Origin of the sequence: Mesorhizobium sp. Primo-A, from assembly GCF_003997175.1 — a bacterium.
Lineage (GTDB): Bacteria > Pseudomonadota > Alphaproteobacteria > Rhizobiales > Rhizobiaceae > Mesorhizobium > Mesorhizobium ciceri.
The window spans coordinates 223,786-277,400 of the sequence record NZ_RZTG01000005.1; the positions used below are offsets into that span (position 1 = coordinate 223,786).

Annotated in this window: 62 protein-coding genes, 2 tRNA genes and 1 pseudogene (2 of these 65 only partly in view); 22 read left to right on the top strand and 43 right to left on the bottom strand. The window is 63.1% G+C overall.

Translation table 11 applies throughout. The features are described 5' to 3' along the window. The 4 genes from EOC83_RS11730 to EOC83_RS11745 all read right to left on the bottom strand — a co-directional run. Window positions 1-270, bottom strand: partial view of an amino acid ABC transporter permease gene (locus tag EOC83_RS11730; protein WP_013532422.1) — the 5' end (the start) only. 918 nt of this gene lie to the left of the window's left edge; 270 of the gene's 1,188 nt are visible here — the first part of the coding sequence; its start codon is at window positions 268-270; its stop codon lies off the left edge, out of view. Between the two features lie 63 nt (window positions 271-333). Next, window positions 334-1,362, bottom strand: a complete 1,029-nt coding sequence (locus EOC83_RS11735) for an amino acid ABC transporter substrate-binding protein (protein ID WP_013532423.1) — start codon at window positions 1,360-1,362, stop codon at window positions 334-336. A 443-nt stretch (window positions 1,363-1,805) separates the two neighbouring features. Then, window positions 1,806-2,681, bottom strand: coding sequence for a DUF2182 domain-containing protein (locus tag EOC83_RS11740; protein ID WP_013532424.1), 876 nt, complete (start codon window positions 2,679-2,681; stop codon window positions 1,806-1,808). 9 nt (window positions 2,682-2,690) lie between these two features. Next, complete coding sequence (locus tag EOC83_RS11745; protein WP_013532425.1) at window positions 2,691-3,326, bottom strand: DUF1326 domain-containing protein; 636 nt, start codon at window positions 3,324-3,326, stop codon at window positions 2,691-2,693. 455 nt (window positions 3,327-3,781) lie between these two features. On the opposite strand from EOC83_RS11745, the gene EOC83_RS11750 reads away from it, so the two are divergent. The 5 genes from EOC83_RS11750 (at window position 3,782) to EOC83_RS11770 (ending at window position 7,924) form a co-directional block, all read left to right on the top strand. After that, window positions 3,782-4,963 carry a cystathionine beta-lyase gene (locus tag EOC83_RS11750; RefSeq protein ID WP_013532426.1) on the top strand — a complete coding sequence of 394 codons (1,182 nt, stop codon included), beginning with the start codon at window positions 3,782-3,784 and terminating at the stop codon, window positions 4,961-4,963. A gap of 130 nt (window positions 4,964-5,093) precedes the next feature. Further along, the gene (locus EOC83_RS11755) at window positions 5,094-6,155 is read left to right on the top strand and encodes an HPP family protein (RefSeq protein WP_013532427.1); all 1,062 of its coding nucleotides are present in this window, start codon (window positions 5,094-5,096) and stop codon (window positions 6,153-6,155) included. Between the two features lie 132 nt (window positions 6,156-6,287). Beyond that, window positions 6,288-6,962: an RNA polymerase sigma factor gene (locus tag EOC83_RS11760; protein WP_013532428.1), complete on the top strand. Its 675-nt coding sequence runs from the start codon at window positions 6,288-6,290 to the stop codon at window positions 6,960-6,962. 117 nt (window positions 6,963-7,079) lie between these two features. Further along, window positions 7,080-7,604, top strand: coding sequence for a DUF4142 domain-containing protein (locus tag EOC83_RS11765; protein WP_013532429.1), 525 nt, complete (start codon window positions 7,080-7,082; stop codon window positions 7,602-7,604). A gap of 11 nt (window positions 7,605-7,615) precedes the next feature. After that, window positions 7,616-7,924 (top strand): cupredoxin family copper-binding protein, encoded by a 309-nt coding sequence (locus EOC83_RS11770; protein WP_013532430.1) that lies wholly within the window; start codon window positions 7,616-7,618, stop codon window positions 7,922-7,924. A 111-nt stretch (window positions 7,925-8,035) separates the two neighbouring features. Here EOC83_RS11770 and EOC83_RS11775 read toward each other — a convergent pair whose 3' ends face one another. After that, window positions 8,036-8,866, bottom strand: coding sequence for a crotonase/enoyl-CoA hydratase family protein (locus EOC83_RS11775; RefSeq protein WP_013532431.1), 831 nt, complete (start codon window positions 8,864-8,866; stop codon window positions 8,036-8,038). Window positions 8,867-8,954: 88 nt separating this feature from the next. Here EOC83_RS11775 and EOC83_RS11780 point away from each other — a divergent pair, with 88 nt between their 5' ends. Beyond that, window positions 8,955-9,542 (top strand): TetR/AcrR family transcriptional regulator, encoded by a 588-nt coding sequence (locus EOC83_RS11780; protein WP_024505017.1) that lies wholly within the window; start codon window positions 8,955-8,957, stop codon window positions 9,540-9,542. A gap of 76 nt (window positions 9,543-9,618) precedes the next feature. Here EOC83_RS11780 and EOC83_RS11790 read toward each other — a convergent pair whose 3' ends face one another. The 4 genes from EOC83_RS11790 to EOC83_RS11805 all read right to left on the bottom strand — a co-directional run bounded on the left by EOC83_RS11790 (window position 9,619) and on the right by EOC83_RS11805 (window position 13,516). Then, window positions 9,619-10,845: an anion transporter gene (locus EOC83_RS11790; protein WP_013532433.1), complete on the bottom strand. Its 1,227-nt coding sequence runs from the start codon at window positions 10,843-10,845 to the stop codon at window positions 9,619-9,621. A 152-nt stretch (window positions 10,846-10,997) separates the two neighbouring features. Continuing rightward, entirely contained in the window at window positions 10,998-11,960 is a 963-nt protein-coding gene (locus EOC83_RS11795) for a glycosyltransferase (protein WP_013532434.1), read from the bottom strand. Window positions 11,961-12,247: 287 nt separating this feature from the next. Further along, window positions 12,248-13,036, bottom strand: a complete 789-nt coding sequence (locus EOC83_RS11800) for a GGDEF domain-containing protein (protein ID WP_013532435.1) — start codon at window positions 13,034-13,036, stop codon at window positions 12,248-12,250. A 258-nt stretch (window positions 13,037-13,294) separates the two neighbouring features. Next, entirely contained in the window at window positions 13,295-13,516 is a 222-nt protein-coding gene (locus EOC83_RS11805) for a hypothetical protein (RefSeq protein WP_013532436.1), read from the bottom strand. Window positions 13,517-13,695: 179 nt separating this feature from the next. On the opposite strand from EOC83_RS11805, the gene EOC83_RS11810 reads away from it, so the two are divergent. Genes EOC83_RS11810 through EOC83_RS11820 form a run of 3 tightly spaced genes read left to right on the top strand, consistent with a single transcriptional unit; the run spans window position 13,696 to window position 14,609 of the window. Beyond that, window positions 13,696-14,010, top strand: a complete 315-nt coding sequence (locus EOC83_RS11810) for a hypothetical protein (protein ID WP_244514287.1) — start codon at window positions 13,696-13,698, stop codon at window positions 14,008-14,010. Then, complete coding sequence (locus tag EOC83_RS11815; RefSeq protein ID WP_013532438.1) at window positions 14,007-14,288, top strand: helix-turn-helix transcriptional regulator; 282 nt, start codon at window positions 14,007-14,009, stop codon at window positions 14,286-14,288. The genes EOC83_RS11810 and EOC83_RS11815 overlap by 4 nt, the downstream gene beginning before the upstream one ends. A gap of 39 nt (window positions 14,289-14,327) precedes the next feature. After that, a complete protein-coding gene (locus EOC83_RS11820) occupies window positions 14,328-14,609 on the top strand; it encodes a hypothetical protein (protein ID WP_013532439.1) in 282 nt (93 codons plus the stop codon). Window positions 14,610-14,695: 86 nt separating this feature from the next. Here EOC83_RS11820 and EOC83_RS11825 read toward each other — a convergent pair. Beyond that, a tRNA-Arg gene (locus EOC83_RS11825) sits at window positions 14,696-14,772 on the bottom strand. Between the two features lie 47 nt (window positions 14,773-14,819). Beyond that, window positions 14,820-15,125, bottom strand: coding sequence for an ETC complex I subunit (locus tag EOC83_RS11830; RefSeq protein WP_013532440.1), 306 nt, complete (start codon window positions 15,123-15,125; stop codon window positions 14,820-14,822). Window positions 15,126-15,265: 140 nt separating this feature from the next. Here EOC83_RS11830 and EOC83_RS11835 point away from each other — a divergent pair. Both EOC83_RS11835 and EOC83_RS11840 read left to right on the top strand, forming a co-directional pair. Beyond that, window positions 15,266-15,342 (top strand) — tRNA-Pro (locus EOC83_RS11835). A gap of 102 nt (window positions 15,343-15,444) precedes the next feature. Continuing rightward, window positions 15,445-15,726 carry a hypothetical protein gene (locus tag EOC83_RS11840; RefSeq protein WP_013532441.1) on the top strand — a complete coding sequence of 94 codons (282 nt, stop codon included), beginning with the start codon at window positions 15,445-15,447 and terminating at the stop codon, window positions 15,724-15,726. Between the two features lie 36 nt (window positions 15,727-15,762). Here EOC83_RS11840 and hdaA read toward each other — a convergent pair whose 3' ends face one another. The 3 genes from hdaA to EOC83_RS11855 are packed head-to-tail and all read right to left on the bottom strand — an operon-like array spanning window position 15,763 to window position 18,200. After that, window positions 15,763-16,467: a DnaA regulatory inactivator HdaA gene (hdaA, locus tag EOC83_RS11845; RefSeq protein WP_013532442.1), complete on the bottom strand. Its 705-nt coding sequence runs from the start codon at window positions 16,465-16,467 to the stop codon at window positions 15,763-15,765. A gap of 1 nt (window position 16,468) precedes the next feature. Then, complete coding sequence (locus EOC83_RS11850; RefSeq protein WP_013532443.1) at window positions 16,469-17,671, bottom strand: AI-2E family transporter; 1,203 nt, start codon at window positions 17,669-17,671, stop codon at window positions 16,469-16,471. A 1-nt stretch (window position 17,672) separates the two neighbouring features. Continuing rightward, window positions 17,673-18,200 (bottom strand): CDP-alcohol phosphatidyltransferase family protein, encoded by a 528-nt coding sequence (locus EOC83_RS11855; protein ID WP_013532444.1) that lies wholly within the window; start codon window positions 18,198-18,200, stop codon window positions 17,673-17,675. A 238-nt stretch (window positions 18,201-18,438) separates the two neighbouring features. Here EOC83_RS11855 and purM point away from each other — a divergent pair, with 238 nt between their 5' ends. The 3 genes from purM to EOC83_RS11870 are packed head-to-tail and all read left to right on the top strand — an operon-like array spanning window position 18,439 to window position 20,772. Beyond that, window positions 18,439-19,518, top strand: a complete 1,080-nt coding sequence (gene purM / locus EOC83_RS11860; protein WP_013532445.1) for a phosphoribosylformylglycinamidine cyclo-ligase — start codon at window positions 18,439-18,441, stop codon at window positions 19,516-19,518. Next, window positions 19,515-20,228: a phosphoribosylglycinamide formyltransferase gene (purN, locus tag EOC83_RS11865; protein WP_013532446.1), complete on the top strand. Its 714-nt coding sequence runs from the start codon at window positions 19,515-19,517 to the stop codon at window positions 20,226-20,228. Before purM ends, purN begins: the two co-directional genes overlap by 4 nt. A gap of 13 nt (window positions 20,229-20,241) precedes the next feature. Beyond that, window positions 20,242-20,772 carry a histidine phosphatase family protein gene (locus tag EOC83_RS11870; RefSeq protein WP_013532447.1) on the top strand — a complete coding sequence of 177 codons (531 nt, stop codon included), beginning with the start codon at window positions 20,242-20,244 and terminating at the stop codon, window positions 20,770-20,772. A 51-nt stretch (window positions 20,773-20,823) separates the two neighbouring features. Here EOC83_RS11870 and EOC83_RS11875 read toward each other — a convergent pair whose 3' ends face one another. The 4 genes from EOC83_RS11875 to EOC83_RS11890 all read right to left on the bottom strand — a co-directional run bounded on the left by EOC83_RS11875 (window position 20,824) and on the right by EOC83_RS11890 (window position 22,201). After that, window positions 20,824-21,057 (bottom strand): DUF680 domain-containing protein, encoded by a 234-nt coding sequence (locus EOC83_RS11875; protein WP_013532448.1) that lies wholly within the window; start codon window positions 21,055-21,057, stop codon window positions 20,824-20,826. A 414-nt stretch (window positions 21,058-21,471) separates the two neighbouring features. Next, entirely contained in the window at window positions 21,472-21,699 is a 228-nt protein-coding gene (locus EOC83_RS11880; RefSeq protein ID WP_013532449.1) for a DUF680 domain-containing protein, read from the bottom strand. A 47-nt stretch (window positions 21,700-21,746) separates the two neighbouring features. Beyond that, window positions 21,747-21,950: a DUF680 domain-containing protein gene (locus tag EOC83_RS11885; RefSeq protein ID WP_013532450.1), complete on the bottom strand. Its 204-nt coding sequence runs from the start codon at window positions 21,948-21,950 to the stop codon at window positions 21,747-21,749. Between the two features lie 47 nt (window positions 21,951-21,997). Next, window positions 21,998-22,201 (bottom strand): DUF680 domain-containing protein, encoded by a 204-nt coding sequence (locus EOC83_RS11890; RefSeq protein WP_013532451.1) that lies wholly within the window; start codon window positions 22,199-22,201, stop codon window positions 21,998-22,000. A gap of 464 nt (window positions 22,202-22,665) precedes the next feature. Here EOC83_RS11890 and EOC83_RS11895 point away from each other — a divergent pair, with 464 nt between their 5' ends. Next, window positions 22,666-23,343: a response regulator gene (locus tag EOC83_RS11895; protein WP_013532452.1), complete on the top strand. Its 678-nt coding sequence runs from the start codon at window positions 22,666-22,668 to the stop codon at window positions 23,341-23,343. A 13-nt stretch (window positions 23,344-23,356) separates the two neighbouring features. Continuing rightward, the gene (locus tag EOC83_RS11900; protein ID WP_013532453.1) at window positions 23,357-24,709 is read left to right on the top strand and encodes a sensor histidine kinase; all 1,353 of its coding nucleotides are present in this window, start codon (window positions 23,357-23,359) and stop codon (window positions 24,707-24,709) included. Between the two features lie 28 nt (window positions 24,710-24,737). On the opposite strand, the gene EOC83_RS11905 is transcribed toward EOC83_RS11900, so the two are convergent. From EOC83_RS11905 to EOC83_RS11945, 9 genes are all read right to left on the bottom strand, one after another. Beyond that, window positions 24,738-25,616: an ABC transporter permease gene (locus tag EOC83_RS11905; RefSeq protein ID WP_013532454.1), complete on the bottom strand. Its 879-nt coding sequence runs from the start codon at window positions 25,614-25,616 to the stop codon at window positions 24,738-24,740. 13 nt (window positions 25,617-25,629) lie between these two features. Next, window positions 25,630-26,484 carry an ABC transporter ATP-binding protein gene (locus tag EOC83_RS11910; protein WP_013532455.1) on the bottom strand — a complete coding sequence of 285 codons (855 nt, stop codon included), beginning with the start codon at window positions 26,482-26,484 and terminating at the stop codon, window positions 25,630-25,632. 142 nt (window positions 26,485-26,626) lie between these two features. Beyond that, window positions 26,627-27,613 (bottom strand): ABC transporter substrate-binding protein, encoded by a 987-nt coding sequence (locus EOC83_RS11915; RefSeq protein WP_245265360.1) that lies wholly within the window; start codon window positions 27,611-27,613, stop codon window positions 26,627-26,629. A gap of 203 nt (window positions 27,614-27,816) precedes the next feature. Continuing rightward, window positions 27,817-28,596 (bottom strand): 4-hydroxy-tetrahydrodipicolinate reductase, encoded by a 780-nt coding sequence (gene dapB / locus EOC83_RS11920; protein ID WP_063167708.1) that lies wholly within the window; start codon window positions 28,594-28,596, stop codon window positions 27,817-27,819. Between the two features lie 8 nt (window positions 28,597-28,604). Next, on the bottom strand, window positions 28,605-30,698 hold the full coding sequence (locus EOC83_RS11925; protein WP_013532458.1) for an ATP-dependent helicase: 2,094 nt from the start codon (window positions 30,696-30,698) through the stop codon (window positions 28,605-28,607). A gap of 97 nt (window positions 30,699-30,795) precedes the next feature. Then, window positions 30,796-30,969: a hypothetical protein gene (locus EOC83_RS11930; RefSeq protein WP_013532459.1), complete on the bottom strand. Its 174-nt coding sequence runs from the start codon at window positions 30,967-30,969 to the stop codon at window positions 30,796-30,798. 430 nt (window positions 30,970-31,399) lie between these two features. Next, window positions 31,400-32,572 (bottom strand): M20 aminoacylase family protein, encoded by a 1,173-nt coding sequence (locus tag EOC83_RS11935; protein ID WP_013532460.1) that lies wholly within the window; start codon window positions 32,570-32,572, stop codon window positions 31,400-31,402. Window positions 32,573-32,605: 33 nt separating this feature from the next. Further along, a complete protein-coding gene (locus tag EOC83_RS11940; protein WP_013532461.1) occupies window positions 32,606-33,832 on the bottom strand; it encodes a Zn-dependent hydrolase in 1,227 nt (408 codons plus the stop codon). Continuing rightward, on the bottom strand, window positions 33,829-35,037 hold the full coding sequence (locus EOC83_RS11945; protein WP_013532462.1) for a diaminopropionate ammonia-lyase: 1,209 nt from the start codon (window positions 35,035-35,037) through the stop codon (window positions 33,829-33,831). The genes EOC83_RS11940 and EOC83_RS11945 overlap by 4 nt, the downstream gene beginning before the upstream one ends. Window positions 35,038-35,109: 72 nt before the next feature. On the opposite strand from EOC83_RS11945, the gene EOC83_RS11950 reads away from it, so the two are divergent. Continuing rightward, window positions 35,110-35,619 carry an Lrp/AsnC family transcriptional regulator gene (locus EOC83_RS11950; protein ID WP_063167707.1) on the top strand — a complete coding sequence of 170 codons (510 nt, stop codon included), beginning with the start codon at window positions 35,110-35,112 and terminating at the stop codon, window positions 35,617-35,619. A gap of 81 nt (window positions 35,620-35,700) precedes the next feature. Beyond that, a complete protein-coding gene (locus EOC83_RS11955; RefSeq protein ID WP_013532464.1) occupies window positions 35,701-36,843 on the top strand; it encodes an NAD(P)/FAD-dependent oxidoreductase in 1,143 nt (380 codons plus the stop codon). Window positions 36,844-36,869: 26 nt separating this feature from the next. Here the strand turns inward: EOC83_RS11955 and EOC83_RS11960 are convergent, their stop codons facing one another. From EOC83_RS11960 to EOC83_RS11990, 7 genes are all read right to left on the bottom strand, one after another. After that, a complete protein-coding gene (locus tag EOC83_RS11960; protein ID WP_013532465.1) occupies window positions 36,870-38,978 on the bottom strand; it encodes a molybdopterin oxidoreductase family protein in 2,109 nt (702 codons plus the stop codon). 82 nt (window positions 38,979-39,060) lie between these two features. Next, window positions 39,061-40,938 carry an ABC-F family ATP-binding cassette domain-containing protein gene (locus tag EOC83_RS11965; RefSeq protein WP_013532466.1) on the bottom strand — a complete coding sequence of 626 codons (1,878 nt, stop codon included), beginning with the start codon at window positions 40,936-40,938 and terminating at the stop codon, window positions 39,061-39,063. A gap of 124 nt (window positions 40,939-41,062) precedes the next feature. Continuing rightward, window positions 41,063-41,512, bottom strand: coding sequence for a MucR family transcriptional regulator (locus EOC83_RS11970; RefSeq protein ID WP_013532467.1), 450 nt, complete (start codon window positions 41,510-41,512; stop codon window positions 41,063-41,065). 162 nt (window positions 41,513-41,674) lie between these two features. Beyond that, window positions 41,675-41,878: a hypothetical protein gene (locus EOC83_RS11975; RefSeq protein WP_013532468.1), complete on the bottom strand. Its 204-nt coding sequence runs from the start codon at window positions 41,876-41,878 to the stop codon at window positions 41,675-41,677. Then, a complete protein-coding gene (locus tag EOC83_RS11980) occupies window positions 41,871-42,752 on the bottom strand; it encodes a DMT family transporter (protein ID WP_244514286.1) in 882 nt (293 codons plus the stop codon). The genes EOC83_RS11975 and EOC83_RS11980 overlap by 8 nt, the downstream gene beginning before the upstream one ends. A 114-nt stretch (window positions 42,753-42,866) precedes the next feature. Continuing rightward, window positions 42,867-43,178, bottom strand: a complete 312-nt coding sequence (locus tag EOC83_RS33185; RefSeq protein ID WP_244514285.1) for a hypothetical protein — start codon at window positions 43,176-43,178, stop codon at window positions 42,867-42,869. Beyond that, window positions 43,157-43,696 (bottom strand): hypothetical protein, encoded by a 540-nt coding sequence (locus EOC83_RS11990; protein ID WP_013532471.1) that lies wholly within the window; start codon window positions 43,694-43,696, stop codon window positions 43,157-43,159. The genes EOC83_RS33185 and EOC83_RS11990 overlap by 22 nt, the downstream gene beginning before the upstream one ends. Window positions 43,697-43,806: 110 nt before the next feature. Here EOC83_RS11990 and EOC83_RS11995 point away from each other — a divergent pair, with 110 nt between their 5' ends. Next, window positions 43,807-44,766 (top strand): LysR substrate-binding domain-containing protein, encoded by a 960-nt coding sequence (locus EOC83_RS11995; protein WP_013532472.1) that lies wholly within the window; start codon window positions 43,807-43,809, stop codon window positions 44,764-44,766. A gap of 97 nt (window positions 44,767-44,863) precedes the next feature. Here EOC83_RS11995 and EOC83_RS12000 read toward each other — a convergent pair. Next, window positions 44,864-45,372: pseudogene (locus EOC83_RS12000) on the bottom strand (DinB family protein). Window positions 45,373-45,431: 59 nt separating this feature from the next. Here EOC83_RS12000 and EOC83_RS12005 point away from each other — a divergent pair. Continuing rightward, window positions 45,432-46,124, top strand: coding sequence for a glutathione S-transferase family protein (locus tag EOC83_RS12005; protein WP_013532474.1), 693 nt, complete (start codon window positions 45,432-45,434; stop codon window positions 46,122-46,124). A 17-nt stretch (window positions 46,125-46,141) separates the two neighbouring features. On the opposite strand, the gene EOC83_RS12010 is transcribed toward EOC83_RS12005, so the two are convergent. After that, window positions 46,142-46,399, bottom strand: a complete 258-nt coding sequence (locus tag EOC83_RS12010; protein ID WP_013532475.1) for a DUF2934 domain-containing protein — start codon at window positions 46,397-46,399, stop codon at window positions 46,142-46,144. Window positions 46,400-46,558: 159 nt separating this feature from the next. Between EOC83_RS12010 and ndk the strand changes: the two genes are divergently transcribed. After that, the gene (gene ndk / locus EOC83_RS12015; protein ID WP_013532476.1) at window positions 46,559-46,981 is read left to right on the top strand and encodes a nucleoside-diphosphate kinase; all 423 of its coding nucleotides are present in this window, start codon (window positions 46,559-46,561) and stop codon (window positions 46,979-46,981) included. A 68-nt stretch (window positions 46,982-47,049) separates the two neighbouring features. On the opposite strand, the gene EOC83_RS12020 is transcribed toward ndk, so the two are convergent. The 6 genes from EOC83_RS12020 to EOC83_RS12045 all read right to left on the bottom strand — a co-directional run bounded on the left by EOC83_RS12020 (window position 47,050) and on the right by EOC83_RS12045 (window position 52,196). Continuing rightward, window positions 47,050-47,814 (bottom strand): YbaY family lipoprotein, encoded by a 765-nt coding sequence (locus EOC83_RS12020; protein ID WP_013532477.1) that lies wholly within the window; start codon window positions 47,812-47,814, stop codon window positions 47,050-47,052. A gap of 126 nt (window positions 47,815-47,940) precedes the next feature. After that, complete coding sequence (locus tag EOC83_RS12025; RefSeq protein WP_013532478.1) at window positions 47,941-48,417, bottom strand: molybdenum cofactor biosynthesis protein MoaE; 477 nt, start codon at window positions 48,415-48,417, stop codon at window positions 47,941-47,943. A gap of 1 nt (window position 48,418) precedes the next feature. Then, window positions 48,419-48,676 (bottom strand): molybdopterin converting factor subunit 1, encoded by a 258-nt coding sequence (moaD, locus tag EOC83_RS12030; RefSeq protein WP_013532479.1) that lies wholly within the window; start codon window positions 48,674-48,676, stop codon window positions 48,419-48,421. Window position 48,677: 1 nt separating this feature from the next. After that, window positions 48,678-49,274, bottom strand: a complete 597-nt coding sequence (gene pgsA / locus EOC83_RS12035) for a CDP-diacylglycerol--glycerol-3-phosphate 3-phosphatidyltransferase (RefSeq protein ID WP_013532480.1) — start codon at window positions 49,272-49,274, stop codon at window positions 48,678-48,680. 97 nt (window positions 49,275-49,371) lie between these two features. After that, on the bottom strand, window positions 49,372-51,435 hold the full coding sequence (uvrC, locus tag EOC83_RS12040; RefSeq protein ID WP_013532481.1) for an excinuclease ABC subunit UvrC: 2,064 nt from the start codon (window positions 51,433-51,435) through the stop codon (window positions 49,372-49,374). After that, complete coding sequence (locus tag EOC83_RS12045) at window positions 51,432-52,196, bottom strand: SDR family oxidoreductase (RefSeq protein WP_013532482.1); 765 nt, start codon at window positions 52,194-52,196, stop codon at window positions 51,432-51,434. The genes uvrC and EOC83_RS12045 overlap by 4 nt, the downstream gene beginning before the upstream one ends. Before the next feature lie 412 nt (window positions 52,197-52,608). On the opposite strand from EOC83_RS12045, the gene EOC83_RS12050 reads away from it, so the two are divergent. Continuing rightward, complete coding sequence (locus tag EOC83_RS12050) at window positions 52,609-53,271, top strand: outer membrane protein (protein ID WP_013532483.1); 663 nt, start codon at window positions 52,609-52,611, stop codon at window positions 53,269-53,271. 95 nt (window positions 53,272-53,366) lie between these two features. On the opposite strand, the gene EOC83_RS12055 is transcribed toward EOC83_RS12050, so the two are convergent. Further along, window positions 53,367-53,615 carry the 3' end of a glutathione S-transferase family protein gene (locus tag EOC83_RS12055; RefSeq protein WP_013532484.1) on the bottom strand. It continues 348 nt past the right edge of the window, so 249 of the gene's 597 nt are visible here — the last part of the coding sequence; its start codon lies off the right edge, out of view; its stop codon occupies window positions 53,367-53,369.

Below are 53,615 nucleotides of genomic sequence, written 5' to 3' on the forward strand. Positions count from 1 at the left end.
GCCGACCAGAATGGCGCGGCCATAGGTCGAATCCGACGAATAGGCGATCGCGCTCTCGCTGATATCGAAGCCGGCGCGGCCCTTGAGGAAGCCGAAGCCTGAAGCGATGCGCAACCGCGTCAGGTTGTCGATGACGTTGTGGGCAATCCACCAGACGCCCGCCACCAGCAGCACGACGACCAGCACCTGGAAGAATATGCCCCGGATTTTCGGATCGTTGATGAAGGAGCCGCGGCTGGGCTCCTCGCGAAGTACGTCCTGCGATGCCATTCGACCGTCCCCTGGAAAGAGAAACCGGGAGGCAGATGATCTGCCTCCCGGATCACATTTCGATCAGCGGATCGGCGGCGCGTATTGCAGGCCGCCCTTGGTCCACAGCGCGTTGATGCCGCGCGCGATCTTCAGCGGGCTGCCCGAGCCGACATTGCGCTCGAACATTTCGCCATAATTGCCGACGGCCTTGACGATGTTGACCACCCAGTCATTGGAGACGCCGAGATCGGTACCGATCTTGGTGTCGGCTTCCTGGCCGAGAACGCGCTTGATCTCGGGGCTGGCCGAGTTCTTCATCTCATCGACATTGGCCTTGGTGATGCCGAGCTCTTCAGCCTGCAGCAGCGCAAAATAGGTCCATTTGACGATGTGGTACCACTGGTCGTCGCCCTGGCGAACGGCAGGTCCGAGCGGCTCCTTGGAGATGATCTCGGGCAGCACGACATGGTCGGCCGGCGATCCCAGCGTCAGGCGTATGCCATAGAGGCCCGACTGATCGGTGGTGTAGACGTCGCAGCGGCCGGCATCATAGGCGGCGTTGACCTCTTCCAGCTTTTCGAAGACGACGGGATTGTACTCCATCTTGTTGGCCTTGAAGTAGTCGGCGAGGTTCAGCTCGGTGGTGGTGCCGCTCTGCACGCAGACGGCTGCGCCCGAGAGCTGCAATGCCGAATTGACACCCGGCAGCTTCTTGGCGTTGATCATGAAACCCTGGCCGTCATAATAGGTGACGCCGATGAAATTCAGGCCGAGTGCCGTATCGCGGTTGATGGTCCAGGTGGTGTTGCGCGACAGGATGTCGATCTCGCCCGACTGCAGCGCGGTAAACCGCTCCTTGGCGCTGAGCGGCGTGAACTTGACCCTGGAGCCGTCACCGAAGACGGCGGCCGCGACAGCGCGGCAGAAATCCGCATCGATGCCTTGCCAGTCACCCTTGTCGTCCGGCGCCGAAAAGCCGGCCAGGCCGGTGGAGACGCCGCACTGGATGAAGCCCTTCGCCTTGACGGTGTCGAGCGTGGCCGCCGACGCGGCGGACGCCATCAATCCAAGCGTGGCGGCGCCTAGAATGCCGATAGCAATGTGTTTCATGACCCACAGACCCTTTTCTCTGTTTTTCAGGAGTAAATCCTGATTTTTTTCTCCCGTGTGAACGCGGCTTCATCCCGGCCCATCCCGAAACCCCGCATCGTAACCGACGCGCCGCCTCCCATTCACAAATGTCATCGAAGGCGATAATTCCTGTGAGGTCAAGGGAAATGACCCAAACCCGAAGAGTTTGAAAACCGATTGCCGTAAATGCCTGATTTACAGACAAACACGCCCGCGAATTAGTCAGCAGGGGCCAATAAAGGCGGCAAAGCTGATGCAACGCCAACGCGGGGCCGATACCGGCCGCGGCAGCGAAATCCATCCCGGGCAAATACCTCGTGGTTGTTGACCTCCGCGTGGGGCGAACTACCATGTCCCAAGATTGTCTTCTGACGATTTACTGGCGGCTGCAGTCCAATACAGGTCGCAGACGAAGACTGTTCTCAAGAGGCTTGAAAGACGATCCAGGTCCCGATGCCAGCCATCAACGCGCCTGAAACGCGCGGAATCAGCTGCCCGGTCGGCACCGTCTTCTCCAGCAGGACGAGGATGGCGATGCCGGCGATCCACAGCACGTTCATGACGCCACCGACGAACAGCAGAGCCATCAGCGCCCAGCAGCACCCCAGACAGTAGGCGCCGTGATCGATGCCCAGCCGGAGCGCGCCGAGCGGAGCGGAGCGGAATCCGCCATGGCCGGCCAGGAACGCGATCGGGGCCTGACATTGGCGCAGGCAGACGCCCTTCATCGGCGTCCATTGATAGAGACCGGCGGCGATCAGGACGAGGCCGCCGAGGACCGCGCTGCCGGTCGCCATCGAGGGGTCGAGCAAGGCAAGACGGGCGAGCAGCCATTGCGCACCGGTCGCCACGAGGCTGAAGACGGCCCAGACGGCGAGGTAGCCGGCAAAAAACCATCCCGTCGAAGCGATGGGCCTGCCATCCGCCCGCGCCTTGCGGCCGACACCGGCATAGAGCAGCAACATCGGTGCGACCGAAGGCGTCATCATGCCGACCATCATCACCGCCCACATCGTGAAGGTGAAAGCGAAATCGGCCAATGCCCAGGCCCGGATGCCTGGCGCCACGGCGGCGCCCATATCCATGCCGCCCATACCCATGTTCGACCCGTCCATATTCGACATGTCCATTCCGGCCATGTCACCGCCTCCGCTGTCCGGCAAGGCGGAGCCGGGCATGACCATGTCGGTGGCGAGCCACAGCACATAGGCCCAGGCGAGCACGGCAATCACCACGAGCGCGGCCATCACGACCGCGCGATCGCGCCGCAGCACCGCCTCGAGGGCCGTGTCGCCCATTGGATCAGGTCAATGCACGATGCCGCTCTGCGTGAGATGCAGATTGGCGAAATGGCTGTGCGTATCGGCCAGCTCGAACTTGATCGGGCCCGTCGCCTTTGTCCAGCCGCGCCCGACCTCGGCGATCGCGTATTCGAAGCCGTGCGGCAGGTCGATGCGCGCCTGGTGGGCAGCGCCGGTGACCGGATTCCGGATCGGCTCGCCACGACCGTCGGTTATACCCTCGACATGCAGCTGACTGGTTCGCGCGTCGACGTCGATGTTGAATTCGATCGGCGCAAAGATCGGGTCGTGGAACTTCTCCAGCGTGGTCGAAAAGACCTGGAATATCGTTGCACCCGGTTCGGTATCCAGACCGCCCAATATGCGAAGCAGCGCGCCACGTTGGGCTTCCGTCGCCCTCTCGTCGATGATCACCGCGGCTTCGCCCCCGCCCTGGTGTATGGCGCCGGGCCAGCTGAAAATCCCGACGAACCGCAATCCGTCGAGCTTGGTGTCGCCGTGATGGCCGCTTTCGATTTCCATGCCGGCGACCGCCTGGCAGAACCCGTATGTCGGCATGGCGTTGAACTGGCACGGGCAGCCATAGGCGCAGTTGCAGTTGATGAATTCGCGCGCCTTCATGGCCCATTTGACGTCCGGCATGGCATTCCTCCCTTGCCGCGCTCACGCTTGGTGAGCGCGATCCGGATCGTGGAGGACCAGAGGTCAACCGGCAGCAACCATCCGGCAGCATCTGATCGAAGCAATCCGGCGATTAATATTAGCCGACAATCATATACCTTCCGCAGCCGCCCACAATAGCCGATCGGCGGAGATGAGGGCTCCGAACGCAGGTCAATCAAAGACCGCCTTTTCGCGATAGGAATTTTTTCTTGACAGCCTGCCCTCAGCTATGATACATTTTCGTCCATGGTGCTGATTTGCGCCGATGACCCGCCGCACAGGCGGGTTTTTCGTTTTGATATCCTGTCCCCGCATCGCTGTTTTTGCCGCGACGAATTGGCATATTCGAAGTCCATCTCCTGGCGGACGGTGGCTGTTGCACGGTCCATGCCGCCGCACTATGGCTAGCGGCTTGTCAAACAAGGCGACGCAGAATGGCGAAAGACGGCGAGCACTTTAGCGGCGGGATGGGCATCAACACGCGGCTTGCCCATTCGGGCAACAATCCGCACGACTATTTCGGCTTCGTCAATCCGCCGGTGGTGCATGCCTCGACCGTGCTTTTTCGCGACGCGGCGTCAATGGCGGCTCGCACCCAGAAATACACTTACGGCACGCGCGGCACGCCGACGACCGATGCGCTCGCCCACGCCATAGACGCGCTGGAAGGTTCGGCAGGCACGATCCTGGTGCCGTCGGGCCTTGCGGCGGTGACGGTACCGCTGCTCGCCTTCGTGTCGGCCGGCGACCATCTGCTGATCGTCGATACCGTCTATCATCCGACCCGCAACTTCGCCGACACGATGCTGAAGCGGCTGGGCGTCGAGGTCGAGTACTACGCCCCCCATGTCGGCGCCGGCATCGCGGCGTTGATCAAGCCCAACACCAAGGTGGTGTTCACGGAATCACCGGCCTCCAACACCTTCGAGGTGCAGGACATCCCAGCCATCGCCAAGGCGGCGCACGCCGCGGGCGCCATCGTCATGATGGACAATACCTGGGCGACGCCACTGTATTTCCGCCCCCTCGACCACGGTGTCGACATCTCGATCCATGCGGCGACCAAATACCCGGCCGGCCATTCCGACGTGCTGCTTGGCACGGTGTCGGCCAATGAGAGCTGCTGGACGCATCTTTATGAAAGCTTCTGCACGCTTGGCTGCTGCGCCGGGCCCGACGACGTCTACCAGGTGCTGCGCGGCCTGCGCAGCATGGGCGTGCGCCTTGAACACCATCAGCGCAGCACGCTTGCCATCGCCTCCTGGCTCGAAGGCCAGAAGGGCGTGGCGCGCGTGCTCCACCCGGCCCTGCCCAGCCACCCGGACCACGAACTGTGGAAGCGGGACTTCTCCGGATCGAGCGGCATCTTTTCCATCGTGCTTGCCGGCGGCGGACAAAAGCAGCAGCACGCCTTTCTCGACGCGCTGCAAATCTTCGGCCTCGGCTATTCCTGGGGCGGCTATGAGAGCCTTGCCGTGCCGGTCTGGCTCGGCGACCGCGTTGTCGCGAAGGCCCCCTATGAGGGTCCATTGATCCGCCTGCAGATCGGCCTCGAGGACGTCGACGACCTGAAGGCCGACATTTCGCGCGGCCTGACCGCGGCGGCGGCTGCGTAGCGGAATTCTATTCCCTCAAATTGCAGTTTCCCGGATCAGTTTGGCTTTCAAATTCAACGATGCCGCGTCATTGCGGTGCGATCAGCACATTTTCGACTTCCCCTGGAATATCGGCAGAGTTTTCGACCCCATGGCTTTCCGCCTTTTTGTTCCCATTCTTGCCGGCGCGACGCTGCGCGAGCGTCTCGTCGCCTGTATCGGCGCGACGATCGGCATTGCACTCACCGGTGTGATCGCCAGCCTTGTGCTCGGCAACGGCCCGCACGTGCCGCTGCTGGTGGCGCCGATGGGGGCGTCGGCGGTGCTGCTGTTCGCCGTGCCCGCCAGTCCGCTGGCACAGCCATGGTCGATCATCGGCGGCAACACGATATCGGCACTGGTCGGCGTGATCGTGGCGCATTTCATCCACGAAACCGCCCTTGCCAGCGGCATCGCGGTGGCACTGGCCATCGCCGCCATGTCGTTCACGCGCTGCCTGCATCCGCCGGGCGGAGCGGCCGCGCTGACCGCGGTGCTGGGAGGGCCTGCCGTGATCAGCGCCGGCTTCCTGTTTCCATTCGTGCCGGTGGCGCTGAACTCGATCCTGCTGGTGGCGCTCGGCTACGGCTTCCACAGGCTGGCCCGGCGCAATTATCCGCATGTGCCGGTTGCGGCGCCGGCAAACAGCCACGGCACCGGCGATCTGCCGGCGCAGCTGCGCGTGGGCTTTCGGTCGGAAGACATCGATGCCGCGCTTGGCGCACTCGACGAGACGTTCGATATCGATCGCAACGATCTCGACCGGCTGCTGCGGCAGGTCGAATTGCAGGCGATGGTGCGCGCGCACAAGACCCTTCTGTGCGAGGACATCATGTCGCGCGATGTGATCTCGGTCGATGCTCACACCTCCACCGAGGCGGCGCGCCAATTGCTGCTTGACCACAACATCCGCACCTTGCCGGTCGTCAATGCGGAAGCCAGGCTGGCAGGCACGGTGGGGTTGCGCGAACTCACCCAGGCCTCGGGGACGGTTGGATCCGTCTTAACGCCCGCGGCAACAGCCGCCGCCGGCGTCGCCGCCATGGGTCTGCTGCCCGTCCTCACCGACGGCCGCAGCCATGCGGTCATCATCGTCGACGACGACAAGCGGATTCTCGGGCTGATCACCCAGACCGATCTGTTGGCGGCCACGGCGCGCCTGCAGGCTGCCTGACAAGCCTTCGCTCGCACTGTAGTGTAGCGGCCGCCGGACCCGGCAGAAAATCTTCGGGAACCTTTTGCCGGCGACAGCGTCCAATCTCCCAATCGAGATCCTGGTTCGGAGATTGGGTTGAGGAAACTTGCCATGCCTGCTGTGTTGACGGCCGTGCCTTCCGCTGTGCCAGGCGAGATGCAGCTTGTGCACCGCGCGCTGGCGCGCGACGGCGACGCCTTCCGCACCATCATCAAGACACACAATCAGCGGCTTTACCGGATCGCGCGCGGCGTCGTGCGCAATGACAGCGAGGCCGAGGACATCGTGCAGGAGGCATACGTCAAGGCCTTCGCCCATCTCGATGCGTTTCGCGGCGACTCCTCGCTCGCCACATGGCTATCGCGCATCGTCATCAACGAGGCGCTCGGCCGGCTGCGCAAAAGACGCAAAACGGTGGCGCTGCCGGAAAATCCGCAAGCCGAGATCATCCGGTTTCCCCTCAATCCCAGCGACGATCCGGAACGGACAATGGCGCAACGGCAGATCCTCCAACTGGTCGAACAGGCCACCGACAGCCTTCCCGACGTCTACCGGACGGTGTTCGTGGCGCGGGTGATCGAGGGGCTGAGCATCGAAGAGACCGCCGACCTCCTCGGCGTGCGGCCGCAAACCGTCAAGACAAGGCTGCACCGCGCCCGCGCCCTTGTCCGCAAGGCGCTGGACGACCAGATCGGGCCGGTGCTGCTCGACGCCTTCCCCTTCGCCGGCCGGCGTTGCGAACGACTGACCAGCGCCGTGATGCGACGGCTCGGGCTGGAAAGCTGAGCCTCAGCGGATTTCAGTTCATTTCAGCGGGAACGTTTGCCGCTGACCAGCATCCAATGACCGTCAACCGAAAAACACTGTCCGGGACGATTTCAGCGTCCCGGCGAAGGAGATGCCATGTCTATCCGACACACTGCTGCGCTCGCCGCCCTGCTGCTGCTCGGCACCGCGCCGTTCGCACAAGCCGCCGACAAGCCGACCGATCCGCAGATCGCCCATATCGCCTACACGGCCGGGGTCATCGACATCGAAGCGGCCAAGCTGGCCATCGACAAATCGAAGAACAAGGAGGTTGTCGATTTCGCCAAGGATATGGTCCGCGATCACGAGGCTGTAAATGTTCAGGCGCTCGACCTGGTCAAGAAGCTCAAGGTCACCCCGGAAGACAACCCCACCAGCAAGGCGCTGACCAAAGCTGCGACGGAGGAGCGGGCCAAGCTCGCCAAACTCCACGGCGCTGCCTTCGACAAGGCCTATGTCGACAATGAGGTCGCCTATCACAAGCAGGTCAACGGCGCGCTCGAAACCCTTTTGATCCCGTCGGCGCAGAATGCCGAGCTGAAAAGCCTGCTGGAAACCGGCTTGAAGATATTCCAGGGCCATGAGCAGCACGCCGAACACGTCGCCGGCATGCTCAAGTAAGGACCGGGAGCATGCAGAACCACCATCTGTGGATTGCGTTGACGCTCGCCGTCGGGATCGTGCCGGCGCAAGCCGAAACCATCCAGGTCACCATCGACAGGCTGGTGTTCTCTCCGGCCACCGTCGAGGCAAAGGTCGGCGACACGATCGAGTGGGTGAACAAGGATGTGTTCGCCCACACGGCAACCGTGAAAGGCGGCTGGGAAGTGATGATCCCGCCGAAGAAATCCGCAAGCCTGACTTTGAAGACGGCGGGACCGGTCGACTACTTCTGCCGCTTTCACCCCAACATGAAGGGCCGTTTGGTGGTGGCGCCCTGATCCAGCTCCGACGAGTGCATGTCGCCCAAAAGTAACCTCGGTTTTGGGAGAACGACACGCATAAAAACAAAGACCTGAAGCGGGTCGCCTGAGGAATTCCAGCGACCCGCTTCAGGCTCGCCTGGCCTCGTCGGGACGCGCGATATGTGTCCACGAGCCGTCATAGCCCGGCTCGCGGCGTGCAATCCAGGCATTCAGCCCTTCGCGCAGATCAGCGGTCGGGGCCACGCGGGCAAACTGCTCGGCCTCGACCAGCAAACCTTCGGCGATGCTCTGGTTGAGGCCGCGCGCCACTGCCGTGAGGATGCCGGCAATCGCCAGATCGGAGTGCCGCAGGATACGCCTGGCCAGATCAAATGCCGCCGGCATCAACTCGGCATGCGGCACAACCTCGTTGACGAGACCCAGTTCAAGCGCCCGCGGCGGCGCAAACCAGTCGCCGGTCAACAGCAGTTCGAGCGCCCGCTTGCGCCCCGCGAGCCTCGGCAAGCGCTGGGTTCCACCAAAGGTCGGCGGCATTGCGAGGTTGATTTCCGGCTTGGCGAACAAAGCGCGGTCACTGGCGATAGCGAGCGGTACGGCCTCGGTGATTTCGCAGCCGCCACCAAAGGCAATGCCGTTGACGGCGGCGATGATGGGCTTGCGGTAGGCTTCCAGCCTCGCCGTCAGCCGCTGCCCGCGCATGACGAAATCCCGCATCGCGACACCGACGCCAAGCGCCACGCTGGCCGAGAACTCGTGAATGTCGCCCCCCGCCGAAAACGCCCGCTCCCCTGCTCCGGTCAGAATGACCGCTCGGACGCCGTCATCGACTTCCATGTCGTCAAGGACCGCAAGCAGGCGGTCGATCAGGGCATAGTTCAGCGCGTTGAGTTTCTCCGGCCGGTTGAGGGTGAGGATGGCAATCCCATCCCGGGTTTCGCTAAGGACAAGATCTGTCATTTGGCTGTTCCTTCTCCATCATGCTGATGGAAGGAAGACTATGCCCTTTGTCGCTTGTGTATATTCACTAGTCGGTATACATAGGCTTATGCCCGACACGCAGAGCCCTACCCGCAAACGCATTGTCGATGCCGCGACCAGGCTCTTCTATGCAGAAGGAATCGGTCGTGTCAGCGTCGATGCCGTTGCCGAGGAAGCGGGTCTCACCAAGCGCACGCTCTACTACCATTTCAAGAGCAAGGACGACCTGATCGCCGCCTATCTCGACGGCCGCGACCAACCCAATCTGAAGCGGATGGCCGGCTGGTTCGAGGCTGCCGAAGGCGGCGCGGATCGCAAGGTCGAGGCGATCTTCACCAATCTGGCGAGGTCCGCTCGCCACCCGAAATGGAAAGGATGCGGCTTCCTGCGCACGGCCGCCGAACTCGCCTCGATGCCCGGACATCCGGCGGTCAAGGTGGGCGCGCGGCACAAGCTGAATTTCGAAACATGGCTGGCCGGCGCCCTGTCGGACCATGGCGTCGCGGAGCCGCAAACCCTGGGGCGCGAGATCGTGCTTTTGATCGACGGCTGCTTTTCGATCATGCTGATCCACCGCAACCCCGATTACATCGAAGCGGCCGGACGCGCCGCGGCGACGCTGGTGCGGGCGCGACTTTCAGGCAGTCAGGTCTAAAGCGCGACGCGCTTTAAGCCTTTGGTTTTATGCATGTCGTTGGCCCAAAACCGGGGCCACTTTTGGGCGACATGCATTAGAAACCGAAAGCCAGCCATGCGGTGCCGGCGGCCAGCGTTATCAGCGTCAAAGGCAAGCCGACCTTGAAAAAAGCGCCGAACGACAGCGTCGTGCCGGCGGCCCGCGCCTGTTCGGCGACGATCAGGTTGGCGACCGAACCCAGCAGCGTGAAATTGCCGGCCAGCGTCGAGCTCATGGCGACGACCAGCCAGGCGCGCTCGGGGTTTTCGAGGCCGGGTATGAAGGGCCGCAGCGCCAGCACGGCCGGAACATTGCTCATGATGTTGGAAAGCACCGCGGTGAAGCCGGACAAGCGCCAGACGTCGTCCAGCCCGAGGTTCCTGGCCGAAGCGATCATGTCGGGCGAAAGAAGCGTCTTTTCAGCGCCGGCGACGACAACGAACAGACCGGCGAACATGAACAGCAGCGGACCGTCGATCTCGCGGTAGATGCGCTCCGGCTTGATGGCCCGGGTGAGCAAGAGGATGGCGCCGCCGATGAGTGCTGCCTTGGCGACGGGCACGCCGGCGAAGAAGGCAATTGCCAGCCCGATGCAGACCACCACCGCCTTCAGCACCTGCCCCTTGTGCATGCGGCCACGCGAGACCTCGGGCGTCAGTTGGACGGTGCGGGCGAATTCGGCCCGGAAGACAATGCGGATGATGACAACGACCGCGACGAGGCCGAACAGGGCGACCGGAGCCAGCGCTGCCGAAAAGGCCGGATAGGAAATGCCCGACAGTGCACCGATGACCATGTTTTGGGGATTGCCGGTGATGGTTGCGACGCTGCCGCAATTCGACGCGGTGGCGGTGGCGATCAGATAGGGGATCGGGTTGCGCTTGATCACACGGGTGACGTGGACGACGATCGGCGCCATGACGAGACAGATGGCGTCGTTGACCAGGAAGGCGGACAACACGCCGGTCAGCAGCGTCACCATCACCAAGAGCATGAAGGGCGCATGCGCGTGCTCGATGGCGACGGCGCCAAGGCCACGAAAGGCGCCCGACACTTTTAAATGCGCCACCACAATCATCATGCCGAGCAGAAGCGTGATGGTATCGAAATTGATCGCCCGGTACGCATCCTCCATGCTGAGCGCGCCGATGGCGATCATCGCGGCCCCGCCGAGAAGCGCGATCCCTGCCCGGTCGAGGCGCAGGCCGGGGATGCGGCCAATGGCGACACCGGCGTAAGTCAGGATCAGGATCAGCAGTGCCGCCGCGCCCATCAAAGTCATCGATAAGAAGTCCTGCCCAGTCTGTGGCACGCCGCTGGCTGTCGGCCCCATTCGTCCGCTTTGCGTGCCTGCTTTAGCGCGATGTCGAGATCGATGACAGCGGGCATGTTGTTGCGCCAAGGATGTCCCATGGCCCAAAGGATGACGTGCAGCTAACGCAGGTAGAAATCCAGCCTCTGTCGCACAGCTTGGGAAGAATAGGTCTGCTCGACGGTCTGCCGTGCCTTGAGGCCCACTGCCGCCCGCAGCGCCGGGTCGGCTTTGAGATCGGCCAGGATGCGCGCCGCCTGCTGCGTCGTTTCGAACAAGAAACCGTTTTCGCCATGCCTGATATGGTCGGAATAACCGCCATATGAATGGCAGACCACGGGCAACCCGCAGGCCATCGCCTCGAACACCACGCGACCGAAGGTTTCCATATGCCAACCGGTGCGATAATAAAACACGTCGAGCGTCTGCAGAAACTCTTCGGCGGAAAATTGGCCGGGTGGGAACAGTTCGAGTTGCGGATGCGGCATGAGGCTGTCCTTGAGCCCTATCCCTCCCTGTATCCGCAAGGCTGTACCTTCGGCCAGCAATGTCTTGTAGAGGGGTATGTCATCGGGATGATGTTTGCCCGGCCCATCGCGGCTCAAGCGTCCGACGGTGAAGGGACGATCCGAACCCAGACGCCGTGGTGAAAAACGTTCGATATCGATCGGAGACGGATGCACGGTGCCATCGACTTGGAGCATCCGTCTCTGAAAATCGGAAATCAGCACCAGTTCGGCGTCGGGCCAGTTCAGCATGCGGGGCATGCGTCTCGTCAGCGAGATGATTTTCGGGTGAAAGGTATTGAAGACATAGATCAGCCGGCGCGGCCGCGGGATCAGGTAAGGCCATATCTTGTTGCGCCAATGAGAGCCGAGAAAGACGTAGGTACCGCCATTCGGTACATCCCACTTCGACAGCGAGACGCGGCGAATCGGGAAATTCCGCATCAACTCGCCGGACACGCTGGAGGAGGTTGCCCACAGATGCACCTCGGAATCGACACTCAACAACCGGTACAGTTCCAGAGCTTCAAGGTCACTGCCACCGAAGGGGTCCTGAAAGCCGTTGAACAAATGGATCATAATAGCTGTGTTTACCTGACCGTTTCCGCATATGTTCGCCAGCATCAAAAATCATGATCGCTGTCGGCCGGAACGCTTGGAAACTCAGAGTCAAAACCGTTTCTGCCGACAACGAAAATCGCCAACGCGGGGGAGTATACCGGCAAGCGGTTGCAGTCCATGGCCCATCGAGCCGGCATGCTATCCGTAAGGATCGGATTCCTTGCGGCTGATTATAAGCATTTGGAAACATAGAAGGAGCGTCTGTTTCGAGAGCTTCCCGATCAGCCTTCTGCAAGTTTCTGCCATCAATGCACGGTGGCGACGCCGGGCGCAGGCGCCGGAGACGTTCCGGCCGGATCGAAGCTGACTTGATCGCGTCCGTTCGACTTGGCCGTGTAAAGCCTTCTGTCGGCAGCGGAGAAAATTTCCTCATAGGTGATCGGGCCGGTAAAGCTTGTGCCGCCGATGCTGACGGAAAGCGGACAAGGCCTGCCGCCGGGTGAGAATTCCATCTCCCTGATACGCCGGCGGATGCTTTCGGCAACCACCCAGGATTGCGAGGGATCCACGCCGGGCAGAAACACGCCGAATTCTTCGCCGCCGATGCGGCCGACGATATCGCTGCCACGCAGTTGCCCCTTGATCGCCTGCGCTATCAGTTTGAGGGCCTGATCGCCGCAATCATGGCCCAGGCGGTCATTGATCGACTTGAAGTGGTCGGCGTCGATGATCAGCAGCGCCCCCGAACGGGTCTGCTCCTGCTTGCGGGTCTGCTCGAGATAGGCTTCGACCAGCATCGAGAAGGCGCCACGGTTCAGCACCGCCGTCAGGCTGTCGGTCGCGGCGATGACGCTGAGATCGCGCTGCGCGATGGCCAGCTGGCGAATCTTCCACATCAGGAAAAACAGAAACGAGCCGCCCAGCACCAAAGGCAGCATCAGGTCGGTCATCTGCGCCCGCCACACGGCCTCGGGCGAAAGATAGGGAAAATTGAAGGAATCGACGAAGAACGCCACGGCAATGAAGAATGCCGTACCGACTGCCGTGACAGCGATCACCCTGCCCCAGCTCGTCGGCGACAGATCGAGCTTCATCGCGTCCACTCCGTTAGCCGTCGCTACTATGACGCACCAACCCAAACAAATTGATAAGACTTTCCCTCCAATTCGATGTCGGCGGCGGAATCAAATCCACCGGCCAACCAGCCCCTGCCTATGACTTGCGACAGACGCTTGGGCAGACGCCACAGGACGGCCGCTGGAAAGCAGCCATCCTGTTTCAAAGTGTGAAGGCGTGGGCCAATTGCCGGCCGGGCAAGGGCAAAACGGCGCGCGAAGCCAGATCGCCCGTCGTCAGTTGAGCGTCGGTTCACCCAGCGCATCGACGACAAAGGATGCCGCGATCAGGTCGTCGGCATCGAGACGCAGGGAGCCTCCGTCGCCTCCCATGGCTGAAGCCACTTTTTGAAAGGTCTTCATTTCGTATTCCGTGATCCGGGCGTCCTGCATCCTGGCCCTGAGATCGGCAATGCGCCGATCGAGGGCCGAAGATATCCCTATTTCTCGCTTCGACATGGCAACACTCCTCCCCACCCTTGTTTGCCTCCCGCCTGTCCACTTTTATATGAGGGTCCGCGAATACAGCGGGCCGAACGCGCCGTGCGCGGGAAGGTTCCGAAAAGGCCGAGTAACGAAATAATACGCTGGCGCCGAGCCACGCCCGCGGACTTTTCTATATCAGACGCAGCTAATCCTTGACGCCGGCAGATGCCGCCCCAGAATCAGAGCATGGCAATAAAGTCGGCGACGAGGTGGCGGTCATGGCGACGGTGCTGAAGCGCGTCACGAAGGACCGCGTCAGCGTGTCGATCCCCGGTCTTCCGCATTCGGTCATTGATCCGGCAACCAGGCTGACCAGGGGCCAGCAGATGGAATTATCCGGCGACGTTAAGCGGATCGACGGCGACAAGGTCACGGTGTCGCTCGGGACAATGGTCACGGTGGATCTGGACAAGGCGGGCCTGGTGCAAAGCCGTGTCCCACCGAAGCGAAGGACCGTCAGGATGTGAACAAGCGAAGCGCCACCGTCTCAGGGACCCAACCCCTTACACCCCAGCAGTGCAGAGCTGCACGAGCGATCCTGAAGTGGTCGCAGGTGCGACTCGCCGCGAAGTGCGGCCTCAGCGAAGGAACGATTGGCAGTTTTGAGAGCGGGCGAAGGATTCCCAGTCCCGCCAAGCTGGCTGCCATCCGTCGAGGCTTGGAGGCAGCGGGCGTGGTTTTCATCGATCAGAAGACCGCAGTGACAAAGAGCGGTCCGCCTCGCGAAACTATTAGTGGAACATAATTTAGACATCGCTGTTAGGCCGTAAATGGGAGGCGCGCGATGTCACAACATGAAATCGGCATTGTTTCGGACTGGTCGAAATTGGTGGCGGACGATCCTCTGATCGCCGCCGATATAATCCAGCGCCTTTCTGTGCGCGCTTGCAATGACAACGCTGCCACCGCCGCCGACGTCCCGTCGCCCGGCACCGAAACATTTCGGGGTCCCGACATAACCAGCCTCGCAACACCCACCGAGTATCCTCGGCCGATCGTGCTCCTAGCGACGATCTATGCGTCGACGGTCCTGGGGGTAACGCTGCTTCTGGCGGCGGCGGTCTGAGCGCACGAGGCCTGATACCGCTCTCTGAAAGCCCGTGTCTCCGGTATAAACCGTAACCTATGTGTCCGGAACGGACCGAAAGGCTTTGGCGATCCCGACAGGATTCGAACCTGTGACCATCGGCTTAGAAGGCCGGTGCTCTATCCAGCTGAGCTACGGGACCGCTGGCCGGCCCTTGGGCCGGCTGGATATTCTGGCGCCGGGCGCCGTTCAATGCGTCCAGGGCGTCCTGCGGTCATAGCGGAAATTCTCCGCATAGGAAATCTGGCGGCGCTTGGTCTCTTTCGGCTCTTCGACGCGGAAAGCGAGCCCTTGCTTTTCGGCGTAGGCGACCGCCTCTTCGCGCGTGTCGAAGCTAAGCCTGATCTGGCTTCTCATGTCTGCCGACGTCGTATAGCCCATCAGCGGGTCGATCTTCTTGCGCGACTCGGGATCGAATTCCAGCACCCAGTAACCGGTCTTGGCCTTGCCGGACTGCATCGCGGTTTTGGCTGGGCTGAAAATGCGCGCGGACATGGCCACCTCGTTGTTGTGCAAGGCAGCATCGCCACCCTTCGCCCGTCATTACTGCGCAATGCGCACGGCGGCAAGGTTTTTGCTCTCGCAGGTTTTTGCACTTGCCATGCACCACCGAAATGAATAGGCAACAGACCGTTCGGAGTGTAGCGCAGCCTGGTAGCGCATCTGGTTTGGGACCAGAGGGTCGGGAGTTCGAATCTCTCCACTCCGACCATCCCCCCACAGCCCAATGCCCGGCGCAGCCATACGGTTCACTTGCTGCGGCACCGGCCGTGTGTCCGGCAGCCGCGGGCGGTTCGGCAAACAGGGGGGTCAGATGCTTGGAATCGATGCCTGGGTGTCGCTTTTCGGACCGGCCTACTTTGCCTATGCCGGCATAACGGTTCCGGTCATGGTGACGTGGGCAATTGCCTGCGCCGCACTGGCGATGTGGAATAACCGTGAAAGCCGCAGACAGGCGAGGCAGGCCCCGGGCGCCGTGGTCTCCCGCTCCTGGCGTGTCAGTATCGGGATGTTTGTGCTGGTCGCCGCCGGCTATATCGCCGCTCACTCTGCCGTCTATCTCGCAGTCCGTCATTTCGCCAGAATGTGGCTCTGATCGCCAGAATGTGGCTCTGAGACCGGCCTCTCAGGCTCAGATCTCGAACTCGCCCTGCCCTTCATCCATGGCACTGACGGTTTCGGCTGCCAGCGCCCTGGTGATCGGCGTCTTGCGTTCGAGCGCGGTCCGGTCGAGCCGCTCCACCACGCGCATCGCTGTCGCCAGCGAGCGCTCGATGCGGCGGACCAGATATTGCACGACATGCGGTTCGACCTCGATCTGACGGTCGGCGAAGAGTTTTGTGATGACGCCTGCCAGCAGGAGATCGTCGGGCTCATGAATTTCGACTGTCGCAGCCGCCTTCAGCCGCGAGGCAAGATCAGGCAGGCCAACACCCCAGGCCGAGGGAAAGCGGCGCGCCGTCAGAAGCAGTTGCGAGCCGGCACCACGCACCGCATTGATCAGATGGAACAGGCCTTGTTCGTCAACCGTCCCGGTATCGACATCGTCGATCAGCGCCGGCCGCGCGCCGAGATTGGCGATGCTGTCGCCGATGCGCCTGGCGTCGACCGCCGCCGCATTGGCACGCGCGCGCCAGATCGAGGCCAGATGCGTCTTGCCAGAACCCGCGGGACCGGCCAGCACCACCACCGGCGATGGCCAGTCCGGCCAGCGGTCGACCAGCGCAACCGCCTGGTTGTTGGTGCCGGAGACGACGAGTTCGTCACGCGAATAGCCGGTGCCATGGCCGAGGTCGAGCGGCAACTGGCGCGGCGGGTCGGTTGGCTGGGCAGTCACTTCAGCGACGCGGTTGCGTGCGGTGGCCGCCGCCGCGATCGGCCGGAAGCTGCGGCACAGGTGCCGCGCCGCGACCCTTGTAGAGCGGCGATTCGAGATAGCGGGCTATTGCGAACCGCACCAGCACGGCGACGGCGGCCGAAGCCGGCACCGCGATCAACAAGCCGACGAAGCCGAACAGCGCGCCGAAGGCAAACAGCGAAAACATCAGCCATACCGGGTGCAGGCCGACGCTCTTGCCGACCAGCCGCGGCTGCAGGATGTTGCCCTCGATGAACTGGCCGATGAAAAACACGACCGCGACCGCGACGATCATCGTCCAGTCCGGCCAGAACTGGACGAAGGCGACGCCGACGGCCAGCACCAGCCCGGTCAGCGAGCCGACATAGGGGATGAAGGAAATCAGCCCGGCGAACAGGCCGATGAGGATGCCGAAGTTCAGTCCGGTCAGCGTCAGCCCGGTGGCATACATGGCGCCCAGCACCAGGCACAGCGTGCCCTGGCCACGCACGAAGCCTGCCGTGGCGGTGTTGATGTCCCGTGCGATGGCGCGCACGGTCTGGACGTTGTCGCGTGGCACCCAGCCGTCGATGACCGCCACCATGCGGTCCCAGTCGAGCAGCATGTAGAAGGCGACCACCGGTGTCACCACGAACAGGCTGACCACAGAAACCAGCGCCATGCCGGAACTCCACAGCGAGGTGAAGACGGTGGTGACAAAACCGAAGCCGGAGGTCAGCAGCGAATTCAGCCCGTCGCGCAAGCTATTGGCGTTGACGCCGAACTTCTGCTCCAGCCATTTCGGATCGAACGAGGTGATCAGGCTTTGCAGCCGGGTCAGATATTCCGGCAATTTGCCGGCGAAATCGGCCATCTGCGTGGCCAGAACCGGAATGAGGATGACAAAGGCCAGGACCAGCACGATGAGGAAGGTGATGAGGATGACCACCGTCGCCATGAAACGCGACAGGCCGAGCCGCTGCAGCCGGTCGGCAACGGGATCGAGGAAATAGGCAAGCACCATGCCGGCGACGAAGGGCAGCAGGATGGCGCTGAAGACATAGAGGAAAAGCGCCAGCAGCGCGGCGCCGGCCAGCCAGAAGAAGATCTGGCGGCGAAAGGTCGCGGACGCGGCGATGTCGGCGGCCGCGGCCTCGATCGCCGCCGCTTCTGTCTCGGATGTCCGGAGTGGAGCCTTCGTCATGTCAGCTCATGTGCCTCAGCCAAGTCACGAGATAGGCTGCGGCCGAAGCCACGGTCAAGACCCCGGACAGCAATATGAGAACCGGCCTCAGCGGGTCGAGATGAACCGACAGGGCAAGCTCACCCAGCACAACCGCCGCCAGCACGATCTGGATGGCGGTGTTGGCCTTCGACACGAAAAGCGGTTTCATCTCGACCGGATGGGCCATGACGGCGGACAGCAGGACCGCGCAGACGATCAACGCGTCGCGCGACACCATGGTGACGACCAGCCACAGCGGCAATTGCCCGATGAGGCCCATGACCACGAACACCGAAACCAGCAGCAGCTTGTCGGCGATCGGATCGAGATAGGCGCCGAGCGTGGACTGCTGATTGAAACGGCGGGCGATGAAGCCATCGACGCCGTCCGAAATGCCGGCGACGAGGAACCCGGCAAAAGCCCAGTCCCAGCGCGCCTGCAGCATCGCCAGCACCACCGCCGGCACCAGGACAAGGCGCAGGATGGTGATCAGGTTGGGGATGGTCAAATGCCTGGCACCTCCTCTTGGTCGGAGATAGATGATGAAGATGGCGGGTGGCAACAAGGGAGGAGCTGCCGATCTCCCCGCACGGGAGCGGCCTTCAGCTTGGCTTTCGCCAATCACGAGCGCCTGTACGTGCGCGCTGTCCACGGTTTTGTAGGCCGAGATGGCCGTTATCCTTGCGGACAGAAACCGTTCATGCGAAGAGCCCGCGACAAGGAAAATTGCTGAACGGGCACCAGAAATGAGCAAGCGCGACGTGAACAAGCGCAAGAACGGGCTCACCTATGCCGAGGCCGGTGTCGATATCGATGCCGGCAATCTCATGGTCGAGAAGATCAAGCCGCTGGTGCGCGCGACGCGCCGGCCGGGCGCCGATGGCGAGATCGGCGGTTTCGGCGGCCTGTTCGACCTCAAGGCGGCCGGGTTTACCGATCCGGTGCTGGTGGCGGCCAATGACGGCGTCGGCACCAAGCTCAAGATCGCCATCGATGCCGGCAAGCACGACACGATCGGCATCGACCTCGTCGCCATGTGCGTCAACGACATCGTCGTGCAAGGTGCCGAACCGCTGTTCTTCCTCGACTATTTCGCCACCGGCAAGCTCGATCCCGACCAGGGTGCCGCGATCGTCGGCGGCATTGCCGAGGGCTGCCGCCAGGCCGGCTGCGCGCTGATCGGCGGCGAGACCGCCGAGATGCCCGGCATGTATCACGGCAACGACTACGACCTCGCCGGCTTTGCGGTGGGTGCCGCCGAACGCGGCCAATTGCTGCCCACCGATGACATTGTCGAAGGCGACGTGCTGCTGGGCCTGGCTTCCTCCGGCCTGCACTCGAACGGCTATTCGCTGGTGCGCCGCATCGTCGCCGTCAGCGGTCTGTCGTGGAGCGATCCGGCACCGTTCAACGACGAGGCCACTCTGGCCGAAGCACTGCTCGAGCCGACCCGCATCTACGTCAAGTCGATTCTCAAGGCGATCCGCAACACGCATGGTATCAAGGCGCTCGCCCACATCACCGGCGGCGGCTTCCCGGAAAACATTCCACGCGTGCTGCCCAAGGATTTTTCGGCCGAGCTCGACCTCGAGGCGATCGACGTTCCTCCCGTGTTTTCGTGGCTGGCCAAGACCGGCGGCGTGGCGCCGGAAGAAATGATGCGCACCTTCAATTGCGGCATCGGCATGATCCTGGCGGTCGCGTCCGGCCAGGCAGCGCAGGTCGCGGCCGTGCTACAGGAAGCCGGCGAGACGGTGACGCCGATCGGCCGCATCGTGCCGCGCCGCGACGCAGGCGTCATCTATCGGGGTTCGATCGGCCTATGAGCGCGCAGAGGAAACGCACCGTTGTCCTGATCTCGGGACGCGGCTCCAACATGACCGCGCTGATTGCCGCGGCCAGCGACCCGTCGTTCCCGGCCGAGATCGTCGGTGTCATTTCCGATAAGGCGGATGCCGCCGGGCTCGGCATCGCCAGGGCGCGCGGCATCGCCACGCAGGTCGTCTCACGTGCCGACCACGGCAGCAAGCAGGCGCATGACGCCGCCATCGACGCGGCCCTTACCGCCTTCAACGCCGAGATCGTGGCGCTGGCCGGCTATATGCGCATCCTCAGCCCCGGCTTCGTCCAGAAATGGCAGGGCCGCATGATCAATATCCACCCTGCCCTGCTGCCGGCCTTCAAGGGGCTCGACACCCATGCGCGCGCGCTGGCCGCCGGCATCCGCATCCATGGCTGCACCGTGCACTTCGTCACCTCCGAGATGGATGACGGCCCGATCATCGCACAGGCAGCCGTGCCGGTGATGGTCGGCGACACCGCCGATACATTGGCAGCCCGCGTGCTGAAGACCGAACACCGGCTCTATCCGCTGGCGCTGGGGCTGGTCGCCGAAGGCAAGGCGCGCATGGAGTCCGGCCGCACCGTGCTTGCCCACTTTGCCGACGATGCCGACAACGGCACCTCGGTGGTGATGGCCCCGGATCCGCTGCGCGAGGAAGCCGACCTCGAGCATCTGGCGCGCATCACGCCTTGAGCTTAGAGCGGCGATGAAACAGCTTCTCCTGCTTCGTCACGCCAAATCCAGCTGGGACGACCCTGATCTCGATGATTTCGACCGGCCCTTGGCCGAACGCGGAGTGAAGGCAGCCCGGTTGATGGGGCGCGAGCTTGCGACGCGCGGCTGGCTGCCGGACCTGGCGCTGGTGTCGGCGGCGCTGCGCACCCGCGACACCTGGCGGCTTGTGGCGGCGGAATTGCCCGTCCCGCCCCAGGTCGCATTCCTCAAGGCGCTGTACGATGCTTCAGCGGCGGACATTCTGAGCCAGATTGGTCAAACCGACGCTTCGAGCGGCAGCTTGCTGGTAATTGGCCACAATCCGGGCCTGGAGCAGTTGGCCAGACAGCTTGCCGGGCCGGGGTCAGACGCCAAGGCGATCGCAAGACTTGAGGAAAAATTCCCGACGGGAGCCCTCGCCCGGGTGGTCTTCAAAGGCGATTGGTCCGTCGTGTCCCCCGCCCGGCTGACACATTGCTTGCGGCCCAAGGACCTGGGCCCGCGGCCGAAGGACCTGGGCTAGTGTCCATGGCAGGTGCGGCGGGTCAAGCCCGCCGCACATCCGCTTGAGCCGTCAGTTTCCCCAGTTGCCCTGACCGGATTCCGGCTGGACCGAATCGGGCGTCAGCGTGAGGTCGCGGTGCTTGACCTGCCTGTGGGTCGAAGCCGTGTAGCTGTGGTCGACATTGACCGCGTGCGAGGTGACGGCCGGCTGATTGACATTGTCCGAACCATAGTTGTCGCTGCCGGCAAAAGCGGCACCAGTGGCAACGAGGATGGCGGCGGCGGCAAGAGCGATCCTGTTCATTCTATTTACTCCGGTATTCCTGATTCTGTCCGTCTAGTGGCGTGCCCCTGGGGAGGAAATTTCGCGTCGCTCGGACAACCTCGATCTGGGTTTTTCGTGCGCCGACTTCCAATCACGAAGACGTTCCCTCACGCGCGGCATCGGGACCTCGAACGTCGGCCAAGGGATTGAGCTCACCCTGTTTTATCAGTTTATCTCAGACGCTTACAAGGAGGGTGCCTGACGCATGATGCGGCGGTTCATCGAGCCAGCGCTCGCCATCCGTTCACGATTCGTCAACATAAATTGAACCAGCTGGTTCGATTTACGATCGGCGCTCCGACACCGATGCCGTCGGCCGAAATCCTGCTCATGCATAAAAAACAAGAGCGGCGGGCAAGGCCCACCGCTCTTTGTGGTCGCAGACTTCAGAAATCAACGACCCCAGATGCCCTGACCCGACTGAGCCGGCACGTTGGCATTGGCATCACCCTGCGTCTTTACGGACTTCGGGATCGAGCCGGTGTGCGTGGTGTCGATGTCGGACACGGACTGGTTCGCAACAGGCTGGTTGGCATTGTAAGAGCCGTAGTTGTCGCTGCCGGCAAAAGCGGTGCCCGTGGCAACGAGGATGGCGGCGGCGGTGAGTGCGATCTTGGTCATTTTAGTTACTCCTGAGTTCAATGTTGGGTCGATATCGGCAGTCGCGATTAGCGGCCGAAGAGGTTGCGGTCAGCGCCCTGCGAAGCGGGGGCCTGGACGGTTTGCGTCGACTTGGAGATCGAAGCAGTGGCCGACTGGTCGACGGTGACGGCAGGCTGATTGGCGTTGGCCGAGCCATAATTGTCGCTGCCGGCAAAAGCAGTGCCCGTGGCAACGAGGATGGCGGCAGCGGTAAGAGCGATCTTGGTCATTTTAATTACTCCTGAGTTCAAGTTTGGGTCGATATCGGCAGTCGCGATTAGCGGCCGAAGAGGTTGCGGTCAGCGCCCTGCGAAGCGGGGGCCTGGACGGTCTGCGTCGACTTGGAGACCGAAGCGGTGATCGAATGGTCGACAGCGACGGCAGGCTGATTGGCGTTGGCCGAGCCATAATTGTCGCTGCCGGCAAAAGCAGTGCCCGTGGCAACGAGGATGGCGGCGGCGGTAAGAGCGATCTTGGTCATTTTAATTACTCCAGTATTTGTCATGTCCGTCTAGTGGCGTGCCCTTGGGAGGAATTTCGCGTCGCTCGGACCACCCCGAGATGGGCTCGCGCTGCCGCGGATTCCAATCACGAAGATGTTCCCCCGCGGCTCGAATCCAGGCCTTGAAATTTGACACAGGGTCTCGGCGGTCATAATTTAACTGTTTGAAATCAGACAGTTAATCGATAACGCCCATCACCAGGCGCGACCGCTCGCCAGGCCGGCGTTCACCATCTGCTACACAGTGCGTCAACAGAAATCGAACTGAACGGTTCGGTTTGAAGCGATTGCGCACCATCTGAACTTCTGGATCTCCTACATTTGCCTTGCGGTTGGATCGAGATTATCGCTTGTGCACGATCATCAATCGGGCGCGACTTGGCGGCGCCAGTTGAAGAAGTGGCGGAAATCCGGGTGACCTGCACCCCAGGACAGCGATAGAAATGCGGTTGCTGCTTGTAGAAGACAATCGCGAGCTGGCGGATTGGCTGGGCAAGACCCTGCGTCAGGCGAACTATGTCGTCGACATCGTCCATGATGGCGAGGATGTCGAACACGCGCTCGCCGCCGGTGACCACGCGCTTGTCATCCTCGACCTTGCGCTGCCGCGCATGAGCGGGCTGGAGGTGCTGCGAATGTTGCGGACGCGCGGCAACCGGGTGCCGGTGATCGTGCTGACCGCAAACGCCAGTCTCGACGGCCGGGTCAAGGGCCTCAATGAGGGCGCCGACGACTATCTGGCCAAGCCCTTCCAGATCGAAGAGCTCGAAGCACGAATCCGCGCGCAATTGCGCCGTGCCAATGACCGCACCGCGCCGGTCGTTGCCTGCGGTGATCTCGTCTTCGACACCAACACGCGGCTGTTTTCGCTTGCCGGCGAGGCGCTGGCGCTGACACCGCGCGAGCATGCCGTGCTTGAGCAATTGATGGTCAAGGCCGGACGCACGGTGAGCAAGGCGGCATTGTCGGCCGCGATCTACGATTTCGAGACCGACGCCGATCCCAGCGCCATCGAGATCTACGTGCACCGCGTGCGCAAGAAGCTCGACGGGTCGCGGGTCCAGATCGCCACACTGCGTGGCCTCGGCTACCTGTTGCGCCAAGACGATTTGGCGCCGTGACGATCCTGGCGCCATGAGGATCAACAGCCTCCGCCTGCAATTGCTGGCATGGGTGGTGCTGCCGCTTGCCGGGCTCGCGACCATCAACCTGTGGACCAGCCAGCGCAACGCACTGGCGACCGCGGACCTGGTCACCGACCGGATGCTCGTCGGATCGGCGCGGGCGATTGCCGAGCAGGTCGCCATGGTCGACGGCGTGCTCGATGCCACGGTGCCCCCGGCGGCGATCGAGATGTTCGACACCGGCGACCGCGACAGCGTCTACTATCGCGTCGAGACAGCCGGCGGGCGGCTGCTGACCGGATATCCCGACCTGCCCGAAGCGCCGCAGCATGCCAGTGTCGAGGCCGCCTACCGCGATCACCAGCTGCGGCTCCTGACCCTTGGCCATGCGGTGATCGGCGCCGGCAACGACTCGCCAATATCAGTCACCGTGGGCGTCACCCTTGCCGGCCATGACGCCATGGTCAAACAGCTTTGGTTCAGCGCCTTTGCCCAGCAACTGGCGCTGGTGGCGATTGCCGGCGTGTTCGTGCTGCTCGGCTTGCGTCGCGGCCTGGCGCCGTTGATCCGGCTGCGCGATGCGGTACGCTCGCCAAACCGCAGCGACCTTGACCCCGTCGAAGTGCCCGGTGCGCAAAGCGAGATCCGCCCGCTGATCGACGCCCTCAACGCCTACATGGAGCGCGTGCGGGCGCAGATGGCGGCGCAACGCCGCTTCATCGCCAATGCGGCGCACCAGCTGCGCACGCCCCTGGCGCTGCTGTCGACACAGGCAAGCTATGCGCTTCGCGAAAGTGCCGCCGATGCCCGCCAGGAGGCGCTGGTGGCGCTGCAGGCGAGTTCCGGCAAACTGGCGCGGCTGGCCGAACAGCTCTTGACCCTGTCACGCGCCGAGCCAGGCAGCCGGCGGCCGCGCGCCGACCGCATTGACCTGGCGGAAGCCGCCCGGCACGTGCTGGAAACCCTGGCGCCAACGGCCATCGATCGCAAAATAGATCTCGGCCTCGAGGAGGCTGGCCCCGTTCCGGTCATCGGCGACGGCACCATGCTGCGCGAGATGATCGTCAACCTCGTCGACAACGCACTGCGCTACTCCCGGGCTGAGGGCAGTGTCACGGTGAAGCTGGCGGCCATCGACGGCGAAGCCGTGCTGACGGTCGCCGACGACGGGCCTGGCATTCCGGCGGACGAGCGAGACCATGTCTTCGAGCGCTTCTACCGTATTGCCGGTTCGACCGAGGAAGGCAGCGGGCTGGGACTCGCCATTGTACGCGAGGTCGTCGAAAATGCCGGCGGCCGCGTCACCCTTGGGGATGGCGCGGCCGGCGGTCTGTTGGTTGAGGTCAGGCTGCCGCTGGCCTGACCGGTCAGGCTGCCCCTGGTCTGACCGATCACGTTCCCTGCTCGTTGAACGGCGCCGGCCGCCACTTCACGACATAGTTCTCGAAGCGGGTGATGATGAACTCCACCACCAGCGCCATGACAGCCAGGATGATCATCGCGGCGAACACGCCATTGGCGTTGAAGGCGCCCTGCGCGGTCGAGATCAGCAGGCCCATGCCTTGCTTGGCGCCGAGGAACTCGCCGACCACCGCGCCGACCAGCGCGAAGCCGAAGCTGACATGCAGGCTGGCGAGGATCCAGCTCATCGCCGAAGGAATGATGACGGTGCGGGTGATCTGGAACGGCGAGGCGCCAAGGATCTGGGCATTGGCGATCATTGCCCTGTCGGCCTCGCGCACACCCTGGAAGGCGTTGGCGAAAACAACGAAGAACACCATCACCACGGCAAGCGCCACCTTGGACGCCATGCCGAGGCCGAGCGCGATGATGAACACCGAGCCGAGCACGACGCGCGGCACCGAATTGGCGATCTTGATGTAGATCGAAAAGACATCCGCCAACAGCCGATTGCGGCCGAGGATGATGCCGGCGGCGATGCCGCCAAGGGCACCGATGACAAAGCCGAGGAAGGTTTCCTCCAGCGTCACGTAGATCTGCAGCCAGAGTGGGCCTTGCGAGGTGCCTTCGGTGATCCACGACCAGATCTGCTGCCAGATGCCAGAAGGGCTGGCGAAGAAGAACGGGTCGATGATGTTGTAGTCGGCGCCGAGTTCCCACAGGCCAAGGAAGACGACCAGGATCGCCAGGCGCAAGGAGATGACAAGCGCGTGGCGGCGGCGCAGCCTTGCCCTCGCCCGGGCTTCGGCAACGGCGATGGAAGCATCGCGGACGGCGGCCTGGTTGGCGGTCGGAGAGATTGCGGTCATGCTGTTTCTCCTTTCAATGTCCGGTCTGCAAGGTCCGGCTCTGGCCGAGCTGCACTTCCTCGCGCAGATCGTTCCAGATCACCTTGGCGATCTCGACGAAGTTCGGGTCGTAGCGGATGTCGGCCATGACGCGGGGGCGCGGCAGGTCGATGCGGTAGACGCTCTTGACCGTGCCCGGCCCAGCGGTGAGCACATAGACCTTGTCGGCCAGCGCCACCGCCTCCTCTAGGTCGTGGGTGACGAAGACAACCGAGGATTTCTGCTCCGACCACAGATCCAGCAATTCGTCCTGCATGGCGGTGCGCGTCTGCATGTCGAGCGCGCTGAACGGCTCGTCCATCAAAAGGATCTTGGGCTGGTTGATGAAGGTCTGCGCCAGCGCGACGCGCTTGCGCATGCCGCCCGAAAGCTGGTGCGGATAGTGCTTCTCGAAGCGGCCGAGGCCGACGCGGGCGATCCAGTCGCGGGCGCGGTCGTAGGCCTGCGCCTTTGGCGTGCCGCGATAAAGTGGACCGGCGGCGACATTGTCGATGACACTGCGCCAGGGAAACAGCGCATCCGCCTGGAAGACAAAGCCGATGTCCCGGCTGATATCGGTGACCGGCGTGCCCATGACGCGGACATTGCCGGTCGTCGGCCGCAACAGGCCGGTGACCAGGTTGAGCGTCGTCGACTTGCCGCAGCCGGTCGGCCCGACGACGCAGGCGAACTCGCCGCGCGCCACGGTCATCGTGAAATCGCGGATCGCCGTCATCATGTGCCCGTCGGGCGTGACGAAACGCAAGGTCACATCATCGATGGCGATCGCGGCGTCGGCTTGTGGCGCGGCCTGAGACAGCTTCTCGGCCGCCATGGGTTGCACTTGCATGGCGCACTCCTGTCGCAATGGGGCAAGGGAGCCCGCGGCAGTGCCACGGATCTCCAGGTGTTCGGGAGGCCGCGCCGCTGCCTTCTTGATTCAAGCAGCCGGCGCAAGTCCTTGTTATTCAACGAGTGGTAGGCTGGCGCCGCTATTTGGCAGCGTCGACGAATTCGGTCGTGTAGGTCTTCGACAGGTCGATCTGCTTGCCTTGCAGGCTCTTCGAGAATGTCGAGAGAACCTTGAGCACGGTCGGCGGACCATCGGCCGGCATGCGGCCATCCGGCGTGAACATCGCCTTGCCGCCGGCCAGCCCCTGCACGTAAAGGTCCCGGTTGCCGGCATAATAATCCTTCGGCATCTTGTCGGCGATCTCTTCGGCCGAATGCGTGGCGATGAATTTCATCGTCTTGACGAAGGCATTGGCGAGCTTCTGTGCCTCATCCTTGTGGCCTTCCAGCCAGGAGGACTGGACATAGAAGGACGCCGCCGGATAGTCGCCGCCCAGCGCTTCCTTGGTCTTTTCGGGCGTGCGCATGTCGACCAGGATGCTTGCCTCGCCGGTCTTGAGCAGTTTGGCGATGGTCGGCTCGGTGGTCATGCCGGCCTGGATCTGGTCCTGCTTGACGGCGGCGATGAAGGTGTTGCCGGCGCCGACCGGCAGCAGCGTGTAGTCGCCGGGCTTCAGGCCGCTGCGCACGGCAAGATACTGGGTCAGGAAATCGGTCGAGGAGCCGAGACCGGTGACGCCGAGCGTGGCGCCCTTGAAATCGGCGGGCGACTTGATCTCCGGGTGCTTGGCGGAGACCAGCTCGACCTCACCGGGCGCTTGGCTGAACTGGACGATCGACTGGATGTATTTGCCCTTCGACTGCAGGTCGACGGTGTGATCGTAGAAGCCGACAACGCCTTGGACGGCACCTGCCAGCAGTTCATTTTCGGCCTCGACCCCGGCGCGCGAGTTGAGCAGTTCGACATCGAGCCCCTGGTCCTTGAAGTAGCCGAGCTGCTGGGTGAGCACGGCAGGCAGATAGATCTGCTTTTCCATGCCGCCGACGATGATGGTGATTTTGTCGGCAGCCGAAGCCACCGTGGCGCTTGTGGCTGCAATAGCAAGGCTTAGCGCCGCTGTGCGCAGGGCGCACTTCGAGATGAAACCGGTCACGAAACTTCCTCCACTTGGGCGGCGCGCCATCCCGGCTGCGCCGCATTCCTCCTTACCGGCCGCTCCCGCACCGGTCACACGGCGAACGCCGTAATGACTTCATGGCACGCCCAAGCTTTCAGCTGGCTTTCAGTCGTTTTAACGGCCGTTGAAATGGAATCCGTTGTGGCTGCCGGTCACGGAGCGCCGAAACCGAGAACGTCGCGCATGTCGTATTCGCCGGGCGGGCGTCCCTCGAGCCAGAGCGCGGCGGCAATGGCGCCGCGGGCGAACATGACGCGGTCGCCGGCCGCATGCGACAAGGTCACAAGCTCGCCTTCGGCACAGAAGCTCACGCTGTGTTCGCCGATGATGCTGCCGCCACGCAGCACCGCAAAGCCGATCTCACCGGGAGGCCGCGCGCCAATGGCGCCATCGCGAACAGGCCGCGCCACCGCGTCGAGCTCGACCTTGCGGCCGCCGGCCACGGCCTGGCCAAGCATCAAAGCGGTACCTGACGGCGCGTCGATCTTGTGTCGGTGATGCGCCTCGAAGACCTCGGCGTCCCAGTCTTCGGGATCGAGCGCTGTCGCCGCCTGTTCGACCAATCCGACCAGCATGTTCAGCCCCAGCGAAAAGCTGCCGGAGCGCACGATGGCGATGGTCTTCGCGGCCTCGGCGATGTCGGCGAATTCAGTCGCATCGAAACCGGTCGATCCGATGACCAGGGCCGGCCCGCCGCGGGCGGCGCAAAACCTTGCCAGGTCAGCCGAGGCCGCCGGCGTCGTGAAGTCGATGACCACATCGGCCGTGGCAAGCGCCTCCTCGCGGCTGACCAGCCCATCGCCGGCAGCGCCGGGCCGATGGAACCGCGCAGCGAGCGCCAGCCGTGGATCGACCCGCACGGCGTCCGTCATCTGGCGGCCCATGCGGCCGAGCGCGCCGGCGATGGCGATCCTGATCGGCGGCTGCGGCATGGCCTCGGCTATTTCCACATGCCGCGCATACGGGCGCCAATGTCGACGCGCACCTCCGGCCGGGCCGCCCTGCCCTGCGCGGCCAGCGCGCTTGGCCACGACATCTGTTCGAACGCGGCGAGGATCGAGGCCGGGATGAAACGGGTGCGCGAGGCATAGAGATGGCGGTCGCCGCGCGCCGCCTGGCCATGTGGAAAGAAACGCTGCGGCATGACCAGGTTGAGATTGTCCTTGGCCCGTGTCATCGCGACATAGAGCAGCCGGCGCTCCTCCTCGATGTCCTCCTTGGTGCCGACGCCGAGATCGGCCGGGATGCAGCCATCGACGGTGTTGAGCACGAAGACATTTTTCCACTCCTGGCCCTTGGCCGAGTGGATGGTCGACAGGATCAGATAATCCTCGTCGCGATGCGGCGGCCCAGCCTGGTCGCTGGTGGCGTCCGGCGGATCGAGCGTCAGTTCGGTCAGGAAGCGCTCGCGCGAGGCATAGCCCGAGCCGATCTGCTCAAGTTGCAACAGGTCGGCCCGGCGCGTCGTCGCGTCCTCGTGGATGCGTTCCAGATGCGGCTCGTACCACAGCCTGATCTGTTCGAGGTCGGCCGGCCATCTGGCGCCGGCGCGCAGGCCGGAATAGAGCGCGACGAAGCCAGGCCAGTCGTCCGCCGCGCGTTGCGGCGGACGCCAGCCGGCCAGCCCCATGGCCTCGTCCAGCGCCGTCGTCATGGTCTCGACGATCTGCGCGGCGGCCGAAGGGCCGATGCCAGGCAAGAGTTGCAATACGCGAAAACCGGCGACCCGGTCGCGCGGGTTTTCGGCAAAGCGCAGCACCGCCAGCACATCCTTGACGTGGGCGGCATCGAGAAACTTCAGGCCGCCGAATTTGACGAAGGGAATGTTGCGCCGCGTCAGTTCGATCTCCAGCGGCCCGCTGTGATGCGAGGCGCGAAACAGCACCGCCTGGGATTTCAGCGCTGTGCCCGCCTCGCGCTCGGCCAGGATGGTGTCGCAGACGAAATTGGCCTGCTCGACTTCGTCGCGCACGGTCACCAGTTTTGGCCTGTCGCTGGATTTGCGCTCCGACCACAGGTTTTTGGTGAAGCGCTCCGAGGCTTCGCCGATCACCGCGTTGGCGGCAGCAAGGATGGTCTCGGTCGAGCGGTAATTGCGCTCCAGCATCACCACGTCGGCGGCTTGCGCGAACTGATTGGGGAAGTCGAGGATGTTGCGAACCTCGGCGGCGCGGAACGAATAGATCGATTGCGCATCGTCGCCCACCACCGTCAGCCCGGCGCCGTCGGGTTTCAGCGCCATGAGGATCGAAGCCTGCAGGCGATTTGTGTCCTGGTATTCGTCGACCAGCACATGGTCGAAACGCCCGCCCAGATGCGCCGCTATCTCGGGCTCCGCCGCCATCTGCGCCCAGTAGAGCAGCAAATCGTCGTAATCGAGCACGTTTTGCGCCTGCTTGGCCTCGACATAACCGGCGAACAATTCTTTCAGCTGCTCCGCCCAGCCGGCGCACCAGGGAAAGGCGGAACCCAACACCTCGTTGAGCGGCGCCTGCGCGTTCACCGCGCGCGAATAGATGGCAAGGCAAGTGCCCTTGGTGGGGAAACGCGCTTCCGTCTTCGAGAAGCCGAGTTCGTGGCGGACCAGATTCATCAGGTCGGCGGAATCCTCGCGATCATGGATGGTGAAGGCCGGGTCGAGACCGATCTCCAGCGCATAGTCGCGCAACAGCCGCGCGCCGATGCCGTGAAAGGTGCCGGCCCAGGTCAGCGCATCGGTGATGACGGCTGCATCGCGGCCGAGCACCTCGCCGGCAATACGCTCGACGCGCCTGGCCATTTCGGATGCCGCGCGGCGCGAAAACGTCATCAGCAGGATGCGGCGCGGGTCGGCGCCCTTGACGATCAGATGAGCGACGCGATGCGCCAGCGTGTTGGTCTTGCCAGATCCGGCGCCGGCAATGACCAGCAACGGGCCGGCAATCTGACCGGCGCCGTGCTCGACGGCCTGGCGCTGGGCATCGTTCAGCCGCGCGAGATAGGCAGGCTGGACGGTCGGTTCCCGAAAGGTCGAATCAGCGGTGGCGAGGTTCATCGCCCATCAAGCATCGTTTCTGCTTTGTTCGCAACATCGATGCGGGCACACCTAACCCATGCAGGACTGGGGCCGGTCTGAAGAGAAGGGATCGCGGCTAGCGTTGCGGATCGACACCCATGTCGGCCGACTGCCGTCGCAAGGTCTCGCGATCAGGTTGCGACGGCGGCAACAGCAGCGGGTCGACCGTATCGGGCACGTTTTCGACCATCTTCCTGGCGATGCGATAAGTGACATAGGCGAAGGCGCCGGCGACGAGCAGACGGAACATGGTGCAACACTCCTTTGGAGCAGAACCAACCGTAGAAACAGCCTTTGGTTCCCTTGCCAATCGTCCACGCGCGCAGTCGAAGATGGAGGGCGGTTTCGCCGGCGCTCCCGATGCATTCTCGAGGCAACCGGAGGCGGAACTTGGCCTTTGCGAGGTTCGCGTGCTGCCGCAACCCGCTGTGGCGTCCCGGACGAACTTTTGGAGAAGAAGGCCGGCGCCGCTTGGGAGGAGTGAAGCGCCGGCCAAGCGGATAATTAAGTCCGCCGCACAGGTAAGGCTAGCTGAGTCTTTCCCCTGCGTCATCGGGGGATTGTCTTTGTTAAAAACGTACCGACGCACACGGCCCTATCGGTCACCAGCCGTCAAGAGCTTGTCTTGACCATCATCCCGGCAATCTCAATAAACCCGGGAGTTGGCGATCAAAACGCGATCATCTTCCCGCGTCGCCACCCAGCCTTTGCCTGACCACGGCTACATGGAAATTCGTGCCGAACAGCAGCCCGTCATCGTTGAAGTCGTAGCTGGAATTGTGCAGCGGCGCGGAAGCTTCGCCATTGCCGAGGAAGACGAAGCAGCCCGGCACGTGGTCGAGGAAGCGGGCGAAATCCTCCGAAGCGGTCATCGGCTCGCGGGCGACGGCGATGTTGCCGGGTTCGAAGACGCCTCTGGCGGCGGCGAATGCGGCATCGACCAGTTCGGCATCGTTGCGCAGCGGCACGAACTCCCTGCTGTACTTGACCTCGGCGGTGACATTATAGGCGGCAGCGATGCCCTCGGCGAGAATGCGCATCTGCCGCTCGATCTCGGCGCTGACCTCGGGACGGAAGCTGCGCGCATCGCCGAGGATGCGGGCAAGACCGGGCAGAGCGTTGCGGGTGCCGTCGGTGATCAGCTCGGTCACCGAAACCACGGATATGTCGGCCGGACTCAGTCGGCGCGAGACGATGGTCTGCAGATTGGTGACCAGCGCGCAGGCCGCGACCAGCGTCTCGTTGCCCGCATGCGGCCGCGCGGCATGGCCGCCGAGCCCCTTGAGCACGATCTCGAAGTTGTCCTCGGCCGACATTATGGGTCCGGCACGGGTCTCGAAATGCCCGATCGGCAGGCCGGGCATGTTGTGCAGGCCAAAGATCTCGTCGAAGGGAAAGCGCTGCATCAGCCCATCTTCGAGCATGGCGAGTGCGCCCCTGCCCCATTCCTCGGCCGGCTGGAAGACGAAGCGCACGGTGCCGTCGAAACCGCCCTCACCGGCCAGCAGCTTTGCCGCGCCGAGCAGCATGGTGGTGTGGCCGTCATGGCCGCAGGCATGCATGATGCCGGGATTGCCGGACCGGTAAGATGCGTCCGATTGTTCTGATATGCGCAGCGCATCCATGTCGGCCCTCAGCGCAATCGCCCGGTTGCCGCTGCCGCGCTTCAGCGTGCCGACGACACCGGTGCCGCCGACGCCTTCGGTGACATCGTCCAACCCAAATTCGCGCAGTTTGGCGGCGACGAAGGCGGCGGTGCGCTTCTCCTCGAAGCCGAATTCCGGGTGTGCATGCAGATCGCGCCGCCAGAAAATCATCTCCTGCTTCAGCGCGTCGCGATCGAGTTCAGACATTCTTCTGCCCCTTCTGCTTCTGCCCCTTCTGACCTACTTTGCCAGTTGCGCGGCCACATCAAGCAGGATGTTGGCGCCGGCAACAAGCTCGGCGTCATCGGTGTGTTCGCGAGGACTGTGACTGATGCCGCCAACGCTCGGCACGAAGATCATCGCCGCAGGCGCGATACACGCCAGCATCTGCGCGTCGTGGCCGGCGCCTGATGTCATGCGCCTGACCCCGAGGCCACGGCGTTTCGCGGCGGCCTCGATTTGTTCGACGATGCGCAGGTCGAAGATCACCGGTTCGAAGCGGGCCAGTTGCTCGACCGAAACCGTCACGTTCTCAGCGGCGGCAAGCTGCTCGAGATAGGCGGCAAGCGCCGCTTCCGCCGCCTGCAGGCGCTGTTCGTCGGGATCGCGCAGATCGACGGTGAAGACCGCGCGCGAAGGGATGACATTGATGGCATTCGGCTCGAAGCGGATCGTGCCGACGGTGGCGACGGTCGGCGCGTTCGAGGCTTTGGTCCGGTCGAGCAGGAAGGTGATGACCCGGGCGGCGGCGTGGCCGGCATCGTTGCGCATCGACATCGGCGTGGTGCCGGCATGGTTGGCGACGCCGTCGATTGTGATGCGCTGCCAGGAGATGCCTTGCAGATTCTCCACCGCGCCGACCGGCAAGCCTTCGCGCTCCAGCACCGGCCCTTGCTCAATATGCAGTTCGAGATAGGCGTGCGGCGTGAGGAAGCCGGGTTCCCGGTCGCCGGCATAGCCGATGCGGGCAAGCTCCTGCCCGAGCACGCTGCCGTCGGTGCCGACGGCCGCCAGCACCGTTTCGGCATCGATGCCGCCGGCGTGGACCAGCGAGCCCATCATGTCGGGTGTGTAGCGTACGCCCTCCTCATTGGTGAAAGCGGCGACCGCGACCGGGCGCGACGGCGAAAAGCCTGTCGCCTTGAGCGTCTCGATCACTTCCAGCCCGGCAAGCACCCCGTAGCAGCCGTCATAAATGCCGGCATCGATGACGGTGTCGATGTGCGAGCCGATGAGCAGCGGCGCTTGCCCGGTGTTTTCCGGGCTTTGCCAGATGCCGAAAATGTTGCCGACCCGGTCGATGGCGACATCGAGCCCGGCCTGCCGAAGCCAGCCGACGAAGAGGTCGCGGCCCTGCCTGTCGGTGTCTGAGGCGGCCAGCCGGGTCAGCCTGCCCTCGACATCCCGGCCAACAGCGCCGAGTTCGCGGATGCGGCCGAGCAGGCGCTGCGCATCGATGGCGATCATGCCGTTGCCTCGGCTGTCATCTTGCCTTCCAGCACATCGGCCGGGTTCATGCCAACCAGTTCGGCGTAGCGATGCGGGTCGGTGGCGCCTTCGGTGTTGATCACCAGCACCCGCGATTTGCCGTCAAGTCCAAGATCGGCCCGGTTGTCGGCCACCGCCCGGATCAGCCCGGCAAGGCCGACACCACCGCTTTCGCCGGCGACGATCACCGGGTCACCGCCGGCCGGCCAGGCCAGCCGCCGCATCACCGCGATGGCCTCGTCCTCATCCACCGTCATGAAGGCGTCGGCGGCGCGCGCCAGCACCCGCCAGGCGACCGGCGAGGCTTCGTAACATTCAAGCATGGCCATCACCGTCGGCTGGCCGTGCGCGACCTTGACCGGGCGCCCGACCTGGGCGGCTGCGAAGACACAAGCGGCACGCGCCGGCTCGACCACGATGAAGGTCGGCCTAGCGTCACCGAGCACGGTGGCCAGATGACCGGCCAGCGCGGCGGCAATGCCGCCGACACCGGCCTGCACGAAGACGTGGGTCGGCGTCCGAGGGAGTTGGCGCAAGGCTTCGCGTACGATCGCGGTATAGCCCTGCATGACCAGGCCGGGAATGCGCTCATAGCCCGGCCACGAGGTGTCGGAGACCACGGTCCAGTCCTTGTCGGCCGAAACCTGGGCAGCTTGCCTGACCGAATCGTCATAATTGCCGTGGACGCGGATCATCTCGGCGCCATAGCGGGCGATCGCCGCGATGCGCTCCTCGCTGACCCCGGCGTGGACGAAGATCGCCGCCCGCGCGCCGACGAGTTGCGCGCCTTGCGCGACGGAGCGGCCATAGTTGCCGTCGGTCGCACAGGCAAATGTCATCGCCGCGGCGACCGCCCGCACATCAGGCCGATCGAGATCGGCCACATCGAGGAGCCGGCCAAGGCGACTGCCGGCCTCCTCCAGCACCAGGCGGAAGACGGCATAGGCGCCGCCAAGCGCCTTGAAGCTGCCGAGGCCGAGGCGAAAGCCCTCATCCTTGATATGGATGGCGCCCAGTCCGAATTCGCTGGCGAGCGCCGGCAGTGCATGCAGCGGCGTCATCCGGTGATTGTCGCGGTGGCTGAGAAAACGCTCGACCGTGTCGGCTCCGGCCACGCCAAGGGTTTCGGCATCGATCGGATCGAGCGGCCGGCGGTGCGATGCGTTGCGGTTGAGCAGGAACATTGGCCGGTCCCGTTGGTCAGCGAGAACATATTGCAGGAGCAACGCAAAGAGCGCTGTAATATGGTCTCTTAAATGCAAGTTTGTTTCGTCCAGGATATTCCATTGCCTGCATTGCCGTCCTCGCTCGATAGTTTCGATCTCGCCATCCTTGCCATCCTGCAGCGCGACAACACGACGCCGCAGCGGTTGATCGGCGAGGCGGTGAACCTGTCGGCGCCGGCGGTGCAGCGCCGCATCAAGCGCATGGAGCAGACCGGCGTCATTGCCGGCAATGTCGCTGTCGTCGAGCCGGCAGCGGTCGGTCAACCCATCACCATCTTCGTCGAGGTGGAACTCGAGAGCGAACGCGCCGAACTGATCGACGCGGCCAAGCGGCAGTTCTCGGCGACCCCCGAGGTCCAGCAATGCTATTACGTCACCGGCGAGGCCGACTTCATCCTGGTCATCACAGTGGCCGACATGGGCGCCTATGAGGCGCTGACGCGAAAACTGTTCTTCGACAGCAACAATGTCCGCAAATTCCGCACGTTCGTTGCCATGGACCGGGTCAAGGTAGGGTTGACGGTGCCTTTGCCTGTCTAAATATTTGTCGCGCGGCAGGCCTTTACTTTCCCACCATGTTTTTGACATTCTCGGGCTGTGAATTCTGCCGCGGAGGCCGGCTTGGACGACACCACCCCAGTTGCGATCATCGGTGCCGGGCCGGCGGGCCTGGCCATTGCCGCGTGCCTGCGGCAGAGCGGGCAGGATTTCGTCCTGCTGGAAAAGGAGCAGCAGGCCGCACCCGCCTGGCGACGCCACTATGAGCGCGTCCATTTGCACACGGCCAAGCGCTTTTCCTCGCTGCCCTTCGCGCCCTTTCCCAGGGACTATCCGCGTTATGTGCCGCGCGATCTCTTCATCGACTATCTAGATGCCTATGCGCAACGTTTCGATCTGCGGCCGCGATTTGGAGAAACAGTGCGGGCGATCACCCGGCGGGGCAGAAGCTGGCTCGTGGATACGACGACCGGTCCCTTGCATGCTTCAAACGTTGTGATTGCATCTGGCAACAACGCAGAGCCGCTGATGCCCAGATTTGCCGGCGCCGATGCCTTCAAGGGCCAAAAGCTGCATAGCGCCGACTATCGCAACGCAGTGCCTTTCGCCGGCCGGCCGGTGCTGATCGTCGGCATGGGCAATACCGGCGCCGAGATCGCGCTCGATCTGGTGGAAGGCGGTGCGCGGCCGACGATTTCGGTGCGCGGCGGCGTTCATATCGTACCGCGCGAACTGCTTGGCGTGCCCATCCAGATGATCGGCATGGCGGCGCGCCTGATGCCGCAGCGCATCAACGATGCCTTGTTTCCCATCATCCTCGATCTGGCGTTGGGCAGGCTGGGGAAATACGGGCTCAGGCGGCCGCAGCAAGGAATGCTGCAGCAGATCGCGCTCTCGTCGCGCATTCCGACGATCGATATCGGCACGGTGCGCAAGATCCGCGAAGGTGCGATCAAGATCGTACCCGACATTGCCGAGATCACCGAACAGGGCGCCCGTTTTACCGACGGCAGGCATGGCGAGTTCGACGCGATCATCTTCGCCACCGGCTTCCGGCCCGGCTACGCCAAATTGCTGGAGCCCGGCGTTCAGCCAGAGCGCAGCGGCGTCAATGCGAGGGCTTCAGAGCTTGGCCTCTATCTCATCGGCTTTCACAATCCGGTCACCGGATTGCTGCGCGAAATCTCGATCGAGGCCGAGCAGATCGCCGACGACATCAGTCTTAGGCGAAACCGAAAGAAGGTGGCCGAAGCCCTGCCGGTATAATTTGACGCGAGAGCAACTGAGTTCTCTCACCTTGCCGCGCGCAGCCAGACCTTGTTGTCGTGGAAGGCAGCACCCCCATAGGGTGCAGGCGCGTCGGCGCCGGTCAAAACGTTGATGCCCTCGCCGCGCTCATGGGCGCTGTTTGGCCAGATGCCTTCGGCGATCACCACGCCACGCTTGATGCCGTCGAACAATTTTGCATGCAGCACGACTTCGCCGCGCTGGTTGCCGACCTCGACACGGTCGCCATCGGCCAGCCCAAGTGCCGCGGCATCGTCGGGATGTAGAAGCAGTTCCGGGCGGCCCTCCCTGGCTTTCGACACCGGTGTTTCCGAGAATGTCGAATTGAGGAAGTTGCGCGCCGGCGACGTCGTCAGCCGGAACGGGTGGGCTTCGTCGGCGACCTCGATCAGGTCGACATGGTCGGGGAATTCCGGCAGCCGCGCCACCGGGCCGAACAGGCCCATGCTTTTGGGCGGCCGGTTGGGCGCCGCCTGCCCGGTCCAGTCGGCGCGGAAGCGGAATTTTCCATCCGCGTGGCCAAATCCGTTGATGAAGTGTGCTGCCTCGAAATCCGGCTGCAGGTCGACCCATTTGTCTTGCTTCAAGCTTTCGAAACTGCCCAGCCCGCGCTTGCCCAGGATGATGTCGATATGCTGCTGCTCGGTCAGGCCGAAACCCGGACGGTCGGCGACACCGAGGCGATCAGCCAATTGCTCGATGACGAAATGGTTGGTGCGCGGTCCCTCCGGCGGCTCGATCAGCTTGGGGCCAAGCGTGATGTGCTGGTTGCCGCCGCCCTTGTAGACATCGTCGTGCTCGAGGAACATCGTGGCCGGCAATACGATGTCGGCAAGCTTGGCCGTGTCGGTCATGAACTGCTCGTGCACGCAAGTGAACAGGTCGTCGCGCAGGAAGCCTTGCGTCACCAGCCGCTGCTCCGGCGCGACATTCACCGGATTGGTGTTCTGGATCAGCATCGCCGTCACCGGCGGGCCACCATAGAGCGCATCGCTGGCACCGGTCAGCACCGGGCCGATGCGCGAATGGTCGAGATAGCGGATCGAGGGATCGCGCATCCTGGTGCCTTCGAGCACATCCTGGTTGAGCTTGAAGATGCCGGAATTGGAATGGAAGGCGCCGCCGCCCTCATATTGCCAGCTGCCGGTGACAGCCGCGATGCACGAGGCGGCATGCATGTTGACGGCGCCATTGCGCTGGCGTGCAAAACCATAGCCGAGGCGGAAATAGGTCTTCTTGGTCGTGCCGACGAGGCGGGCGAAGGCCTCGATCTCGGCAACCGTCAGGCCCGTGATCCCGGCCGCCCACGCCGGAGTGCGCGTCTCGAGATGCGCTTCCAGCCCTCTCGGGTCGTCGGTGTATTTCGAGAGATAGGCGCGGTCGGCCATGCCCTCCTTGAACAGCACATGCATGACCGCGCAGGCCAGCGCGCCATCGGTGCCTGGCTTCAGCACAAGGCCAAGATCGGCCTGCTTCATCGTCGCGTTTTCGTAGACGTCGATGACGACGATCTTGGCGCCGCGCTCCTTGCGCGCCTTGATGGCGTGGGTCATGACGTTGACTTGGGTCACCACCGCATTGGTGCCCCAGATCACCACGCAATCGGATTTCGCCATCTCGCGCGGGTCCGGCCCGCGCAAGGCGCCGGCCCCCATCATCCAGCCCGTCCAGGCGAGATTGGTGCAGATCGACCCGAAGAAGCCGGAATACTTTTTCGCGTGGCGCAGCCGGTCGATGCCGTCGCGCTGCACCAGCCCCATCGTGCCGGCATAGTAGTAGGGCCAGATCGTCTCCGAGCCGTACCTCTCCTCGGCCGCAATGAACTTTTCGGCGACGAGGTCGAGCGCGGCCTCCCAGCTCGCTTCCTTCCAGGTGCCGTCGCCCTTAGCGCCGGCGCGGATCAGCGGCTTCAGCAAACGGTCGGGATGGTGGACGCGGTCGGCATAACGCGCAACCTTGGCGCAGACGACGCCGGCGGTGTAGCTATTGGACTTGGCGCCATGGACGCGGCCGATCCGATTGCCGTCGAGCAGTTCGACCTCGAGCGCGCAGGTCGAAGGACAATCATGCGGACAGGCCGAATGGCCGATGCGAAGCTTGGCGTGCTGGTTCATGCGGCAAGACTAGCGGGTTTCAAAGGGCGCGTGTAGGGCCAGATGATTAGCCAATCTCCCCACTTGTGGGGAGATTGCGTAATCACTCCGCCGTGCCTTCTTCATACTCTGCCGACATGGACAGCCACTTTTCCTCGTGGCCGGCCAGCGTCTGGGCCAGTTGCGAGCGCTCCTTGGCCAGCCGGGTCGCTGTCGAGGGATCCTTTTCGTACACCGCCGGATTGGACAGTTCGTCCTCGATGCCGTCGATGCGCTTGCGGATGCGGTCCATCAGCGCTTCGGTGGCGCGGATTTCCTTGGCCAGCGGCTCGAAGGCGGCGCGGCGTGCCGCCGCATCGCGACGGCGGTCGGCCTTTGACGCCTTTTCCGCCTCGCGCTTGCCGCGGCGGTCGCCGGACACGCCGGTGACCAGCGTCTTGTAGTCTTCCAGATCGCCGTCATAGGGGTTGACCGCGCCGTCCTTGACCAGCCACAGCCGGTCGGCGGTTGCCTCGAGCAGATGGCGATCATGCGAGATCAGGATGACGGCGCCAGGGAATTCGTTCAACGCATGGATCAGCGATTCGCGGCTGTCGATGTCGAGATGGTTGGTCGGTTCGTCGAGGATGAACAGGTTCGGCCCCTCGAAGGCCGACAGGCCCATCAGCAGCCGCGCCTTCTCGCCGCCCGAAAGATCCTTGGCGGCGGTGTTCATTTTCTCGGTCGTGAGGCCGAACTGGGCGACGCGGCCGCGCACCTTCGATTCCGGCGCCTCCGGCATCAACCGGCGGACATGCTCGTAGGCGTTTTCGTCCGGCCGCAGATCGTCGAGCTGATGCTGAGCGAAGATCGCCACCTTCAGCCCGGGCGCCACCGTCATGGTGCCGCTCTCCTGCTTCAACCGGCCGGACAGCAGTTTGGCGAAGGTCGACTTGCCGTTGCCGTTGGCGCCGAGCAGCGCGATGCGGTCGTCGGCGTCGATGCGCAGCGTCATCTTCTTAAGGATCGGCTGCTCCTCGGTGTAGCCGACATTGACGTTGTTCAGCGCCACGATCGGCGAGGCCACCGTCTTCACCGGCTCGGGGAAGGAGAACGGCCGCACCGAGTCGTTCACCAGGGCCGCGATCGGCTTCATCTTTTCCAGTGCCTTGATGCGCGACTGTGCCTGTCTCGCCTTGGAGGCCTTGGCGCGGAACCGTTCGACGAAGGATTCCATGTGCTTACGCGCGGCTTCCTGCTTGACGCGGCCCTTCTCCTGCAATTCCTTCTGTTCGGTGTATTGACGCTCGAACTGGTCGTAGCCGCCGCGCCAGAAGGTCAGCTTCTTCTGGTCGAGGTGAACGATCGAGTTGACGGCGCGGTTGAGCAGGTCGCGGTCGTGCGAGATCAAAAGCACGGTGTGCGGATATTTCGACACGTAGTTTTCCAACCACAGCGTGCCTTCAAGATCGAGATAGTTGGTCGGCTCGTCGAGCAGCAGCAGATCGGGCTCGGCAAACAGCACCGCGGCGAGCGCCACGCGCATGCGCCAGCCGCCGGAAAAGGAGGAGGCCGGACGCCGTTGCGCAGCGTCATCGAAGCCGAGGCCGGCGAGAATGGTGGCGGCGCGGGATTCGGCTGAGTGCGCGTCGATGTCGGCCAGCCGCATATGGATGTCGGCGATGCGGTGCGGATCGGTCGCCGTCTTTTCCTCTTCGAGCAACGCCGTGCGTTCGAGATCGGCCTTGAGCACGATCTCGATCAGCGCATCCTCGGTGCCTGGCGCTTCCTGCGCCACCTGGCCGATGCGGGTGCTCTTCGGCAGGCTGATCGAGCCTGTCTCGGACGGGAAATCGCCGGTAATGGCCTTGAACAGCGTCGTCTTGCCGGTACCGTTGCGGCCGACGAGGCCGGCTTTGGTGCCGGCTGGCAAGGTCAGCGAGGCATGGTCGAGAAGCAGGCGTCCGGCCATGCGGAGCGATAGGTCGTTGATGATCAGCATGGCCGCGCTTTTGCACCGGACATCAACGCTTCGCAAGGCCTTGCGGGCCAGTTGGCCGCACAAGGCCTCGAAACGACGCCCGCGAGGGCGCCGTCAAAGCAGCCGAACGGTGGCTTGCCTGCTCTCAGGCAGTCGCCTTGCGCTTCGTTGCCTTGGCGACAGCGGCCGGCGCTGCTGCCGGCTTGCGGCCAAGTCCCGTCGACTTTGCCAGCGCCGATCGCGTCGCCGAGTAGTTCGGCGCAACCATCGGATAGTCCGGCGGCAAGCCCCATTTGGCCCGATAGTCGTCCGGGCTTAGGCCGTAGTCGGTCCGCAGATGCCGCTTGAGCGACTTGAACTTCTTTCCGTCCTCAAGGCAGATGATGTAGTCGGGAAACACCGACTTCTTCGGATTGACTGCCGGAACCAGGTTTGGAGTTTCCGCGACAACTGCACCAGCGAGCTTGCGAACCGAAGCACTGACGCTGGCAATCAACTCAGGCAGGCCGGAAGCCGGAAGGGGATTGTTGCCTACATAGGCCGAGACAATATCGGCCGTCAGCTCGATAACGGTCTTATCATCGATATTTGACAATTCTTTCACCTTATTTGCGACAAAATCCTCCACCCCAGCGAAGACTTGTGTCGATGTATCTCTTTAACCGCGTCCCCCAACGGACCGCCAAGTCTCATAAAAGAATGAAGAATCGGCCAAAATAGCATTCATGCGAAATCGACGCCGTGCAAATTAGAAAATCTAATACTTGGAACCAGCAGACTTAGCGGCAGGACTTTCGTCCAATATCTCCAGAATACGCTTCCAGCGGGCGCAGCGCGCCAAATCCTTTTGTTCTATCGCCTTTTCGGCCCTCATCGCGGCGTAAAGCGGTGCCTCGACGCCGAATTCGTCGATCAGCCAATGCGCTTCCTGAATGGCCAGACGCTCATTCTCGTCAAACATGGTTTTCGGCCTCCGAACGTTCCACACCGACCGCGACACAACTGCCGATGACGAGAATGGCTCCGACAATGGCCGTCACCGTCAGCCGTTCGCCGGACAAGGTCAAAAGCAGGGTCGAGGCGATCGGCGTGAGATAGGCGACCACCGCGACCCTGCCGCTGCCTTCAAGCTTCAAGGCGCGCGACCAGAAATAGTAGCCCAAGCCCATCGGACCGGCGCCGAGATAAAGGCCGAGAGCCAGGTCCGCGCCGATGGGCCAGGTGAAACCGTCGCGAGCGCACCACAGAAACGTCAAAGCGACGCCGATCAACGATGAGGGCAGCAACAGGCGATCGGCTGGGGTGGCGACCCGTCCCACCATGATCGAATAGAAGGCCATGCACAGCGCCGACCCGAATGCGGCGAGATACCCGACCAGATCGCCGTCGAGCCAGGATTGGTTGCGCCCTCCCGAAATCACCAGCGCGACGCCGATGAAGCCTACCACCGCGGCGAGACCCAACAGTGCCGGACGCCGCGGATTTTCCAAGGCAATGACTGCCGCCGCGACCATCAACGGCCAGGTGTAGGCGACCAGATTGGCCTCGATCACCGGCATCGAAGCGAAGGCGATGTATTGCAGCACCATGGTGCCGACCAGGCCGATGAAGCCGACCGCGAGAGAGATGAGCGCCGCCCCGGCCGTGACCGGTGCTACTCTTTCCCGGCTCATCAATCGGATGGCCCGGCTCATCAATCGGATGGCGGCGAAGACGAGTGCAGCGCCTGCAAATTGCAGGAACTGGACCTGCGACACCGGGTGGCCGGTCAGCAGGGATTTGCCGACCAGGGCATTGGTGGACCACAACGCCACCGCACCGGCAGCGAAGACCAACGCGGATATCGAGCCGGATCCCTGCCGAAACAATCGGCATGGGATTCTATTTTGCTGTTCGACCATGATCCTGTCCGAAAACCGGTTCCGACTTTTCGGGATCATGGTTCACTATCATGATTCCCTGGCTCCGCCCGGAACCGGAGCATCGACGGCGGCGGGCACGGGATGCTCCGCCTCGAACCGACGGTAGGCCGGGAGCTGGTTGGTCCAGACATCTTCGGCCAGTTCGCTGACCCACTCACGGTCGTGGTCATTGTCGGCGGCGAGATAGAACATTCTGTTGTCGTCGACATAGGGTTTGGCCACCGAGCGCTGGTTGAGCACCAGCGTGACGCGCTCGCCGAACCGGATCGGCGCGGTGCGATGCAGGACGCCCAGGAACTGGCCGAGCGTCGCGTAGTTCATCTTGTGATCGATGCGCATGACACTGTTGCGCGGGATCTCGCGGCCGGATTCGAGAATGGCGCGGCCGGTTTCGGAGTCGTCGCAATAGATTTCGAGGTGGCCGCCGACCAGCGGATTGCTGATCGACAGCGGAATGAGCTCGGTGACCGGAACGCCATCGCAATGCCACTCCACGGCGCCGTCCCTGGATTCATGAAGGTGACCGTCGAGCCGACGATCGACAGCGGATAGGGCTCCAGCTTGGTGCCCATCATGTCGGACAGCCGCTCCAGGCGCAGCTTGTCATGCAGCAATTCCCTGATCTCGGGGATGTAACGGTCGGCCCCGGTGATGAAGGTCAGATCGAGGTGCTTGTGCACGGCATGGCTGGCCTTGAGCTTCAGGGCAGCCTCCTCGATCGCGGCAAGCAGTGCCGGGTCATAGCCGTGCAGATATTGCGCGACACCGAAACTCGACACTTTCCAGGCGGTTTCATGGCCGATAATGGCTTCGCGGCTCATCGCATAACGCAGTTCGGGAATGGTGTGGGCGTTCATTGTACTTCTCCAGGATGGGGGCAACACTTGGTAAACAGTCGATTAATTCACCCACCCCTGTAAAATTAGGAATGCTGGTGCTAGTGTAAGCCAAGCTTAAGGTCGAAACCGTGCGTCTGCTCAGTCAGGTCAACCTCAATTCGCTGAAAATCGTCGAAAGTGCTGCGCGGCACGGGAATTTCACGCGCGCCGGTGAAGAACAGTTTATTACCGCTTCAGCGGTCAGCCAGCGCGTGAAAAGCCTGGAGGATCAGCTTCGTTTCAAGATTTTCCAGCGCGGCGGCAATGCGGTGTCGTTGACGCCGGAGGGCGAGACCTATGTCTCGCGCGTTCGCGAGGCGCTGGAGCGAATCGTGGCCGCCAGCATGGAAGCGACCGGACAATCGCAGGAGCATGTGCTAAAAATATCGGTGCTGCCGACCTTTGCGGCACGCTGGCTGTTTCCGCGCCTGCCGCTGTTCCAGCAGCAATATCCCGATATCGTGATGCGGGTCTCGACTTCGTACGCGACGCATGAGTTCACGGCCTCGGAATTCGATCTCGAAATCCGTTATGGCGACGGTCACTTTCACGGGCTGCAGTCCGATCTGCTGTTTCGCGAAGACCTGACACCGGTGTGCAGCCGCAAGCTGTTCCACGAAGTCCTCGGCGACAAGCGGCTGTCGAAGGTGACACCGGACGACCTCAAGCACTTCACCCTGCTGCATTCCGACACCTGCACCCAGAATTGGCAGTCCTGGCTTGGTTTCGCCGGCGCCAGCTTCGTGCTCAGCGAGACCAAGAGCATCTATTTCGACTCGTGCATGATGTCCTACGAGGCAGCCAATTCCGGGATGGGCTTTGCGGTGGCCAACCGTGCCTATATGGCCAGCGACATCCGCGCCGAAAGGCTGGTGGCTCCCTTCGCCGTCCATCATCCGAACACGGCTGGCTGGTATTTTGTCTCTCCGCTGAAAGGCCTTGCCGCACGCAAGGTCCAGTTGTTCAAGCAGTGGGTCATGGCGGAAGCGGCCCTGACCCAGTCCCAGTTGGACAACGAAATCAGGGGCGAGGCTTCGACGGCTGCCTGAATCCATCCGGTGCCTACTGATGCAAAGACGATGCTGCAGCACAAAATGCAGCGACGGCCGGCACAACCTTCGGACTGACTACGCAAACGCCACCGGATCAGGCGAAAGCCCTGCCCTCCTCGGTCCGCTGGAAAAGCATCAGGTCCAACCCCAGGCTTGGCCGTCCCAGGATGGTCAAGATCGTATGCGCCTGGCCGCGATGGTGGGTCTGGTGGTTGAAGACATGGTCCAGCGCCGGCGCCAGCCTTTGCGAATGCGCATGTCCGAGACGGTCATGTAGGTGAACCGGCCCGTCAACGCCTTGTCATTGAGGCCGCCGACCCAATCGATGATCCGCCTGTCCTCGGCTTCACGCGCCGCCCGCAGGCCGGTCAACCCCCGATGCAGGATAGCGTCCAGTGTCGTCGGCGCGTCGCCCTCCCCGGTGAAGCGCTTCATCCAGATGCGGTCGGCAGTCAAAAGGTGGTTGAGCGTGCCCATCATCGAGCCGAAGAAGGCGCCGACATCGCGGTTGAATTCCTCATCATCGAGTTCGGCGGCGGCATCATAGATGCGACCGTTGGCCCATTGATTATAGGCCGCAAACATCATGAAATGCTGTCTCATGGCTTCCCTCGGCTCGCGTCGATGCGGGGCCTACCTAACCCGCACGGGAGCCGCCGCCAATGACCATTCTGCTTTATGATCTCGTCGGACGCGACAGCACACGTCCGTTCAGCCCGCATTGCTGGAAGGTGGCGATGGCGCTTGCCCACAAGGGGCTCGACATATCAACCGTACCGACGCGCTTTCTCGAGGTGCCCGCTGTCGAGGGCGGCGTTTCGAAAACCGTTCCGGTGATCCGCGACGGCGAGACAGTCCTCGCGGATTCTTTCGCCATCGCGCTCTATCTCGATGAAGCCTATCCGGACCGGCCGACGCTGTTTGGCGGTGAAGGCGGCGAGGCGATGGCGCGCTTCATCGAACGCTGGTCGCAAGTGACCATTCATCCCTACGTGACCACCGCGGCCATCATGGACCTTCATGCCATGCAGGACGCGGAAAACGCCGTCTATTTCCGCCAAAGCCGGGAGCAGCGTCTTGGCAAGAGGCTGGAGGAGGTGACGGCCGCCAGGGAGGCCGGGCTCGGCACTTTCAGAGCCTCGCTGGAGCCATTGCGCTCGATGCTCTTCTATCAGCCGTTCATCGGCGGCGCGGCGCCGCTGTTTGGCGACTATATCGTCTTCGGCGCCTTGCAATGGGCGCGCATAGCCTCGCCCTACCAATTGCTCGACGACGGCGACGTGGTGGCGCAGTGGTTCGCCCGCTGCCTCGACCTGCATGGCGGGCTGGGGCGAAAGGTCGCCGCCGCGGCTTGACGCCGTAAAGCAGTAACTTACTTGGCCGCCTTCTTTGGCTTGCCGGCCTTCGTGGCAGCCTTTGCCTCCTTGGGGGCGGCTTTTGGCTTGGCGGCGCCAGCTGCCTTCTTGGTTGGCTTTTTGGCTGCCGACTTGTCCGTGGCGTCCTCCTGGTCGACATCCGCCGCCGCCTGATGCCAATGGCGCTCATGATGTCCAGCCGGCTGGCCCTCTTGCAGCCAGATCTGGTGCGCACGGTTGCGAATGCGTTCCTGACGATCGTCTGTCATGGTCATGTTGTCTCCATACGGCCCGACCTCAGCGCGGCGCCGGCACGCGACTATAGCAAGCAAAGCGTTGCTGTGCAGCCGTCTGATCGGGGGCCCTTGGCAATGGGCCGGGCGGCTTGTATAGAGCCCGCCACTCTCAATTCCATTCTCAGACAAGGACGACCCATGGCGCTCGAACGCACATTTTCCATGATCAAGCCGGACGCAACCCGGCGCAATCTCACCGGCGCCATCACCAGGATGCTGGAAGAGGCAGGCCTGCGTGTCATCGCCTCGCGCCGGGTCTGGATGAGCCGCCGCGAAGCGGAAGGCTTCTATGCCGTCCACAAGGACCGTCCTTTCTTCGGCGAATTGGTTGAATTCATGTCGTCGGCACCGACCGTCGTCCAGGTGCTGGAAGGCGAGAACGCCATTGCCAGGAACCGCGAAGTGATGGGCGCCACGAACCCGGCCAACGCCGCCGAAGGCACCATCCGCAAGGTTCATGCGCTGTCGATCGGCGAAAACTCCGTGCACGGCTCCGACGCACCGGAGACCGCGGCAGAAGAGATCAAGTACTGGTTCTCGGACACCGAGATCGTCGGCTGAGCCGACGATCCAGACCTTGGATTCCGTAAAAAGAAGGCCGGCGTTTCGCCGGCCTTTTTCGTTGGGGGTCAGCTCGCCGCGCTAAAGCGCAGGATCTCGCGGCCATCCTTGCCTGATATGATGAGCTTGCCGGCCTCGACGCGGTATGACGCCGCCTTGGCCAGCGCATCGAACAGCGCCTTTTCCTCGGCCATCACCTCTGGCGCACAGGCCTTGTAGGTCGAACCGATGTCTCCGATCACGATCGTTTGCCCATTGACCTTGGCGGTGGCGAAATAGGTGTTGCAGGGGCCGCTGCCGCCCGCCTTGCCGGCCTCGCTGACCCTGAATGTCGCTTGCGGGGCAGCGATGACGCCGATGCCGTCGACATAGTCGACCAGCCAGAGCTGGTCGAAGACCGAAACCGTCGGCTCGGCGTTCGGGGCGACCATCTTCAGCATGATGGTCTGCGGCACGTCGGTCAGCGGATCGACCTGATGGCGCATATCGGAGATGAACAGGAGCTTGTCGTCGACGGTGATGCGGGCTTGCAACGCGTAAGTCATCTGCGACCGGATGACGGAAGGGTCGAATTTGATCTCGAAGCTGATCGGCACCTGGCCGGTCGGCTTCACTTTCTGCTCGCCGATAATGGTGGCCGGCGCATCGGCCAGCGACACATCGGCAAGTTGCACAGAGAGCACGGCACTGGGCGGCAAGGCAATGCGCTCGCGATAGATCACTTCGCCTCTCACTGCCTTTTCGGCGGCAACAGACTGCTCAGGAACGGCCAATATGCCGACGACCAGAGGCACGAAACCGAAGATGAAGAACTCCGCGATCCTGTCCAGCATGACCATCTCCCTCACCCCGGGCTGCCAATGCCCTGGGCTGCCAATGCCACGGGTTGCCAATGCCCAGGCTGACCAATTCCGCCAATTGGCCAAAGGATTGCGGTCAATGCATGGCTGCGGCGGATCTTATTCGGACGCTTTCCAGCGTTGCGCGGCCGTTGCATCGGCTTCCTTGGCCTCGACCCAGCCACCCTCCGAGCCGTCAGCCCGATGCTCCTTCTTCCAGAAGGGCGCGCGCGATTTGAGATAGTCCATGAGAAAATTCGCCGCCTCGAACGCCGCATGGCGGTGCGCGGAGGCTGCCACCACCAGCACGATGCTCTCGCCGGGCGCGATCTTCCCGTGGCGGTGGATGGCGGTGAGCCCCTGCAACGGCCAACGCTCGACCGCTTCAGCAGCGATGCGGGCGATTTCTGCTTCGGCCATACCGGGATAGTGTTCGAGCTCGAGCGCTGAGAGCGCGCCCTGCTCGTCGCGGCAAAGGCCTGAGAAGCTCACCACGGCGCCGATATCGGCGCGGCCTTGCGTCAGTCTGGCGATTTCGGCCGCGACGTCAAAATCTTGGCGCTGAATGCGCACGACAGGTATGATCCCGCCGGTCATTTCAGCCCCCGGTCATCGGCGGGAACAGCGCGATTTCGCGGGCGCCCGCGATCTTCTCGCGGTGCTCGACATGCTCCTGGTTGATAGCGACACGGATGACGTCAGGATATTGCAGCGCGTGCTCGTAGCCCTCGCCGCGCGATTTCAGCCAGCGCAGGAGATCGGCGACCGTCTCGATGCCAGCCGGCAAGTCGACGTCTTCCTCGGGCATGCCGATGCGCTCGCGCACCCAGGCAAAATAGATGAGCCGGGTCGTCATCTCACTCGTCCATGATGTGCTTGAGGCCGGCGCGGAAATAGTCGTAGCCGGTGTAGAGTGTGACCAACGCCGCGATCCACAGCAGCACCAGCCCGGTCTGGGTGGTCAGCGGAAAGATCTTGTCGCCGGCCGGTCCGGCCAAGAGGAACGCTATGGCGACCATCTGGATGGCGGTCTTCCATTTTGCCAGCTGCGTCACCGGCACCGAGACTTTCAGCGCCGCCAGATATTCGCGCAGGCCCGAGACGAGGATTTCGCGGCACAGGATGATGATCGCCGCCCACAACGACCAGCCGGCAATGCCCGCATGGCGATCGGTGTCCGCAGCCAGCAGCAGCAGGCAGGTGGCGACCAGCAGCTTGTCAGCGATCGGGTCGAGCATCTTGCCGATGTTGGAGGTCTGTTGCCAGGCGCGCGCCAGATAGCCATCCAGATAATCGGTGATCGAGGCGAGCAGGAAGATGATCAGCGCCGACCACCGGGCAAAGTCGCTCGACTTCAGATGTCCTTCGAGAAAAAAGCACAGCACCACCATCGGCACCGCGACGATGCGGGCGTAGGTGAGCATGTTGGGCAGGTTGAACGCGCGCTTGGCCATATCCGGGAAACTCTTTCTGCCTGCCTACTCAAATCAGAAGCGAATGTGGGGGGTCAACAGGCCAGATTCGACAGGCCAGATGAAAGTGCCAGATTTTTCAACTCTCGTGGAAGTGATTGTAGACCAGTTTCGCCACCTGCTCGGAAATCCCGTCGACTTTCCGCAGATCCTCGATGGCCGCGCGGCTGACCGCCTTGGCGGTGCCGAATGCCAGCAGCAATGCCCGCTTGCGGCCGGGACCGATGCCGCTGATCTCATCAAGTGGGCTCTTGACCATTTCCTTCTTGCGGCGAGCCCGATGCGAGCCGATCGCGAAACGGTGAACCTCATCGCGCAGCCGCTGGACGAAATAGAGCACGGGGTCGCGGACCGGTAGGGAAAACGAGTCCCTGCCTTTGACGAAGAACCGCTCGCGGCCGGCATCGCGGTCCTGGCCCTTGGCGATGCCGATGGCAACCACGCGGTCCTCGATGCCGAGATCGGCGAGGATCTTGCGCACCGCGGTCATCTGGCCCTGGCCACCGTCGATCAGGATGACATCGGGCCAGGCCGGGAAGCTGCCGGAGATATCGTCCTCCATATCGTCTGCCGAACCGTCGGCTGCATCCCCAGCCGGGACATCGCCATGCTCCTTGAGCAACCGCGAAAACCGCCGTTCCATCACCTCGCGCATCATGCCGAAATCGTCGCCAGGCGTGATCTCGGTCGAGCGGATGTTGAATTTCCGGTACTGGTTCTTCACGAACCCCTCCGGTCCGGCAACGACCATGGCGCCGACGGCATTGGTGCCCATGATGTGCGAATTGTCGTAGACCTCGATGCGCACTGGCGGCTTCGGCAGGCCGAATGTCTCGGCGAAACCGGCAAGCAGGCGTCCCTGGGTGGAGGTTTCAGCCAGCCGGCGTCCGAGCGCTTCGCGGGCATTCTGCAAAGCGTTGTCGGTCAGGTCCTTCTTCTCGCCGCGCTGCGGCACGGAGATTGCGACCTTGCGGCCGGCGCGGGTGGAGAGCGCCTCGGCCAGCAATTCCTGATCCTCGACGCCATGCGACAGAAGAATGTTCCGCGGCGTCGGCTTGTCGTCATAGAACTGCGCCAGGAACGAGCCCAGCACCTCGGCTGCTTCCAACGCCGGATCGGCCTTGGGGAAATAGGCGCGGTTGCCCCAGTTCTGGCCGGTGCGGAAAAAGAACACCTGGATACAGACCTGGCCGCCTTCCTGATGGATGGCGAAGACATCGGCTTCGTCGACGGTCGCCGGATTGATGCCCTGGTGGCTCTGCACATGCGACAGGGCCGCCAACCGGTCGCGATAGATCGCGGCGCGCTCGAAATCGAGAGCTTCCGACGCTTGCTGCATGGCGGCCGAGATTTCCGTCTTCACCTTCTGGCTGCGGCCGGACAAGAAGTCCTTCGCCTCATTGACCAGCTCGGCATAGTCCTGGTGCGAGACCTCGCCGGTGCAGGGACCGGCGCAGCGCTTGATCTGATAAAGCAGGCATGGCCGCGTGCGGTTCTCGTAGAACGAGTTGGTGCAACTGCGCAGCAGAAAGGCGCGCTGCAGCGAGTTGATGGTGCGGCCAACGGCACCGGCCGAAGCAAAGGGACCGAAATAATCGCCTTTGCGCGAGCGCGCGCCGCGATGCTTGTAGATGCCCGGCGAGACATGGTCGCCGGTCAAGAGGATATAGGGAAACGACTTGTCGTCGCGCATCAGGACGTTGAATCGCGGCCGCAAGCGCTTGATAAGATTGGCTTCGAGCAGCAGCGCTTCGATCTCGGTGCGGGTGACGACGAACTCCATCGTCGACGTTTCGCGCACCATGCGGCCGATGCGGGTGGTGTGGAAGCGGCCTTGCGCGTAGTTGGTGACGCGCTTCTTCAGGCTGCGTGCCTTGCCGACATAGAGCACATCGCCGGCAGCGTTCATCATGCGGTAGACGCCGGGCGCGTTGGGCAGCCGCTTGACCAGCGTCTGGATCACCTCGGCGCCGATCATGCCTTCCGCGTCGCCGGCATGCGGCGTCCAGTCGATGGCGGTGAAGGCGACATCGGGACCGACGGTTTCAACGATTTCCTCGACCGCCTCGTCCTCGAGGTCGATATCGGGGGGCAGATCGTCGGTGCCGCCGCGCGGCTTGCTTTTGTGGTCTACAGGACTCATTCCGTCATGCCTGTCACATCGGGCGTCTGCCACGCAAGATGCTGGCCGCCATCAAGCGCGATCATCTGGCCGGTGACCGAGCGCGCTTCCCAGAGATAGCGGATAGTGGCGCCGAATTCCGGCAATTCCGGGCCGCGCTTGAGGATCAAGCCATCGACTTGGGCTGCAAAATCGCTGTCGTCCTGACGCGCGTTCTTCAATGTCGGCCCCGGGCCGATGGCATTGACGCGGACGCGGGGACCGAGCGCTTGCGCCATCATCTGGGTGGCTGTCCACAGCGTCGATTTGGACAGTGCATAGGAGAAGTAGCGCGGCGTCGGCCGCCAGACGCGCTGGTCTATCATGTTGACGATCAGGCCCTCCTGCCCTGCCGGTAGTGCCCGGGCGAAATTCTGCGCCAGGAGCGCGGGCGCTTTCACATGGACGGCAAAGTGCCGGTCCCAGGCCCGCCAGTCGAAATCCAGAACCGAATCGTCCTCGAACAGCGACGCGTTGTTGACCAGCAGCGAGAGCGGCCCGAGCGCTGCTTGCGCCTCGCCGATAAGGTCATCGATGGCGTCCATATCGGTCAGGTCGGCGGCGACCACTGCGGCGCGGCCACCTCCGGCGATGATTTCGGCAGCCAACGCATCGGCCTCGCTGCGCGAGCGGTTGCAATGGATGGCGACGGCAAAACCGTGCGCGGCGAGATCCTCGACGATCGCCCTGCCGATCCGCCTGGCCCCGCCCGTCACCAGCGCCGTGACAGTGGCTTTGCTCATATGGTGTCAATCCTCAATTTCGGCCCGAAAAAGCAGTGCCGGCGAAATATGGCCCGGCATGCGTTAAATGGTGTTCGCACCTTGGGCAGCATTGTGGCGAAACGGCCGTTTGGGCATCTTGGCCCGCCCTGGACTCAGGCGTGCCCGACCGCAATATAGGGTGCTGGAGTCCTTGCACCAAGCGGTGTGCAGCGCAGCACCGGATGGTTCCTGCCATTTCGCTGTTGCGAAGATGCAACGTCAAGGTTCTGCCTCATTTGCGCCGGGGAATGACCCAAGTTCAGGTTCGCTTCAGCCGCATTTTGACACGACATTTGGAACCGACGAACGCCAGATCCGTTTCCCCCCCGGACGGGTCGATGGCGATCGTGAGAAACAAGCCTGTGTCCTGTGGCTTAAGGAGTAAAGAACAATGCAAGCCAATCTCAAATTCGCACGGCCGCTGGCCGTTGCGCTCGGGCTCTTCGCCCTCAGCGGAACTGCCTATGCTGCTGACGTGGTTTCGGAAGAGCCGCCGGCACCTGCGCCGATCGCTGAACTTCCCGTCGCTTCGTGGGCCGGCCCCTACGCCGGTCTCAACGTCGGCTATGGCTTCAGCGGCCATACCAAGGAAAAGGATCTGGGTGTTGACAATGTTGACGTCGGCACCAAGGGCTTCGTCGGCAGCGTCTTCGGCGGCTATCAGTGGCAGCAAGAGAACTTCGTCTACGGCGCTGAAGCCGAACTCGGCTACAACGGCGTCAAGGGCGACGATTCTGGCGTCAATTCCAAGGCCGGCTTCGAGGGTTCGTTGCGAGCCCGTCTCGGCTATGCCGTGACCCCCGAAATCCTGCTCTATGGCACCGGCGGTCTCGCCGGAAGAAGCCTGAAGGTCGAAGACGACGTATACGGTTCGGACCGCGCCACGTTGCTCGGCTGGACCGCCGGTCTCGGCACCGACATCAAGCTGACCGACAATGTCTTCGGTCGTGTCGAGTATCGTTACACCGACTTCGGCAGCAAGAGCTTCGATGGCATCGGCAAGGTCAAGGCCACCGACAACCGCGTCACCTTCGGCGTCGGTATGAAGTTCTAAGTCGTTCAAGCCACGACACGAAAAAGCCGGGCCTCGCGCCCGGCTTTTTTTATGCTCGCGTGATTTCCGGGTAAATCTATTCGGGTAATGGGCGGTCAACCGGGAATGCAGGGCTTCAGTTCTGGAAACTTCTCGTCGAAGCGTGCCGCCCACCGCGTCAGCCGGGCGCGACCCTTCTCCCATTTCCCGGCAAAGCGCAGCGCGAGATAGCCAAGGCAGGCGCGCAGCGCCATCTGGCCGGCGGTGATCTTTTTCGGCAGCTTCGGCGGGTTGGCGTTGAGCAGGTCGAGTGCCGCCGTGATCTTCGCCCACTGGCGATCGAGCCAGGGCTGATAGACCATCTC

What these genes read in the sequence shown, in the direction of transcription:
- EOC83_RS11735 (WP_013532423.1), bottom strand. Translation starts at nt 1,362, where the DNA reads ATGAAACACATTGCTATCGGCATTCTAGGCGCCGCCACGCTTGGATTG.
- EOC83_RS11740 (WP_013532424.1), bottom strand. Translation starts at nt 2,681, where the DNA reads ATGGGCGACACGGCCCTCGAGGCGGTGCTGCGGCGCGATCGCGCGGTC.
- EOC83_RS11745 (WP_013532425.1), bottom strand. Translation starts at nt 3,326, where the DNA reads ATGCCGGACGTCAAATGGGCCATGAAGGCGCGCGAATTCATCAACTGC.
- EOC83_RS11750 (WP_013532426.1), top strand. Translation starts at nt 3,782, where the DNA reads ATGGCGAAAGACGGCGAGCACTTTAGCGGCGGGATGGGCATCAACACG.
- EOC83_RS11755 (WP_013532427.1), top strand. Translation starts at nt 5,094, where the DNA reads ATGGCTTTCCGCCTTTTTGTTCCCATTCTTGCCGGCGCGACGCTGCGC.
- EOC83_RS11760 (WP_013532428.1), top strand. Translation starts at nt 6,288, where the DNA reads ATGCCTGCTGTGTTGACGGCCGTGCCTTCCGCTGTGCCAGGCGAGATG.
- EOC83_RS11765 (WP_013532429.1), top strand. Translation starts at nt 7,080, where the DNA reads ATGTCTATCCGACACACTGCTGCGCTCGCCGCCCTGCTGCTGCTCGGC.
- EOC83_RS11770 (WP_013532430.1), top strand. Translation starts at nt 7,616, where the DNA reads ATGCAGAACCACCATCTGTGGATTGCGTTGACGCTCGCCGTCGGGATC.
- EOC83_RS11775 (WP_013532431.1), bottom strand. Translation starts at nt 8,866, where the DNA reads ATGACAGATCTTGTCCTTAGCGAAACCCGGGATGGGATTGCCATCCTC.
- EOC83_RS11780 (WP_024505017.1), top strand. Translation starts at nt 8,955, where the DNA reads ATGCCCGACACGCAGAGCCCTACCCGCAAACGCATTGTCGATGCCGCG.
- EOC83_RS11790 (WP_013532433.1), bottom strand. Translation starts at nt 10,845, where the DNA reads ATGACTTTGATGGGCGCGGCGGCACTGCTGATCCTGATCCTGACTTAC.
- EOC83_RS11795 (WP_013532434.1), bottom strand. Translation starts at nt 11,960, where the DNA reads ATGATCCATTTGTTCAACGGCTTTCAGGACCCCTTCGGTGGCAGTGAC.
- EOC83_RS11800 (WP_013532435.1), bottom strand. Translation starts at nt 13,036, where the DNA reads ATGAAGCTCGATCTGTCGCCGACGAGCTGGGGCAGGGTGATCGCTGTC.
- EOC83_RS11805 (WP_013532436.1), bottom strand. Translation starts at nt 13,516, where the DNA reads ATGTCGAAGCGAGAAATAGGGATATCTTCGGCCCTCGATCGGCGCATT.
- EOC83_RS11820 (WP_013532439.1), top strand. Translation starts at nt 14,328, where the DNA reads ATGTCACAACATGAAATCGGCATTGTTTCGGACTGGTCGAAATTGGTG.
- EOC83_RS11830 (WP_013532440.1), bottom strand. Translation starts at nt 15,125, where the DNA reads ATGTCCGCGCGCATTTTCAGCCCAGCCAAAACCGCGATGCAGTCCGGC.
- EOC83_RS11840 (WP_013532441.1), top strand. Translation starts at nt 15,445, where the DNA reads ATGCTTGGAATCGATGCCTGGGTGTCGCTTTTCGGACCGGCCTACTTT.
- EOC83_RS11850 (WP_013532443.1), bottom strand. Translation starts at nt 17,671, where the DNA reads ATGACGAAGGCTCCACTCCGGACATCCGAGACAGAAGCGGCGGCGATC.
- purM (WP_013532445.1), top strand. Translation starts at nt 18,439, where the DNA reads ATGAGCAAGCGCGACGTGAACAAGCGCAAGAACGGGCTCACCTATGCC.
- purN (WP_013532446.1), top strand. Translation starts at nt 19,515, where the DNA reads ATGAGCGCGCAGAGGAAACGCACCGTTGTCCTGATCTCGGGACGCGGC.
- EOC83_RS11870 (WP_013532447.1), top strand. Translation starts at nt 20,242, where the DNA reads ATGAAACAGCTTCTCCTGCTTCGTCACGCCAAATCCAGCTGGGACGAC.
- EOC83_RS11875 (WP_013532448.1), bottom strand. Translation starts at nt 21,057, where the DNA reads ATGAACAGGATCGCTCTTGCCGCCGCCGCCATCCTCGTTGCCACTGGT.
- EOC83_RS11880 (WP_013532449.1), bottom strand. Translation starts at nt 21,699, where the DNA reads ATGACCAAGATCGCACTCACCGCCGCCGCCATCCTCGTTGCCACGGGC.
- EOC83_RS11885 (WP_013532450.1), bottom strand. Translation starts at nt 21,950, where the DNA reads ATGACCAAGATCGCTCTTACCGCTGCCGCCATCCTCGTTGCCACGGGC.
- EOC83_RS11890 (WP_013532451.1), bottom strand. Translation starts at nt 22,201, where the DNA reads ATGACCAAGATCGCTCTTACCGCCGCCGCCATCCTCGTTGCCACGGGC.
- EOC83_RS11895 (WP_013532452.1), top strand. Translation starts at nt 22,666, where the DNA reads ATGCGGTTGCTGCTTGTAGAAGACAATCGCGAGCTGGCGGATTGGCTG.
- EOC83_RS11900 (WP_013532453.1), top strand. Translation starts at nt 23,357, where the DNA reads ATGAGGATCAACAGCCTCCGCCTGCAATTGCTGGCATGGGTGGTGCTG.
- EOC83_RS11905 (WP_013532454.1), bottom strand. Translation starts at nt 25,616, where the DNA reads ATGACCGCAATCTCTCCGACCGCCAACCAGGCCGCCGTCCGCGATGCT.
- EOC83_RS11910 (WP_013532455.1), bottom strand. Translation starts at nt 26,484, where the DNA reads ATGCAAGTGCAACCCATGGCGGCCGAGAAGCTGTCTCAGGCCGCGCCA.
- dapB (WP_063167708.1), bottom strand. Translation starts at nt 28,596, where the DNA reads ATGCCGCAGCCGCCGATCAGGATCGCCATCGCCGGCGCGCTCGGCCGC.
- EOC83_RS11925 (WP_013532458.1), bottom strand. Translation starts at nt 30,698, where the DNA reads ATGAACCTCGCCACCGCTGATTCGACCTTTCGGGAACCGACCGTCCAG.
- EOC83_RS11930 (WP_013532459.1), bottom strand. Translation starts at nt 30,969, where the DNA reads ATGTTCCGTCTGCTCGTCGCCGGCGCCTTCGCCTATGTCACTTATCGC.
- EOC83_RS11935 (WP_013532460.1), bottom strand. Translation starts at nt 32,572, where the DNA reads ATGTCTGAACTCGATCGCGACGCGCTGAAGCAGGAGATGATTTTCTGG.
- EOC83_RS11940 (WP_013532461.1), bottom strand. Translation starts at nt 33,832, where the DNA reads ATGATCGCCATCGATGCGCAGCGCCTGCTCGGCCGCATCCGCGAACTC.
- EOC83_RS11945 (WP_013532462.1), bottom strand. Translation starts at nt 35,037, where the DNA reads ATGTTCCTGCTCAACCGCAACGCATCGCACCGCCGGCCGCTCGATCCG.
- EOC83_RS11950 (WP_063167707.1), top strand. Translation starts at nt 35,110, where the DNA reads ATGCAAGTTTGTTTCGTCCAGGATATTCCATTGCCTGCATTGCCGTCC.
- EOC83_RS11960 (WP_013532465.1), bottom strand. Translation starts at nt 38,978, where the DNA reads ATGAACCAGCACGCCAAGCTTCGCATCGGCCATTCGGCCTGTCCGCAT.
- EOC83_RS11965 (WP_013532466.1), bottom strand. Translation starts at nt 40,938, where the DNA reads ATGCTGATCATCAACGACCTATCGCTCCGCATGGCCGGACGCCTGCTT.
- EOC83_RS11975 (WP_013532468.1), bottom strand. Translation starts at nt 41,878, where the DNA reads ATGTTTGACGAGAATGAGCGTCTGGCCATTCAGGAAGCGCATTGGCTG.
- EOC83_RS33185 (WP_244514285.1), bottom strand. Translation starts at nt 43,178, where the DNA reads ATGCGCATCGATCACAAGATGAACTACGCGACGCTCGGCCAGTTCCTG.
- EOC83_RS11990 (WP_013532471.1), bottom strand. Translation starts at nt 43,696, where the DNA reads ATGAACGCCCACACCATTCCCGAACTGCGTTATGCGATGAGCCGCGAA.
- EOC83_RS12005 (WP_013532474.1), top strand. Translation starts at nt 45,432, where the DNA reads ATGACCATTCTGCTTTATGATCTCGTCGGACGCGACAGCACACGTCCG.
- EOC83_RS12010 (WP_013532475.1), bottom strand. Translation starts at nt 46,399, where the DNA reads ATGACCATGACAGACGATCGTCAGGAACGCATTCGCAACCGTGCGCAC.
- ndk (WP_013532476.1), top strand. Translation starts at nt 46,559, where the DNA reads ATGGCGCTCGAACGCACATTTTCCATGATCAAGCCGGACGCAACCCGG.
- EOC83_RS12020 (WP_013532477.1), bottom strand. Translation starts at nt 47,814, where the DNA reads ATGCTGGACAGGATCGCGGAGTTCTTCATCTTCGGTTTCGTGCCTCTG.
- EOC83_RS12025 (WP_013532478.1), bottom strand. Translation starts at nt 48,417, where the DNA reads ATGACCGGCGGGATCATACCTGTCGTGCGCATTCAGCGCCAAGATTTT.
- moaD (WP_013532479.1), bottom strand. Translation starts at nt 48,676, where the DNA reads ATGACGACCCGGCTCATCTATTTTGCCTGGGTGCGCGAGCGCATCGGC.
- pgsA (WP_013532480.1), bottom strand. Translation starts at nt 49,274, where the DNA reads ATGGCCAAGCGCGCGTTCAACCTGCCCAACATGCTCACCTACGCCCGC.
- uvrC (WP_013532481.1), bottom strand. Translation starts at nt 51,435, where the DNA reads ATGAGTCCTGTAGACCACAAAAGCAAGCCGCGCGGCGGCACCGACGAT.
- EOC83_RS12045 (WP_013532482.1), bottom strand. Translation starts at nt 52,196, where the DNA reads ATGAGCAAAGCCACTGTCACGGCGCTGGTGACGGGCGGGGCCAGGCGG.
- EOC83_RS12050 (WP_013532483.1), top strand. Translation starts at nt 52,609, where the DNA reads ATGCAAGCCAATCTCAAATTCGCACGGCCGCTGGCCGTTGCGCTCGGG.